We start from the raw sequence: 57,671 nt of genomic DNA on the forward strand, positions 1-57,671 counted from the left end.
CGTAAGAAACGATTTTGTTCAACAAACGTTCTTTGGTTGCTTGAAGTTTTTCTTGTTCAAATACTTCGATTTTCTTCGCCAAAGCATTTTTCTCTTCCAACAACGAAGCTACTGCTTTTACTAGGTCTTTTGGCGCTTTCAACAATTGATTCAATTGGTCAAGGATAGCCTCTTGTTCACGAAGAATTTCGAACGCTTTTTCTGACGTAACCGCTTCAATACGACGAACACCCGTTGCTACCGAAGTTTCAGTGATAATCTTAAACAAACCGATATTACCTGTTGCTGGCACGTGTGTACCACCGCAAAGTTCTACCGAATAGTTTTTATCGAAAGTAATCACTCGAACGAAATCACCATATTTTTCACCAAACAATGCCATAGCACCACGTGAAGTTGCTTCAGAAATAGGAACGTTACGTTCTTCTACCAAAGGAATATTTTCACGGATTTTTTGGTTTACAATCTCCTCAACCTGAGCGATTTCTTCGTCGGTAACTTTCTGGAAGTGAGAGAAGTCAAAACGTAAAATTTCGTTATTTACTAATGAACCTTTTTGGTTTACGTGACTTCCCAAGACTTGCTTAAGCGCAGCCTGCATCAAGTGCGTAGATGTGTGGTTGTTGTTAGTCAACTTTCTACGTGCTAAATCGATACTCGCTTTTACTGGTTCGTCAGAAACCAAAGATTCAAAACGCTTGTCGCTGATAAAATGTACGATAAGGTCATTTTCTTTTTTGGTGTCTACTACTTCAATCGCCACTCCACCAAAACTAATCGTACCTTTATCTCCAACCTGACCACCTGATTCGGCATAGAAAGGCGTTTTGTCCAAAACCACTTTATATTGCGTACCTTGTTTGTTCTGAACTTTTTGGTATTTCACTACAGAAGAAACCGTTTCGAATTCATCATAACCCACAAATTCGATTTTATCTACTTCTTGTAAAATCACCCAGTCTTCAGCAGAAGTAGAAGCATCCTTGCGTGAACGCTCTTTTTGTGCTTGAAGTGCAGCTTTGTATCCTTCTTCGTCGATTGACAAACCATTTTCACGAGCGATAAGGGCAGTTAAGTCAACAGGGAAACCGAAGGTATCATTCAACTCAAATACTTGCTCACCATTGATCACTGTTTGATTATTAGCTTTCAAATCAACAGTGATTTTATCTAATAATTTCAAACCATTCTCAAGTGTACGCAAGAAAGAGTTTTCTTCCTCTAAAATAACTTTTGCTACAAAATCTTGTTGAGAAATCAATTCTGGGAAAACACCGTCAAATTGTTCTGACAACAATGGTACAATCGAGTGCAAAAACGGTTCACGGAATCCTAAATAAGTATAGCCATAACGTACCGCACGACGCAAAATACGACGAATTACATAACCCGCCTTGTTGTTTGAAGGTAATTGTCCATCGGCAATTGCAAACGCGATAGCACGAATGTGGTCAGCAATAACACGAAGCGAAATATCCGTCCACTTGTCTTGACCATACACTTTGCCAGCTTTGTCAGCAATAAGCTTGATCGTACCTTGGAAAACATCAGTATCGTAGTTCGATTGTTTGCCTTGGATTGCCATACACAAACGCTCAAAGCCCATTCCTGTATCCACATGCTTCGAAGGAAGTGAGACCAATGAACCATCTGCCATACGCTCAAACTGCATGAATACGTTATTCCAGATTTCAACAACCTGAGGGTGGTCTGCATTTACTAGCTCTTTTCCTGATTTCAATGCAACCTCTTCAGCATCACGTAAATCGATATGGATTTCTGAACATGGACCACATGGGCCAGTTTCGCCCATTTCCCAGAAGTTATCCTTTTTATTTCCTAGAATAATACGCTCTTCTCCAACGATAGCCTTCCAAATATCCCATGCTTCTTGATCAAATGGCACGCCATCTTTTTCATCACCTTGAAACACCGAAACATAGATACGATCTTTGGGTAACTTGTACACCTCTGTCAATAACTCCCATGACCAAGCCAAGGCTTCTTTTTTGAAATAGTCGCCAAATGACCAGTTACCCAACATCTCAAACATCGTATGGTGGTATGTGTCAAAGCCTACATCTTCAAGGTCATTGTGTTTTCCTGAAACTCTCAAACATTTTTGGGTATCGGCAATACGCTTTGAGGGCGGAGTTCCGTTACCTAAGAAAAAATCTTTGAACTGAGCCATACCCGAGTTGTTGAACATCAAGGTTGGGTCATTTTTGGCTACTAATGGAGCTGAAGGAACAATTAAGTGACCTTTCGATGCAAAAAAGTCCAAGAACTGTTTTCTAATTTCTCTGGAAGTCATTGGTAATTATATGGTTATGTTTAGGGCTGAAATGACTGACAAATGTCATTCCTTACACTAAATATTTTTTTGTACTAAATAGATTCCTGATTTTTCGATAAAAATTTTATCTTTGCTTAAAATCATTTTTTTGCAAAATTAGTTGTTTTCAGGCTCAAGAACGATAATGTTGAAAAATCATTTTAGCTAATTATCGCATTTCACTACCCAATGCTTTTATTAAGAGCTAATTATCAAACACTTAGCCACCAACTAAAAACCAACACCCTCATAGTTTTGTAATAAAATTTTTACTTTGGATTGAGAGAACACATACTATTTAGAGTATAAGGTCCTAGGTTTCTCTCGATTTTTGAATATTATGCAGCAGAATCTTACTAAACGTTATTATTCCATATCAGAAGTTGCAGGCATGTTTAACGTAAATATTTCAAAATTACGTTATTGGCAGGATCACTTCCCTACGATAAATCCCAAGCGTGATCGAGCTGGGGATAGAAAATACACACCAGATGATATTAAGGAAATACGTGAAATTTTCATTTTAATAGAGGAGGAAGGGCATACCATTGAAGGTGCAAAAAATGCACTAGAAAAAAAGAGAGCTCGCAAAAACGCCAACCAAGAAGTAGTTGATACCTTGGTAGGGTTACGTGATTTTCTTAAAAAAGTACGAGATTCTCTCGATCAAGGAGACGATAGTTCGTTATAATCTGATTACAAGTACCACTAGCACACCAGAAAATCTACACTTGAAAACTCGGTCCGAGTTATTTAATCTTTTTCTATACCATCATTATGCAATTTACCTCAGAAAAGGTATATCAGGTAGGTCTGTCACTTATTCCCAAAATTGGAGACATTTTAATCAAACAATTGGTAAGCTATTGTGGCTCAGCCGAAAATGTATTCAAATCCCCCAAAGTTAAACTTCTCAAAATTCCGAATATTGGAGAAGTGCTTGCCCAAAATATTGTCCAACAAAAGGTATTAACACTCGCTGAAGCTGTTGTAAAGCAAGCCGAGAAAGAAAACGTTCATATTCTTTTCTATTTAGACACTGACTATCCTCGACGACTCAAATCTCTGTATGATGCCCCCTGCATTTTGTATTACAAAGGCAATCCAGAGGTATTAAATCCTCAAAGAAGCATCGCCATTGTAGGAACTCGTCAAATGACCGACTACGGGCGTGTGGTAACAGAGCAGATTGTTTCACAACTCAAAACCTTCAACTGTGTTTGCATCAGTGGATTGGCCTATGGCATTGACATTTGCGCACATAAAGCCAGCGTACAATATCAAATTCCAACGATTGGTGTGATGGCCAATGGAATAGACAAGGTGTATCCTAGTCAGCACAAACAAACCGCCATACAAATGCAGCAATTAGGTGGCGTTATGTCTGAGCACCCCTTTGGAGTAATTCCAGAGGCGCCATATTTTCCTAGAAGAAATAGAATCATTGCGGGTATGTCCGATGCTACGATTGTAGTAGAAGCTGCTATTAAGGGTGGAGCCCTTATCACGGCTGAATTTGCCAATAATTATCATCGTGATGTATTTGCTGTGCCAGGTCAGCTTGGCAAAAGTCATTCGGAAGGTTGTAATTTACTTATCAGAAAAAATAAAGCACAGATTTATACACAGGTAGAAGACATTGTAGAATCATTAAATTGGGATTTGGTACAGACCCATGAGTCCTTGGCAAAGGCGATTGATTTTTCTGGGTTAAGTACTGAGGAAAGTCAAATTTTGGCACTATTGCACCAAAAAGGGCCATTACAAATTGATGAAATTAGTTGGCAATCTCAAATTGTAATGGCTCGCTTGGCTTCTCTCCTTTTACACTTGGAATTTCAAGGATTGGTAAAAGCATTACCGGGGAAAAAGTTTTGTTTGGCTTAAGCAGCCTCTTGATTTGGAATAATGGCAAGTTCAAACACTGCACCACCGTCATTTTCTACTTTGTATTGCCCTGATACTTGTTTGCTCAATGAAACGATAAGTTGCTTTCCAAAAGAACGACGACCTTTGCTATTCCATTTTTCCATGTCAATACCAGCACCATTATCTCTTACTTTTAAATAGATACCACCTTCTGTTTTGAATTTAATTTCCAAGGTTGGATCAGGAACTTGTTGATAGGCATATTTAAACGAATTTGTGACCAATTCATTCAAAATCAACCCGATAGGAATTGCTAAATCCACATCAATTTCAGTTTGTTCTATATCTAGTAACAGATTAAAATTCTGGCGAGAATATCCATAACTTTCCATAATATTTTCAACCAAATCAGTAATGTATTCCTTGATATTCAACGCAGTAGTATGACTTGTCTGATATAATTTTTGGTGAATCAAAGACATTGCCTCCACCCTCTTTTGACCTGTTTGCACTGCTTTTATGGCATCTTGGTCGGTAAGCCCATACGTTTGAAGGTTGAGTAGACTTGCCACAATAGACAAATTATTTTTAACGCGGTGATGAAGTTCTTTCATCATCAATACAAGTTTGTCTGACTGCTCCTGAATTTTCGCATTTTGGCTTGTCAACAAATCGTTATTTTGATGAATAATTCTATTTTTACGAATAAGTAAAAAACCCGCAAGAACCAACACGGCAATTAAGACAAGCCCGAAAAAAATGATATTCTGTTTATTTTTATTTTGGTAATTTAGCTCCTTTATCTGAGTTTCTTTCTCGATGGTTTTATTGCGTTCTTCAAGTTCAACCACTTTCGACTTGATTTCCAGATTGGTGATACTATCATTGAGGGCTACGTGGCTTTTGTAGGCTAAATAGGCTTTATCCCATTTTTTTTCACCTTCATAAAGTTTTGCCAAAACGTCATAGGCATCTGCTTGAAAGTATTTTCTTTCAGGAATATTATTGGCATATTCAATCCCCTTCAACGCTGAACTGATACCTTCTTTGTAGGCTTTTTTTCCATTGTAGGCCCATGCAAGATTTATGTAAACGGCGGCTAAACTGAAAGCGTCTTTTTGAGTTATTTCAAGGCTTAAAGCTTCTTCATACATCTGAATTGCTTTATCAAATTGTCCTAAATTTTTGTAGTGTATACCTATATTAACTAATCCAGAAAGATAATCATCAGACATCTTCGCGGATTTAAGGTATTTTAAACCTATAAGACTCAAATCAAGCGCTTTTTGAGATTGACCTCTTTTGTCGTAAATAATACTTAAACTATTATATGAGTAAGCAATGAGTTTGTCATTATGTAAATCCTTTCCTATTTTTTGGGTCAATACATACATTCGTTCTGCCTCATCCAATCTATTTTGACGTTCAAAAACATTGCCTAATTGAATATAGGTCGTTGCTACCCAATAGAGATCTTTTTGGACTTGAAATCTATGAAGCGCTGTATTGAAATTCTCTAAAGACTTTACATAATCCTCTAGCCCATAATTGGTTTGTCCTAGCTTATAGTACAAATGTCCCACTAAGGTATCGGCGGATTTTTCTGGAATGAGATTAACCGCCTCTTGTAATAAGTCACGCTTTACTTGATCTTCTAGATTACCTTCTTTACAGAATTGATATATGGCTAAGGCTCTTTTTTCATTTGAAGGTAATTTGTTCCATTTTTCACGAGCACTTTCCAAATTTTGGGCTTTCGCACCAATAAAAAAGGATGATAGTAAGAGGAATATAAATAATGATTTTATATGATTCATGGTAAAATGTGTGTCAGCTTTAAGATGTTTTCAGATTCTTTGACAATGCTAATACTAGCAGAGTTTAGGCTTATATGAGATTTACTTACAAAACAGCATTCTTCGAAATGTGGCAACACAATCCTAAAAATAGGCCTCTGAATTTGAGAAACCTATCCATTCTTATTCAACGGTAATTGATGAAGATATATAAATTAAAACTAGAGTGTATTTCAACTAAAGTGAGTTATGAAAGCAATTCTTATGGAGACAACTATGGTAAACAAACTCTTAAAGAGTGTAGAAAGAGGTAAAATTTACAGCTAGAAATTTTAAACCTAAATGCAGTTAGAGATTCTTTTAATAAAGTGAACGGTCGATAGAGTTTATCGACCGTTTTGTTTGAGCTGGTTAAAAACCAAACTATATCGAACTAAATATTCCAGTTAGCAGGATCATGACGCCACTCTTGAAGCGTAATCATCTGACTTTCTGTAACATAATTTTTCTTTTTAGCTTCCTCCAACAAGGTTTCGTAATCGCTTAATGTATAGAATTTCAAACCTTTTTCTGCAAAGTTTTGACTTGCTACGTTGAAACCATACGTAAAAATGGCCACCATACCCAATACATTTGCTCCTGCATCACGTAAGGCTTCAGCGGCTTTCAACGAGCTACCGCCAGTAGACACTAAGTCCTCTACTAATACGACTTTTTGTCCAGCTTTGATTTCGCCTTCAATTTGGTTGCCCATACCGTGTTTTTTTGGCTCAGGGCGTACATAGCAAAAAGGTAAATCTAAGAAATCAGCTACCAAAGCACCTTGCGCAATACCTGCTGTAGCTACACCAGCAATAATATCAACCTCTGGCCAGTATGCTTTTACAGCAGCAGCCAAGCCGTCACGAATCGCAGTACGTACCTTTGCATGAGAAAGGGTAATACGGTTATCACAATAAATAGGAGAATTCCAACCTGAAGCCCATTTGAAAGGCTTATCTGGGCTTAATCTTACGGCTTTTACGTCCAGTAGCATCGAGGCTACAGTTTGTGCAAGTGTTGCTTGTGTCATTGGATTACAGAATTTGTATAGGGCGATGAGATTTCTTTGTCTGTTTTGAGATTGTATTCAAGCAAAGAAGGCAAATTTGGTTGCCGATTTTCAACTTTTATGCAAAAATAGGAAGAGTCGGGCATGTTTTACTAACAAAAATGTAATTTTGCTTTTACAATGCAACAATATAGGTGGCTCAACTCGTGCTACGCAGAACCAAATATTTAAAGATATCTATTCACTAAGATGATCATTTTCATTGACGACAGACCTATCAAAGTGATAAGTCAAAAAAAAGCTAAGTCTCTGACAACCACAGATTTTGAACACTTGATAGACGCAAAACTTGAAAGTATTCGTCCTGAGAAATTGCATGGCCATGTCTTGATATTAAACGTAATTTTACCAACAATCAATAAACTTTTTACGATTTTAAAAGAACACGATTTACCACACTTTCAATCTATCACATTGGTAACAGCCGACAGAGATTTGACTGAAGAGCAAATTAAAGCACAATATAAAGTGATTAAAGCGGCAGGTGGTGTAGTGCGAAATGAAAAAGGAGATTTATTATTGATGTATCGTCTCAAAAAATGGGATTTGCCTAAAGGTAAACTCGACAAAGGCGAAAAATCTAAAAATGGTGCGGTGCGTGAAGTGGAGGAAGAATGTAATGTAAAAGTTCGTTTGGAAGAAAAAATCTGTACAACCTTTCACACTTATACTTACAAAAACGAACACATTCTCAAACAAACTAAATGGTATTCGATGGAGATTTTGGATGCTTCTAAAATGAAACCACAAATTGAAGAAGATATCGAAAAACTAGAATGGATGGACCGTAAGCAAGTTCATACGGCATTGATTAATTCTTACTCATCTATCCGTTATGTTGTAAAAAGGTATTTTTACGAAGGCGAAGACAAATGGGAGATATAAAGTGATGAGTTGTGAGTTCGTAGTTGGCAATTAGAGCTGTACGAAGGATTTCAAACAATTTCAGATTGGGGATTTCTGATTTCGGAAATATAGTAAAATACCTTTTTCTTTACAAAATAATAGAGGCTTACACTTCCGAAATCCAGTATCCGAAATCTGAAATAAACAGTTTTCATAACCCTTCGTACAACCCTAATTCATCATTCACAACTCATCACTCACAACTCTGCACTCATACTCTGAAGATTATGCTTTCAAAGCTTGCTCAATATCTGCTTTAATATCGTCGATATGTTCAATTCCTACTGACAAACGTAGTGAAGTTGGTTCTACGCCAGCAGCTAATTGTTCGGCCTCTGACAATTGAGAGTGTGTAGTCGAAGCTGGGTGAATAATCAGGGTTTTTGAATCGCCAACATTCGCCAAATGACTAATCAACTGAAGGCTATTTACAAACTTTTCTGCACGAGCTTTGTCTCCTTTCAATTTGAAGGATAAAACACCCCCAAAACTACGATTCAAGTATTTTTTCGCTAGCTCGTGATATGGGCTACTTTCCAAACCAAGATAATTTACACCTTCCACCTCTGGATGCGCCAACAACCACTCAGCTAGCTTTTGAGCATTTTCACCAATTCTTTCTACACGCAATGACAAAGTTTCTAAACCTTGTATTAATAAGAATGAGTTGAATGGACTTTGTGAAGGCCCCCAATCGCGCAAGCCTTCTACCCTAGCACGAATGATATATTGAATATTGCCGAATGGTCCACCGATACCGAAAACATCATTGAGCACCAAGCCATGATATGACGGCGAAGGCTCTGTAAATTGAGGAAATTTACCATTGCCCCAGTTAAATGTACCGCCATCGACAATTACACCGCCCATCGACGTTCCGTGTCCGCCAATCCACTTAGTTGCAGATTCTACCACCACGTGCGCACCATGTTTGAGCGGTTGGGCAATAGCACCACCTGCCCCAAAAGTATTATCAACAATCAATGGAATTTCGTATTTGTTCGCCAAAGCAGCAAATGCTTCAAAATCGGGAACGCTAAAACTTGGGTTTCCGATGGTTTCCAAATAAATCAATTTGGTACGATCATCAATCAATTTTTCAAAGCTCGATACGTCGTCGCCATTGGCAAATCGAGCCTCTACTCCAATATTTTTGAAGGAATTTTTGAACTGATTATACGTTCCGCCATACAAGAACGAGGTCGTAACAAAGTTATCTCCTGCCGTTGTGATGTTATTAATCGCCAAGAACTGCGCCGCATGTCCTGAGCTAACTGCCAAAGCTGCTACACCACCTTCCAACGCTGCAATTCTTTTCTCGAATACATCGTTGGTTGGGTTCATAATACGTGTGTAAATATTACCAAATTCCTTCAAAGCAAAAAGATTGGCGCCATGTTCAGCACTATTAAACGAATAAGAAGTTGTTTGATAAATAGGTACTGCTCTTGAGTTAGTTGTTGGGTCTACTTGCTGACCTGCGTGCAGTTGGAGGGTTTCAAATTTCATATCAAAGGGTTTTTAAGGGCAAAGCCAATAGGTTTCTGTTTTAGAAGTAATTGGAACAACAATACATCTACTGCATTGCCAAGGTTTTGTTTCTTTAGTTTAATACATTTTTCCTAAAAGAATAATCACAATCAAATATACCTATATATTTATAAAACCACAAAACCTATAGAGTAAAATATATTTAATAGCAATTTCACTCAATAAGTATAAGAAATAAACCAATCGGTAATTATTACCATTAAAACTACATTTCACACCACATATATTTCTTTTTTAACATCTACCTTTGACATCATCAAACGAAGCCAATATAAAGTATGTCAGATAAAAAAATAAATTTTCCCATTTTAGATATTTGCACATTATCCGAAACGAGAGATGAAGATTTTTTGGTGAGTAGATTTGGCGCCTATTTGGAGCGACACAAAAACCTTCATCATGCACACCGACATAGTTTTTATCATTTGGTTTTCTTTACGCAAGGTGCTGGTTTTCATACGGTAGATTTTAGCAATTTTGATGTAAAACCTTATCAGATTTACTTTATGATACCTGGTCAGGTGCATAGTTGGAGTTTTGAAGGACCGATTGATGGATATGTTGTCAATTTTTCGGAAGAGTTTTTCCAGTCTTTTCTATTAAAAGCTGAATATTTAGCCAACTTTTCATTTTTCAATAATATCGCTCAAGATAGTGTCATTAATTTGAGTTTTCCGCTTAATCAAAAAGTGAAGGGCTTTTTTGAAGAAATCCTTGAACAGGCACAGCAAAAGCAACCTTTTGCCCATGACATGATAAAAAGTTTGCTCATACAAATGTTTATTGCCATTGACCAGCAAACTATTACTGAAAAGCCAAAAAATATTCCTCAGTTCAATTACACCTTGTTAAAGAATTTTCAAAAGTTGATTGAAAAACATCATACTACCCTAAAGTTACCCATGGAGTACGCAGAATTATTATATATTACTCCTAATCATTTGAACGCCCTTTGTAAGGAGCATTTGGGTATGCAAGCAGGCGAGGTAATTCGTAATAGAATTGTGTTGGAAGCAAAAAGATTATTGGTCAACAAAAACACGAGTATTTCAGAAATTGCCTATTATCTCAATTTTGCGGACAATTCATATTTCTCCAAGTTTTTTAAAAAACATGTGGGGTCAAGTCCAGAAGAGTTTAGAAAGAAGTATTGAGTAGCCTTGCTTTAAGCGGTAGGCCGTAAGCATTAGGCAAAAAAACTTCTACTTTCTGATAATAGTTACTTTAGCCGAAAGCTTTATAATTTAATTTTGCCCACTAACTTATTATTTTCTACCTAAAGCCTACGGCATACAGCTTAAAGCACATAAATACAATTTTGTTTCATATAAATATTTTTAGTCATGAACGAATATCAAAATATAAAACTCGATGTCGAAAGAAGTAAAACACGTGCGATGATAGAAATGCGTTGTCCGCAATGTCGCCAAGGAAAAATGTTTAAATATGCTAACTGGCGCGTTAACAAATTTGACGAGATGCACGATAACTGTCCTGTTTGTGGGCTACATTTTGAAGTAGAACCTGGTTTTTGGTACGGCGCTATGTTTGTGAGTTATGGCTTTTCAGTGGCGATTTTGGCGATTATGGGTATCGTAATTTATTGGGGATTCAACGACCCATCAGTTTTAGGTTATATTATTCCTATTCCAATTGTATCCTTGATTGCGGTACCATTCAATTTTAGAATGTCGAGAAGCGTATTTTTACATCTATTTGGTTTTGTCAAATACAAACCAGAGCAAACCGCATAGAAATCTTTTCCCTTGTTATATAAAAATGAATCCTCAAAGTAAAGACATAAATCTTTCACTTTGAGGATTCTAAGCTTAAAAATGAGTCAATGACTTAGTCTTGGACAATAGTTGTAATTCAATACGAAAGACCTGTAACTTTGGTTATCAAAGTGTCCTGAGTCATAGGTTTAAAAGTACCCTTTTGTAATTTTTCGTAATTAAAAAAGCTTTTGTCTCGACTAAAAATTATAAATTCTTTCCAAGTCCTGACGCCCTTATACGAAAAATAGAGTATCTCATTATTATGCTTCACCACAAGAATATTTTTGTGAGAAATAACTTCTCCATCAGTGTAAATCTCGATTAGGTAAAATTCCTGATAAGGCGTATTATTGGGCACATCCCTCATATACTTGAAAAAGGTTGCCCTGTGGTAATAATCAACACTATCGCTTAGAAAGTGGGATAGATTATTTTTTTTCAAATTACGTGCATTGAAGTCTTGCCAATTAATTACCTTGAAAAAAGTTGATAGCAATACTTCTTCCTTTTTATGGTTACACTGTTGAAAAAAAACGATAAATAACATCATTGTAACCAAACCAAGATACCTCGTAAGATTGGGCATTTTTCCTATTCTGTTTAAAACACAATATATATTCTAAACCTTCTACTTTAAGTAGTCCAAGTTTTAAACTTTTGAAAAAGTAGTCCAAGACCAAGCCCTGGACTAGGGTTTACATTCGTTTTACTTTATGTCTATATATCGGATAGGTAAATTCCAGCCTTCAATAGAAATTTGAGTTGGTTGAGCACCTGCTTTTGCCTCTAAAACTACCTTCTTGGTTGTTTTTGGCGTAATCGAAACGTAGTTATCATCGTAGAAAGTTGGTAAAATACGCTCTTTACTTTGACTATTTACTAACGAAACTCGGTTGAAGAACGCTATAGTTTTTTCATCTTTATTCGTCAAGCTCACTTCTATTTTATCACCTGAAAGGCGTTTGGCTACTACCTCTACATTGGCAGTTGGCATGGTTTGTAAACCTGAGTATTTACCTTCGGCATTAGGATACCAATAGAAATTATCACTTATAATCTTTTGGTTTTCATCTAGCAATTGCAACGAAAGAAATGAACCATCTTTAGCTCCTAACTCATCCAAGATATTTTTAACTGATAAAATCTTCTTAATGGATGTCGCTTCAATATAGGTAAATACTTTGGTAATAAGTTTGGAATTACCTTTAGTATCATAAGCTGTAGCCACCAGCATCAAATTTCGTTTTGCGGTAAAATCATTATTGACCATCATCAACATACCATCAATTGGATTTGCCATGATATGCACCAATTCACTACCGCTACGCAATCCGTACAAACAAGCATTTGGATCAAGATAATAGTCATACATCTGTCCACGCATGGCAGTCCAAGGGTTTTGGGTTTTCCAAATGATTACCCCTGTGTACCAATCCCACTGATGCGCACTAAAGCCTTCCATTAAACCACGATATTGGTCGTAGTTTACCAACTGTGCCTTTAAACCAAAATCCTTTATATCTTTTGGTTTTCCATAAGGGTCAATAAACTGGTTGTAGCCCACCCCCGTGTAAGTGTGATACGTCCAAACAGTATCAGGCTTTGTTCCAGTATTGTGATATGGAACTTTCAAGTTTTCTTCGGGAATAAATCTTTTCAACGATTCATAATCCCCTGTTCCTACCGAACCTACTTCAGAGTTGAATGGGAAAGTACGCTGTTGCCAAAATACCTCCAAAGGTTGAATTCCATAAGGCCCGTCGCCGTTACCACCAAGAAAGTTATAAGACATCGCATCCGAATTAGAATAATCTACAAACCAACGAGTTCCGTCTAGTTCAGGTAAAATTTTGTCTCGCAATGGCACCAAAATATCTTCTGGAGGCGTAATTTCGTTTCCTCCGCACCACATAGCCAAAGAAGGGAAATTGCGTACCATTTTAATCATATCCGCTGCCGACTCCAAAAACAAAGGATGATTATCAGGATATTTACGGCGTGTCCATTGGTCTTCTTTTTTCATAGGGTCAATCCAACGACCATTGCAGTCGCCCGACATCCAGAAATCTTGAAATACCAATAAACCGTATTTGTCACAAGCTTCATAAAACTCAGGACGCTCTACTAATGCTCCTCCCCAAATACGAATCAAATTCAGGTTCATATCTCTATGATAGCGAATTTCGGCGTCATAGCGTTCTTTTGAAAAGCGCAACATTGCATCCGAAATAATCCAGTTGCCCCCTTTGATAAAAATCTTTTGACCATTTACTGCAATCTGACGACTTTGGGTTGTTGTATTCCATGAGGTTTGAATTTCGCGAATACCTACTTGCAATTTCTCAAAATCAGATACTTTTTGACCGTTTGGCGTAAAGCTAAACTCAGCATCATACAAATTTTGTGGACCATAACCCGCTGGCCACCAAAGTTTAGGATTGTTTACAATAAGGTCTTTGATTTTGTAAGTTTTGCTCGATTTGGCTGGTAATGTAAGTTTTTCAGAAACAGTTTGTCCATTTAGTTTAAAACTTAGAACTCCCGAAACAGGGATATCGCTAGTATTTTCCAACTCAGCAGTTGTTTTTACAGTTGCTGGTTGCTGAGTACCCTCTGGCGTGCGAACACCCGACACAAGCGTGATAACATGTGGGTCTTTGAGGTTGACCAAGCCAGTTTTTTCAATTTGAACTTTATCCCAAATACCTGTATTACGGTCACGAATAGGACGAATCCAGTCCCACCCTGCGGTGTATTGGATAGCTACATTTTTGGCAATAGTTCCATCTCCGCCTTGACCCCCATTGGGATTTCCTGGGGAATTAGAAGGATATACAATCACTGCCAAGCGGTTTTTGCCATTGCTTGACAATAAGTTAGTAATATCAAATGCTTTGCGTAAAAACATCCCTTCGAATGGCTCTTTATTGACTTTTTGACCATTGACAAAGATCTCACAAGAGTAGTTGATACCTCTAAATTTCAACCAAACTTTTTCTCCTGATGCTGGCTTTTTTTCTTCAAAATCCTTTACAAACCAATAGGTATAATACTCTTTCCCGACATGATATATATCTGGAATTTTCTCATTATTGAGTCCGTAAAATGGATCAGGAATTTCTTTGTTGGCCAACTGAGTAGTCAAAACCGTTCCCGGAACTACCGCAGGTTTCCAAGCAGAAAGGTCGAATTGAGGACTTGAAATCTGCGTACCCGAAGCTTGAACAGTGTTTGCTTTGGTACATTTCCAGCCTTGATTTAGCTCATAACTTTGTTGTGCTATTACAGGCAAAATGCCCGTTGATAGCAAACAAGCCGTAAGAGCAAGTTTGATTTTTTGTTTAAAAGAATACATACGTTTAGATTTAAGAAAATTGGGAATTATTGAGAGTGAAACCCTTCCCTTGGTTGGATACGGATTTTTCTCAGTATTATTTTAATATTAAATATACCTAAAAACAGCTTAAGCATCGAAGGCAAGGAAGTACTTCAAATATAGGTATTCGAGAAAAGTAATTAACCTGAATTATCTGGAAAATCTCTCCATCCGCTGATTATTAATGTTAACACATGACACTTTTTATCCGAAAAAATGAAACCTTGTTTTCTTAAAATCACTCAATTCTATAATCATGAAACGTATTCTATCACTCATCAGCGCTGGAATTCTTTTGAGCAGTATTTCCTTATTGGCTCAAACGCAAAAACTTCGCTGTGAATACTTGGAAAATCCCTTGGGAATAGACCAAACAGCCCCACGATTTACTTGGGAGTTTACCACTAAGCAAAACCCAGTCTCTGTCAAAATTTGTGTCGACACCGACTCTCTAGCACTGATAAAAGGGCGTAATAATACATGGACATCGAGCCAAATTACGTCTTCACAACAACTAGCCATTTATGCAGGAAAACCCTTACAATCTTTCCAGAAATATTATTGGAAATTAATCGACAAAAACAATCAAACACTGAGTGCGATTGCGAGTTTCGAAATGGGTTTATTGAATCCTTCAGATTGGAAAGGTGCTTGGATAAGCGATAGCCAAGGCAAAGAAGAAAAAAATGCTCCCTATTTTAGAAAAGCCTTCGAAGCCAAAAAAGAAATTGTTTCGGCTCGCGCCTATATTGCGGTGGGTGGCTTGTATGAGTTAAGTATCAACGGACAACGAGTGGGCAATCACCGCCTCGACCCCATGTACACTCGTTTTGACAGACGAAACTTGTACGTAACGTATGATGTCACTAAGCACTTACAACATGGGAAAAATGCCATAGGTGTGTTATTAGGCAATGGCTGGTATAATCACCAATCTACAGCGGTTTGGTTTTTTGATAAAGCTCCTTGGCGTAATCGTCCAACTTTTTGCTTGGATGTCCGCATTACCTACAAAGATGGCTCAGTTGAAACCATTAGTTCTGGCAAAGGTTGGAAAACTTCAGAAAGCCCAGTAACATTTAACAGTATTTATACCGCAGAGCATTATGATGCAAGACTAGAAAAAACAGGATGGAATTTGCCCAACTATGATGACAAAACATGGAAAGATGTCATTTATCGCGCCGCTCCTTCTACCCATATTGTAGCCCAAGCGCTTCATCCGATTAGACATACAAATGAGATTTTGAGCAAAAATTTAAAGACTTTTTCAAAACAAAACTATGTATTTGATTTAGGCGAAAATATCTCTGGCGTTTCCACTATAACCGTAAAAGGCAACGCTGGAACTGTCATAAGGCTAAAGCATGCTGAAAGATTATTGCCAGACGGACACGTTGATCAATCAAACATTGATGTACATTATCGCCCAACAGACGATAAAGACCCTTTTCAAACTGATATTTTTATATTAGGTGGCAAAGGAGAAGAGACTTTTACGCCAAAATTCAATTATAAAGGTTTTCAATATATCGAAATCAATAGTTCTGAACCGATTGAGCTTACGCAAAATAGTGTGAAAGGCTATTTTATGCACTCAGATGTACCTGCTATTGGCAAAATCACCAGTTCTAACCCAACACTCAATAAAATCTGGGCTGCTACTAATCGCTCTTATTTGTCTAACCTTTTTGGCTATCCAACCGATTGCCCACAAAGAGAAAAAAATGGCTGGACAGGCGATGCCCATATTGCCAGCGAAACAGGACTTTATAATTTTGATGGAATAACTATCTATGAAAAATGGCTCGCCGATCATCGTGACGAACAACAGCCAAATGGTGTGCTTCCTTCAATTATTCCTACAGGAGGCTGGGGCTATGAATGGGGCAACGGACCAGATTGGACTAGTACGATAGCCATTATCCCTTGGAATATTTATTTGTTTTATGGAGACAGCAAACTGTTAAAAGATTCTTATGAACCCATCAAACGATATGTGGATCATATTACAGATATCAGTCCGAACGGGCTATGCACTTGGGGATTGGGCGATTGGGTTCCTGTCAAATCCAAAACACCTGTGGAATTAACCTCAACGGCGTATTACTTTGTGGATGTAACAATCTTGGCGAAGGCAGCCAAACTACTCGGAAACCAAGAAGATTATGCTAAATATTCAGCTTTAGCCGAAAAAATCAAAAAGGCATTTAATCAGAAATATCTCAACGAGCAAACTGGTATTTACGGTGCGGGAGTTCAGACCGAACTAAGTGTTCCTCTTTATTGGGGTTTAGTTCCTGAGGCGTTGAAACCCAAAGTAGCGAAAAACTTGGCTGATAGAGTTGCCCAAGACAATTATCACTTAGACGTAGGTTTGTTGGGAACAAAAGCTATTTTGAACGCTTTGAGCGAAAATGGATATGCCTCGGTTGCTTACAAAGTTGCTTCTCAGGAAAGCTACCCTTCGTGGGGTTGGTGGATAGTAAACGGTGCTACAAGTTTGTACGAAAACTGGCCAATTGATGCCAAATCAGACATTTCGATGAACCATATTATGTTTGGTGAGATTGGTGCATGGCTATACAAAGGATTAGCAGGAATTTTTCCAGATGAGCAAGGGGCTGGCTTTAAAAGCATTATTCTAAAACCCAATTTTGTTGAAGGTTTAGCAACATTCTCAGCGGATTTCGAATCCCCAAGAGGTTTGATTCACTCTGAATGGGAACAAAAAGGTAATACCGTAATTTATAAAATCGTAGTGCCACCAAATGCCTCCGCTAAAGTACAATTACCAGAAGGATACAAGGTAAAAAGCATTAATCAAAAAGCTATCTCGACTCCACAAGTAGGTCTTTTATCTGCTGGTGAATATACCTTACTCATTGAAAAATAGAGATTGGGCAGAGATATTCTGAACACACCTAGCAATGACTTAGAAAAATGTGCTACGCATTCATCTCAATGGAATGAAAATAATCCCTAATTTTGTTCTATTCGTGCAAGTCTGCTAGGTGTGTTGTTTTGATTACCAATAATTATGAAGTTTCAAAAAGTTATTTTTAGTACTATATATCTACTTTTGATAGGTCCTTGGCTCTATGCTCAAATCAGATTTGAAGTGCATATCCCAGCTCAGGACCGTTCAAAAAATCTTCCTATTTTCATTGCTTGTAGTTTCAATAACTGGTCTCCAGGCGACCCCAATTTTCGGTTAGAAGCGATTGGGAATAATACCTACGCTATTAATCTTCCTGATACACTTTCCTATTTTGAATACAAATTTACCCAAGGTTACTGGACACAAGTAGAGGGCGACTCGCAAGGACATAGCCGCCCGAACCGCATATACGATCGACTGAAGGAACAAAATCCACAACTTTTGAGCCTGCAAATCGAAGGATGGGAAGCTCGTCCTACCTATCGTTTTTACATCAAAAGTCTTCCAAAAAACACGCCACAGGACGCAAGTATTTATATTTCTGGAAATTTCAATAATTGGGATCCGGGAAATGAAAGTTACAAGCTTCAAAAGCAGTTTGATGGCACTTACCGAGTAACTGTTTCTACTGAATTAGAAAAGTTAGAGTATAAATTTACAAGGGGAAATTGGGTAACAGTAGAAGGTCAGGAGAATGGTAAAGCTTGTCCAAACCGCACTTTATATCGGAAAAGTGACTTTCGATTGGAAGAAATTCCTGTAGATATAAAAGGTTGGGAAGACCTTACGGGTACATTTAATTTTTACTCGATTTACGATTTATTAATTCTATTTTCAGCTTTTCAGTGTATTCTGCTGTTGGTGGCAATTCCAACAATGCAAGACTACAACCGTAAAGCTAATCAATGGCTATTACTTTCGATTGCCTTTACAGCTATCATTCTGATTATGAAAACCTTAATGGGATATAGAGTAGTAGCAGAGCAATATAGTCGCCTACTGTTGATTCCTGATTTTGCGTTGTTTCTATATGCTCCATTATTCTATTTCTATTTACAAAAACTCCTTTTCAAAACACCGCAAATGCCAGTAAAATGGTGGCTACATTTTGTTCTACCAATTGTTCAAATATTGGTATACATGCCATTTATGTTGCTGGATTCCAAAGAGTTATTAATAAAGCTATTAAACAAAGAGCAAGACATTCACATTGTTTCGGTATTTGCAGGAACAATTTCTTGGTTTGTCAATCTTTTCTATTGGTTTCTCAACTGGAAAACAGTAGAGGGATACAATAAACAATATCCTAATCAAGCCTCGAATGAACAAAATACTGATTATTTGCATACCGTATTAATTCTACAAGCCATTTGTCTTGTACTTTGGGCTTTTACGGGTTTATTGATATTTGGGCAACGATTTTTTGACTGGGACACCGTTTTACTCGCCGACAAGAGTATTGATATTATTTGGTTGGCATTTTCGGCAATTCCATACTTCTTGGGGTATTTTGCCATTCATCAACCTGAGATTTTCAAAATTGCCAAAACCAGTCTTACGCAGGTCAATATTTTGCCGAATAAGGTATCTACAGAAAATGCATTGGTGTCACCTAAATTACCTGAAGTTTTACCTGAAATAGCACCACAAGCAGACGAAACGCCTGTTCTGGATATTGAAAAAGATGCTAATCACGAACAACTGATTGCCAGCTGGAAGGAAAAAATTGATGAGTTTATGAACTCCGAAAAGCCTTACACCAATGTTGGACTTACCTTAAACGAGTTGGCAGGAATGTTGAAAATAACGCCACACTTACTTTCGAAGGTAATCAATGAGGCGTATCAAAAAAACTTTTTTGACTTTATCAATTCCTACAGAATTGAGGAATTTAAAATTCGTTTTGAAGACCCTCGCAACCGACAATTCACCATGTTGGCAATAGCATTTGATGTAGGCTTTAACTCAAAAACTGCCTTCAATCGTGCCTTTAAAAAAATGACTTCCCAAAGCCCAAGAGAATATTTCTTTGACTCTCGAGCGGAAGAATAATTCATCGGAAACTTTCTTTTTATTCCTCTTTAGAGACGTAATGTTTGCGTCTCTATTTTTATATATCTCTACGAGTCTATCAATAAATTTCCTTCTCTAAATTTTTTCTATTTCTTCCAATCCCATTTGTACAATTCCATCACTTTTTTGTTTTAAGTCGATATTGAAAAAAATATCCCGTACCTTTGCAGTCTTTTTCAACTAAAAATGAGAAAAAATTGTCAAAAATAAGTACCATTTTATAAAGTGGAATATCTAAATAGTTATACAAAAGATTGAAATACAACAAGTTAAATTTTACTTTAAAATAAATCTTTAAAAAGTACAAAATACATAAAGTGGGACGACTTATGATAGTAAGGCATAGTACTTTTGTAAGAAAATATTTGAAAATTTCTCACACTTAGAGAAAATACATTTTTATAAACTAAAACTATTTCTCTCTATTTTGAGAGTAATGTACCAATTAATTATATATGAATTTTATTTACTTCCTCAACGCTATTTCCCCAAAGATGCATCAGTCTTTAGGGCGATTACATTCACGAATTACACTTCATCTTTCCATATTTTTTCATTCCCTATCCCGAATGAAAAGCTTTCATTTTATAAGGTAAAATCTCAAAAACTAAAATTTCCAAAGGGCTTTTGAGATAGTCCAAATTCAATCCAATTATATTTTTCAGTAATGACGGAGTCGGCAAAAGTGATTTTGCTGATAGCTCCTTGATTACCTTTTTTAAACCAATAATCCATTAACCAATTTCAATTTTATGTTTCAACAGAACTACGGAGAAGAATCAAAAAATTCTCGTTCGGAAGCTAGATTTTCTTTCAGTAAGAAACTCTGGCTATTGATGATGTTTAGCTGGGTGAGCGTAGCTGCATTTGCCCAAAACAAGGTGACGGGTACTGTAAAAGATGCCAAAGATGGTTCGCCGCTTCCTGGGGTGACTATCCAAGTAAAAGGACAGACAAAAGGTACTCAAACTACAGGTGATGGTAAATACCAAATCAATGTCGCTGATAACACGGTATTGGTATTTAGTTTCATCGGAAAAGCAACCAAAGAAGTAACAGTAGGTAGCCAGACAGTGATTGATGTAAGCCTCGAAGATGATATCAAAACATTGGGAGAGGTTGTGGTAATTGGTTATGGTTCGCAAAAGAAAAAGGACTTGACGGGTTCTGTGGCGGCGATTAACTCAGAAGATTTTAACAAAGGTAACATTGCTTCGCCAGACCAATTGGTTGTAGGTAAAGTAGCAGGGGTTCAAATCACCTCAAACGGTGGTGCACCAGGTGCTGGTAGTACTATTCGTATTCGTGGAGGTGCATCCTTAAATGCCAATAACGACCCACTTATCGTAATCGACGGTGTGCCTTTAGACAACTCAGGTATTTCTGGTGCGCCAAGTGCTTTGAGTTTGATTAACCCGAACGACATCGAGTCGATGAACATTTTGAAAGATGCTTCGGCAACGGCGATTTATGGTTCACGTGCTTCAAACGGAGTTATTTTGATTACCACTAAAAAGGGAAGCAAAAACGGTGGTTTGAAAGTAAATTTCAGTTCACAAGCTTCATTGGCACAAAGCACAGGCTTCACAAAAGTGCTTTCAGCTGACCAATTCCGCACAATGATTAATGAAAAAGGTACTGCTGCTCAAATCGCTGTTTTGGGAAAAGCAAATACTAACTGGCAAGAGCAAATTTACCGTAATGCGTTGAGTTCGGATAATAACTTAAGTGTTTCGGGTTCTTTGAAAAGTGTTCCTTTCCGTGTATCGGTAGGTTATACTAACCAAGATGGTATCTTGAAAACTTCAAATATGGGTCGTACGTCTGCCTCTATCGGTATTTCTCCTACCCTTTTGAACAACCACTTGAAAATTGATGTGAATTTGAAAGGCTCAAACGTTGACAATACTTTTGCTAACACAGGCGCTATTGGTGCGGCTATTGCCTTTGACCCAACTCAATCTGTTTATTCAGGCAATAACAACTACGGTGGCTATTGGGAATGGTTAAACTCAGACGGAAAACCAAATACGATTGCACCTCGTAACCCTGTTGGGTTGTTGAACCAAACTAGCGATAAAAGTACAGTTCAACGTAGTATTGGTAATATTCAATTGGATTACAAATTCCATTTCTTACCAGAATTGCGTGCTAATGTAAACGCAGGTTATGATGTTAGTAAAAGTGATGGAACAAGATTTGTTCCTGCAACGGCAGCAGCTAACTATAGCACAGCTGGAGAGAAAACGGTATATACGCAAAACAAGACCAACAAATTGTTTGACTTTTATTTGAACTATGCCAAGGAATTGAAAGAAATCAACAGTAGAATTGACGTAATGGCTGGTTACGAGTACCAAGATTTCTTGACTGAAAGTACTAATATTAGAACAAACGCTGAAGGTTCAACGACTTATACCAATAGTCCATATAAGACACAAAACACTTTGGTATCATTCTTCGGTCGTATGAACTATACTTTTGACGATGCCTATTTATTGACTTTCACAGTTCGTAGAGACGGATCTTCAAGATTTAACCCAGACAACCGTTGGGGTACATTCCCATCAGCAGCATTTGCTTGGAAATTGAATGAAATGTCTTTCTTGAAAAACTCGAATACCATTTCTGAATTGAAATTACGTGTGGGTTACGGTATTACTGGTCAGCAAGATATTGGTCAAAACTATGCTTATTTGCCAAGATATACTGCTTCTTTAGACAATGCTCAGTATCAATTAGGTAACACTTTCTATACAACACTACGTGCTGAAGGTTATGATGCTAATATCAAATGGGAACAAACAGCTACGTCTAACGCAGGTATTGACTTTGCTTTCAAAAAAGCAAGACTTTCAGGTAGTATTGACTATTACTACAAAAACACAACTAATTTGTTGAACGTGATTCCAGTTGCCGTTGGTACTAACTTGACCAACCAATTGTTGACAAACGTTGGTTCAATGGAAAACCAAGGGGTTGAATTAGCCTTAAACTACAACCCAATCCATACAGACAAATTTGACTGGAATGTCGCTTTCAACGCAACATACAATGTTAACAAAATTACAAAATTGACCAACAACAACGACCCTTCTTACCAAGGTGTATTAGTTGGCGGTATTGCAGGTGGTGTGGGTAGTACTATCCAAATCCACTCGGTAGGTTATCCAGCATATTCATATTATGTATTACAACAAGCTTATGATGCAAGCGGTAAGCCTATTGAAGGAGTTTATGTTGACAGAAACGGTGATGGTATCATCAACGTCGATGACCAATATCGTTACAAATCTCCAGCACCAAAAGTATTCTTAGGCTTCAACTCACAAATGACTTATGATAACTGGAGTTTTGGTTTTGTATTGAGAGGTAACATTGGCAATTATGTGTATAACAACGTAAAATCTTCGAATGGAGCATATATCAACTTCCAAGGTTCTAACGGATATATCGCTAACCTTTCACCAAGTGTGTTTGATTCTCAATTTGCGAAAAATCAATTTTTCTCAGATTACTACATGGAAAATGCTTCATTCGTGAGAATGGAAAACATCACTTTGGGTTATACATTCAAGAAATTCTTGGGTAACAAAGTAAATATGCGCTTGAATGCCACTGCACAAAACGTATTTACTATTACTAAATACACAGGCTTGAACCCAGAAGTTTCGGGTGGTATCGACAACAACGTGTACCCAGTACCACGTACTTACTCTTTAGGTTTGAACATTGGTTTCTAATCAATTCAATCTAAGAGCGATAACAACAACTTAAATTTCCTATTCAAGTATTATTAAGGATACAAAGAAATGAAAACAAGATTTTTCAAAAATATAGCATTATTCGGAGGGTTAGCAGCCAGTTTATTGGTTAGCTCATGTACGGGTGATCTCGACAGAACTCCATTTATTGAAGTAACCTCAGCTACAGTTTACAACGACCCTGCTGCGTACAAACAAGCTGCTGCCAAACTTTATGCTGGTCTAGCACTCACAGGGCAAGAAGGTCCTGCTGGAAAGCCAGATTTAGGTGGTATCGATGAGGGCTTCTCTAGTTACTTGCGTCAGTACTGGCAATTGCAGGAGCTTCCAACAGACGAAGCTGTTATTGCTTGGGGTGATGCTGGTTTACCAGAAATGAATACGATGCAATGGTCTTCTAACAACCCATTCGTAAGAGGTTTGTATAACCGTATTTTCTACCAAATTGCCGCTTGTAATGAATATATTCGTGAAGCAAGCGATGCCAAATTGAGTAGTCGTGGTATTACAGGAACTAACTTAACCGACGTAAAATACCTTCGTACAGAAGCTCGTTTCTTGCGTGCATTAAGCTATTGGCATGCGTTGGATATGTTTGGAGGAAATGTTCCATTTGTCACTGAAGCCGATGCTATTGGCTCAACATTGCCAAAGCAAACAAATGCTTCTGCTTTGTTTACTTATATCGAAACAGAACTAAAGGCTATCGAACCAGAAATGATGGATGCTCGTAAAAATGAGTATGCACGTGCTGACAAAGCAGCTGTTTGGATGTTGTTAGCAAAACTTTACTTAAATGCTGAAGCTGCTGGCGTTGGAGCAAAATATGCAGACGCTGCGACTTATGCGAAAAAAGTAATCGATGCTGGTTATACCTTAGAATCGAAATACACAAATCTTTTCAGAACTGACAATAACAATTCTAAAGAAGTTGTATTTCCAGTTGCGTTCGACGGAGTTCACACAAAAACTTGGGGTGGTATGACTTTCTTAGTACATGCTCCAGTGGGTGGTTCTATGTCAGCATCATCATTTGGTATCGATGGTGGTTGGGGTGGTTTGCGTACGACAAAAGCTTTTGTAAGTCTTTTTGCTGACCCATCTGGCAAAACAGATACTCGTGCTATGTTCTACACAGACGGACAAAAATTGGAGATTGACGATTTGACTCAATTCTCGAATGGTTATGCGATTTCCAAATGGAAAAATATCTCTTCGACAGGTGCTCAAGGTTCTGATATTGTTCACCCAGACACCGACTTCCCAATGTTCCGTTTGGCAGATGCTTATTTGATTTATGCTGAGGCTGCCGCTCGTGGTGCTGGCGATCGTACATTGGCGTTACAATATGTAAATGCACTTCGTACACGTGCCTTCGGAAATACGAATGGAAACATTACGGCTGCCCAATTAACAGCTGACTTTATTTTGGACGAGCGTGCTCGTGAATTATACTGGGAAGGTTCTCGTCGTACTGACTTGATTCGTTTTAACAAATACACTTCAGCTACGTATGTTTGGCCTTGGAAAGGTGGCGTAAAAGACGGTAAATCAGTAAGTGATTACTTGAAATTTTACCCAATTCCTTCGACTGACTTAACGGCTAACCCGAACCTAAAACAAAATACAGGATACTAAGGAGTGAAGAGTTTTGAGTGTGGAGTTGTGAAAATATCAAAACTCCACACTCAAAATATCAAAGCTTCAAAATTAAGTAAGAGGAAAGATTAAATGAGTGTCCGACAACTTAACCAATAACTTCCTTTTACTTGAGTATTAGTGCAAAATAAGATTTGCTCAGTTTTGAATGTAAAATATTGATAATGAAGCTTTTTAAACTTTCTTAAAAATTGCTTGCGTCAGCAATGAATTTATACTGTTTGAGCGAAGCGAGGTGGGACGCCACTCCGATTATAAATTCTTGAATTTTTTGCGGCCGCCGCTGCGGTTACTTTTTGTATCAAGGCGGGAACGCCTAGTTAAAAAGTAAGACGAAGAATTAATCAATAAAATATGATTTTTGAAAAGTTTAAACAGCTTCAATTAAAAAAATACATTCACAATTCACAACTCGTAATTCAGCACTAATGCTTACCTGATCAAAGTCAACTTTAACATAATTGGACTCAGAAATGAAAAAGATATTTAGTACTTCTTTAATCGTTTTGGCTTCTCTGTTTGTTTTCACTTCTTGTGAAAAAGAAGAAGAAAAAGCCATCTTGAATACGAATGCAGTGCCTTCGATTCAACTTTCAGCAAACACAGTGGTGTTGACCAAAGACAATGCTGATAAAGATGCCGTAACGCTTTCGTGGCCAAAACCAGACTATGGTTTCTCAGCAGCGGCATCTTATACTATTTTGATTGATAAAAAAGGCGGTACTTTCGTGGCTCCTGTTTCAATCATCACCAATACAGCACTTACTAAAACCTTCAAAACGTCAGAATTAAATGCTATTTTGATTAAGTTGGGCTTAGTTGCTGGAACCGCTGGAGATATCGACATTCGTGTAGTTTCTAATGTAGGTGACAATACCTCAAAAACGTCGTTTACTTCTCCAACAATTTCGTTGAAAGCTACTCCTTACTTGGATAAACTAGATTTAACTACTATTTGGGGAGTTGTAGGTAGCGCCGCGGTAAACGGCTGGAATGGTCCAGATATGCCTTTCTACAAAACGGATAAAACTGACGAAATCGTCGCTTATGTAACTTTGAATGACGGCGAAATCAAATTCCGTAGCAACAACAAATGGGATGTAAACTACGGGGATGATGGTGCCAATGGTACACTGGAAGCTGGTGGTGCTAATATCAAAGTGACAGCGGGTACTTATAAAATCACCTTCAATACATCTTCTTTAACCTATACAATCGAGAAATATTCTTGGGGATTAGTAGGAAGCGCTACACCAAGCGGATGGAATGCACCAGATGTACCATTAACGTACGACCCAACTACCGACACATGGAAAGCAACGGCTTTCTTGAAAGCAGGTGAAATCAAAGTTCGTAAAAACGAAGATTGGGGTGTAAACTATGGTGGTGCAGGTGGTACTTTGGTACTTGGTGGCGATAACATCGCTGTTACTGAAGGAAATTACAATATTACCATCGACTTCAAGAAAATGAAATTTACCGTTGAAGCTACTAAGCCTTGGGGTGTAGTAGGTGATGCAGCGCCAAACGGTTGGAATGGTCCAGACGTGAAATTCCGTCCTGATTTTGTTACAGAAAATGTTTTTGTAATTGATAATGTAACTTTAGGTACAGGCGAAATCAAGTTCCGTTACAACGATGCATGGGCTGTGAACTATGGTGATGATGGCGCCGATGGTAACCTAGAAGCTGGCGGTGCAAACATTAAAGTTACAGCAGGCAAATACCAAATCATTCTTGACTTGTCTAATGCTAGTAAGCCCAAATACACATTGACCAAAAAGTAATTTTTACGTTTAGTCAATATAACAAAAAGCAAAGTGATTTAGCTAAAAGAATCACTTTGCCTTTTTGTCCTAGCATATTCTCCCCCCATATCTTTCATGAAAAAGCTATTTTTATTGGGCATTGCTTTGCTCAGTACTTTCAATCCTTTTGCCCAATCCAAAACACCTGAGGTATGTTATGAGATTTTTGTGCGCTCATTTGCAGACTCCAATGGCGATGGTATTGGTGACATCAACGGGATTACTTCGAAGCTAGATTACCTTAAATCACTTGGCGTTGATGCGCTATGGTTAACTCCTGTGAGCAATTCACCATCATATCATAAATATGATGTAACTGATTATAAATCCATTGACCCTGAATTTGGTACTATCGACGACTATAAAAGACTTATTTCGGAGGCTCATAAGCGTAAAATCAAAATCATCAAAGACTTTGTCATCAACCATACAAGCGATAAGCACCCTTGGTTTTTAGAAGCAAAAAAAGGAAAATCAAATCCTTACCGTGATTATTACGTATGGATGACCCCAAAAATGATTGATTCGTTGGGTATTGCGACTCGTGAACAAGCAGGTGGTTCTTGGGAAGTTACTCCTTGGCACTTTGCCCATCAAGGAGATACCGAAAAGTACTATGCTTTGTTTTGGGGAGGTATGCCCGATTTGAATTATGATAATCCAAAAGTTCGTAAAGAAGTTTACGAGGCTGCCAAGTATTGGTTGAAAGAAGTGGGAGTTGATGGTTTCCGTTTAGATGCTGCGAAACATATTTATCCAGATTGGGAGGCAGAAAAATGTCATGCTTTCTGGCAAGAATTCCGTAAGGAAATGACAGCTACAAAACCTGACGTATATATCGTAGGTGAAGTTTGGACTTCGGCAGACAAAGTTGCTCCTTATTTCAAGGGCTTACCTGCAAACTTCCATATCGATGAAGGATTTGCTATTCAGAAGGTGGTAAAAGACGGAAAAGAAGATAATTTAATTCAAAAAATCCTATCTGATTACAAAGCCTTTGGCTCACAAAATCCTGATTTTATTGATGCTACTATTATTGATAACCATGACCAAGATCGTATTGGTACAGTCATGAACGACGATGTTAACAAAATGAAAGTAGCCGCTCAATTACTACTATCCTTGCCAGGTCAACCTTATATTTATTATGGAGAAGAGTTAGGGATGTTAGGCAAAAAACCTGATGAAAACATTCGTGAACCATTTCTTTGGGAAAAAGAAGCCAGCGATAAAGCTCGCACAAAATGGATGAAGCCTGTTTTTACAACTGAAAAAACAGTCCGTCCACTTTCTGAGCAAATCAAAGACCCTAATTCTGTTTTTAGTACCTATAAAAATCTCATCGCTTTCCGTAAAAGTCAACCAGCGATGCGTCAAGTAATTCGTCCGAATTTACAAGAAAGTGCTATTAAACAAGAAGGTATCTTGGCTTTTGTCAGAAACCATACCTCAGGTAATTTGTTGGTGATTCATAACCTAACAGGCAAAGCTCAGGATATTCAATTGCCATCATCAGAACAAAAATATAAAGCTATTGTATTTACGACTTCAGGCAAAAAAGGAGCACTAAATTCCACAAAAGTTGCAGTTCCAGCGTTTGGAATGGTGGTTTTGAAATAGTCTTTTGCCCAAAAAACATAAAATATAATTGGTACAAAAGGAATAGTTCGCACCTTATAAAAAGCCATCCAATCGGATGGCTTTTTGCATTTTTCCAATAAAGCAATAAATCACATTTCAACTATCATTTTGGTGGACTACTAACATAACTCCTCTCCTATTTCACATACAATGTCAAACCGAAAACGTTTACAAAAAAAAATCCTAAAAAATCTCAAAGCAAAGTTTGTTAGTTCTCCATAATTGTCCCAACTTCCCTTAAGAACCTCTCAAAACCGTCTCCAAGACCACAAAATTTGAGATTTAGTTTCGAAAAACATTTTCAAGAAAATATAACTTTTTTAAGAACCATGAGTATCCTCCAAATGTTTGATTTAACAGGAAAAGTAGCCCTAGTGACTGGCTGTAAAAAAGGTATTGGTAAAGCCATGGCTTTGGCTTTGGCAGAAGCTGGCGCTGATATTATTGGCGTTTCGGCGTCTTTAGAATTAAGTGGTAGCCAAGTAGAGCAAGAAGTAGTAGCTTTGGGACGTAAATTCAAAGCCTACCAAGCTGATTTTGGTAAACGTGATTCTTTATACAGCTTTATCAGTCAAGTAAAAGCAGATTTTCCTGTCATTGATATTTTGGTGAACAATGCAGGTTCTATTTTGCGTAAGCCTGCTGCGGAGCATCCAGATGAATATTGGGACGAAATCATGGAAATTAACCTTAATTCACAGTTTGTTATCACACGTGAAATTGGTAAATCAATGGTTGAGCGTGGTAGTGGAAAAGTAATTTTCACTGCCTCATTATTGACGTTCCAAGGTGGTATCAACGTTCCAGGATATGCGGCAAGTAAAGGTGCTATTGGTAGTTTGACCAAAGCATTTGCCAACGAGTGGGCAAGCAAAGGCGTGAATGTAAATGCAATCGTTCCAGGCTATATTGCTACAGACAATACCGAAGCACTTCGTAATGACCCAGAACGTTCGGCATCTATTTTGAGTCGTATTCCTGCCAACCGTTGGGGTACACCAGATGACTTTAAAGGCGCAACTTTATTCTTAGCTTCTCAAGCTTCTTCTTATGTACACGGAAGCACGCTTATCGTAGACGGCGGCTGGATGGGAAGATAATCAAGTGAGGAGTTTTGAGTGATAAGTTTTGAAAATATTGAGTGATGAAAATCTTACTTAGTAGAGACGCATTGCTTTGCGTCTAAAGATGTGTCATTCAGAATTTGGGTATATTTATCCTGTTTCTGTTTGTCGGGATTCAGTAAAACATGAGTCATCCCGAATTTTTAGGATTGGGATTATTCTCCAAGTTTTTATCAAAAAAGCGGTCGAAAACTACTTTTCGACCGCTTTTTTGATGCTTCGATGTTAGATATGACTTGGCTTAAGAGGTAATCATTGCGTCTCTACTACGATAATATAAATTTTAACATAATCACTCATCCACTCAATCACTAAATCGCTAAATTCGGGATGACTCATATCGAGATATGCCTTTTGGTTAATCTACATTACATTTCCTCCTCTTCACCTGCCAAGCTCCATACCATCGCATAGCAAAAAGCTACAAAAAGACCATACTCCACTACAAACATCCAAGTAATTCGGTAGGTCATTGACCGTAATATATACTCCACAAGAGAGAAAGGTTGGGCAATGATATCCCATGAGTTCCAACGTTCAATTCTTCCCAAGTAGATACCATAACCACTCAAAGCAATGGATATGATTAAGGCTATCCAACTTATCTTTTTTGAGGTATGCTTTGCCCACAACTGTTTGATCCAATACATAGAAATCATTCCTGCAAATAAAGCAGACATAGCATATCCAAAGAAAGTTAACTGTTCATGCCAGTATAACCCAGAATCATATTGTGGAAATAAGTGTACAAAATCTGTAATGATATAGGGTGCATTCGGAAAAAATGCTAACCAAATAATACTCAAAATCACCAATTTAGCTAAGCTTACTGTTCCTTTGTCAGACTGTCGTTGTAACCAAATCACACAAAAAAGCGGTACCCAAGCCAGAAATAAATTCCAGTTAATACCCCACATGTATAAATCAGAATATATCACTACTCTAGTAGCAAAAAGCAATACGGCAAAGCCTGAAAGTAACATCAAGGAGAGAATAACTCTCTCCTTGCGTTTTGAAATGAATAATTTCTCAAACATAATTTAAAAGTACTTTGAATTACAAAGTTTATAAATAAAAAAATAGAAAGTGTAAAAAACTAGATACTAGGCTTGCTCAGTCCTTGAAAAAAAGGGATAAGTCGGGCAAAAGTCAAGTGTCTATTCATGAGAACTAAATTGTTTAATCGTGATTAATTTATTGCCAATAGGGCGATAGGGTTCAAACTATTAATATATACATTCAAAGTAGGTGCTTACCAAAATAAGTAGAATATGAAAAGGTGTGTTAGTTTCCAGCAAAAGGGGTTCCAAAAATACCTACTGCCAATTCTACCCAAATCAAGAAAAAGATGATAAATAGAATAGCTCCAGCAATAAAGCGCGTTTTGAAAGTTTTAAATTTTCTTAGTAAAAGCTCAAGCGTAACGCCAGTACCACTCAATAAAACACCTGCCACAATAAAGTCAAATACCGACCATTGAACTTCATTGGTAAACTGCATGGCAATCAGAGGAATCAGTAAAATCGATAAAGATCCTCCCAAAATTAAGGCTAATCTCCTCGTTGGAGTCAGCTCAAATACATGGTTCTTTTCCATAAGTGATTGATTTTAAATAAGTAATAGTGCAAAATAAGATTTAAGTTATATGCCTAGGCACGAGGCAACAGGCATTAGGCAAAGAGTTATAAAATATTTATAATAAACAAAGACATGATTTTTTCCAAAGCCCACCGCCGAAATCCGCTATCTGAAAGCCTAATTCACAAAAAATAAAAATATCGCGGTGCTGCACCATAAGGTAATTATCTGATTATAAGTAACATATTATAACTGATTCCCTATTAACTAATAACTTTTTTACTTAACTCAAAACTCCGCGCTTATTTCATTCCTTTCACTAATTCCTCTAAAGCTGCCAAATGGCTCTGAAATGCTTCTCTCCCCTCTTGAGTTACCTGAAAGGCTGTATTTGGCTTTTTTCCAATAAAGCTTTTCCGTACTACTATAAACTGCTCTTTTTCTAAAGCAGCAATATGTGAAGCCAAGTTTCCGTCTGTTAATGCCAAGGTTTCTTTGAGTTCACCAAAATCAACCCAGTCGTTTACCATCAATATTGACATTATCCCTAACCGAATCCGACTCTCAAAAGCTTTATTTAACTGTGTTATAAAGTTCTTCATTCTATCCTTCTATCCTAATTTTCGTACTTACGATAGAGCAAAATTCCATACAAAATATGTAAAACCCCAAATCCAAAAGCCCAAAAGAACAGTCCTATATAATAATCGTTCATAAAACCCGAAATAATTCCCAAAACCACTTCGGCAATTCCGAGGTATCGAATGTCATTGTAGGTGTACTTAGAAGCATTGATTAACGCTAATCCATAAAATAATAAAGTTGCTGAATCTATCAAATGCGGTGCATTCTGTAATAATATAATGCAAAATAATCCTCCTGCAACCAAGGGTAACATCAGGTTAGCTAATAATCTTTTAGAAGCTGTATTCCAGAGGGTTTGATTATTTTTCTTAACTCTTCTATAGGTCAGTACAAAAGCAGCAATCAAGGTCAAAATTAAGGCTGATACCCCAATTTTCACTAAATCTGATAACAGCGCTTGATTTTCGAGCAGACGATTATAGTTACCATTATAATCCTTTGCAATTCGAAAATAGGCTAAACCCGAGGCAATTAAACCAAACGTTCCTGCAAAAACGCCACTCAGTCCACTCAATGACAAAAATCTAGTGGAACGCTCCATCATAGCTCTGATTTCTGCAATGTCTTCTAAATGTTGATTCATATCTTATTTTTAAAAGTACTTTGTATTACAAAGTTGATAATTAAAAAAGATTTTCCAAAATTTCAGTTGAATATTTTTCTAAAAATGGAGAGTTTTTTGTTAATCGATACTAAAATTGATACTTTCGAGCTATCAAATCTTGTATTTGTTTGCTCAAACCCTTACCTATATCATGACGATAAAGCAATTTTTCATCCTTACAATTTTGCTCATTACAAGCAATACCATTTTGGCACAGACGCCTAAAAGTAAAAAAGTGATTACCCAATTTTTTGTTAAAGCAATAGACGAACAAACAAAAGAAGAATTACCTGTTGAACTTGACATAAAGCTTTATAAAGCTAAAAAGACCTATCAGGCTAAAAATGAGCCTTTTTTAAGTCCGTTTATGTTTTTACTGTACGAATCTGATACAGTGGAAGTTAAAAGTAAAGTTGATGGCTATTACTCCTACACTGAGCTTTTGGTGGCTTCTTGTGATACCTGCCCTATTTATCAGCATACGGTAACGATGGAAAAAAGAAAGCCACTTTTTGAAAATGCCAAAGTAAACGACGTAGTGAAATTAGATAAAATCTATTTCGATCAAAGTAGTTTCATCCTAAGAAGTGATTCCTATCCTCAGCTCGAAGAACTCTATAAAGCATTAGAAACAAATCCCAAACTTCGTATTGAAATATCAGGACATACCGACAATGTTGGTAATGCTAAGTTAAATCAACTACTATCCGAAAATCGAGCTAGAGTGATTAACAATTATTTAGTAGGAAAAGGAATTGATGCGAAACGGTTAAAATTTGTAGGTTATGGACAAACCAAGCCTGTATCGCCCAATGACACAGAAGAAAACAAATCCAAAAATAGACGTGTGGAATGTTTAGTATTGGCGAATTAAGGATATCCTAACAAAAGCATTGTTTCCATTCCAAAAATTTGTGAATTAGTCATGCATTGGCTTATCTGGAAAAACCTGTATTCATAATGGGTCTTAAAATTCAAATCTAAAATTTTGCCGTATTAAAGGAGCTTTCGATAGGCTCCTTTTTTTGTACTGAGCATTTTCGATAATCATAAATAATTTCGCACAAATCCCGTTTTTTCTACCTCTATTAGAATATTAATAGGGATAATTAAAATTCAAAATAATCCTATTATATTGCAAAACACTATCAACTGATATTTTTCAGTATTTTTTGCTATTTATGAAAACTCTTAAAAATCTTATTCCATTTCTCTGCTGTTATTTACTAACTGGTCTTTTACTTTCATTTTCTCAAAGCAAAGATTTAGCTACTCAAGAAAATAAATTTGTGAAGCAATTCGCTACGCTTAGTAATGGTTCTGGTGATTCTGAAAAATTTGAAAAAGATTTTAGAAACTTCCTTTCTGCAAATCCCAACTCCCTTGATTTTTCTTTTAACAAGCTGAAAAACAACTCTTTTTATATTACCACATCAACGGATAGCAATTTCCGACACTATAGCTGGGACAACGGCCAAGGTGGTTCGATGCGCTTTTTCAATGAAATCTATCAGTGGAGAGTTGGGGGAAAAGTATTTGTAAAGCAGGTGCAAGGTTCGGAGGAAGGTGATAGCGGAGAGTTTTCTTCCAAAATTTACAGTATTAACATTCAAAACAAAGACTACTATTTAATCATCACAAATAGCATTTTCTCTAATCGTGACGCTCGTCAATCAGTGTTAGCTTTTGTGATTAACAATGACAAGCTAACTCCTGCCCCAATATTCAAAACCAAAACAAAGCTTTTAAGCAGAATTGATGTTGATTTTGATTTTTTCTCAGTCGTTGACAGACCCGAACGTCCTCTCGAATTAATTACCTTCAATAGCAAGCAGGATACCCTTTTTATTCCTGTGGTTGATAAGGATGGTAAAGTGACCAAACGTAATATTCTTTATGTTTTTAATGGCACTTCTCTTGAGTTTAAGGGTATCAAGTAATAATCTCTTTGAGGTTGGAAATATACCAGCCGACTGAAAGCTCTATGGCAGAAAAACTTTAAATAATTTTATTTTTCAAAAACGAATTTATCTCAAATCTTTCCAACCAAACACATCACCACTATGGGAAACAACCTAAGTAGTAACGGCGGTTACCGTTACATGGCAGCAAACCCTAATGCAGAAGAATTCAAACCTTCAAAACGTTCAAAGAAAAAACTTCCTCCCAAAGTAGACCTCCGCAAATACATGACCAAGGTAGAAAACCAGAAGTCATTGAGTAGTTGTACGGCAAATGCTACCGCTGGGGCTTATGAGTATCTTGCCAAACGTCATTTGAAAAATCGTCAATTTGAAGTAAGTCGTCTCTTTGTTTATTACAATGCTCGATTAAGAGCTAGCAATGTTATCAAAGATGAGGGCAGTCATATTCAGTACGCGGTTGAAAGTTTACATAAGCTTGGCGCATGTACAGAGGATGTATGGCCTTATGAATTGAAAAAAGTAAATAACAAACCTAATACAGCGAGTTATGATGAGGCGAGTTATTTTAAGGTACAGAAATCTAAATATGTACCAACTGACTTAAAATCATGGAAACAAGCATTGGCAGAAGGATATCCCATTATTTTTGGTATCGCTCTTTTTGAAGGTTTTGATAATTGTCAAAAATATGGCGGTGTAGTACCAATGCCTTCGCCAGATGAGGCTTCTCGTGCTGCTCATGGATTACACGCGATGCTTTGTGTAGGATATTCGGAGGCTGACGAAATGTTCATTGTTCGTAACTCTTGGGGAGAAGAATGGGGAGATAAAGGATACTGTTATATGCCTTATCAGTACGTAATCAATGAAAAGTTTAACCTCGGAGATAGCTGGCTTATCAAACGTACTGACCCAATTCCAGATTTTGAAGATACTTGGGTAAACGATAAGAAGTCAATTATTGCTAAAAGTGGAGCTGCAAATGCGGCAAGTTTGCCTGTTTATTCGGCTGATGACTACGAAGACTTTGATGTTTGGACTATTTTCGAAGACGAATTAGTAGACGAATATGATGAAGTTGGCTGCGATGAATACGAAGAGCTTGAATACATAGAAAGCGACCTTGACGAAGAAGGTGAAGAGGAAGAGTACGATGAGGAGGAAGAAGAGGATGAAGACTCGGAAGACGAGGAAGAATACGACGAAGAAGAGGAAGAGGAGGAGTCTGATGAGGAGGAAGAATACGACGAAGAGGAGGAAGAAGAAGAGTCGGATGACGAGGAAGAATACGACGAAGAGGAGGAAGAAGAGTCTGATGACGAGGAAGAATACGACGAAGAGGAGGAAGAAGAAGAGTCTGATGATGAGGAAGAATACGACGAAGAGGAGGAGGAGGAAGAGTCTGAAGACGAGGAAGAATATGACGAAGAGGAGGAAGAAGAAGAGTCCGAAGAAGAATCTGAAGACGAAGAGGAAGAAGAAGAATCCGAGGAGGAAGAATCTGGCGAAGAGGAAGAGGAGGAAGAATAGATCATCCAAACTTAATCACATGGAAATTTCATTTTCCAAACAGGGTGCGACTTAAATCGCATCCTGAGGTATTCATTAAAAAGCGGTCGAAAATCAATTTTCGACCGCTTTTTTACACTAATATGTTTGGTTAGACGCAAAACACACATCTCAACCAGAAATAAATAAAGCTGATTATTCGTCCTCATCTTTTCGAGCCTCTACGCGGGTAAGTAGGCTCTCTTTCAAACTATTAAAATCTGATAAGATGAACAATACTGTCAAAAATGAGATAGTTAATTCCAACATTGATAATATTTTGGCAAGCACTGAACTTGGCAATAAATTACCATAACCAAAAAATGTAAATTGTTGTAAACTGAAAAACAAAAATTCAAACAACAATCTTGGGTTGGAGTAATTTACGGGCATACCTTCATAATTGGTGGGATTGATAAGATATAGTCCAAAAAAGTCGAACGTAAATGAAAGAATGAATACAGAAATATTCATACAAGCAAAGACGATGAACTTATGAAAAGGTGCATCTTTTATCGTTACATCTATGATTTTTTGATAGCCTACCCAGACGAAATAAATCGTTTTTGAAAAACATAATAATACCAATAAGAACGTCGACATTATTGGGCTAACTCCTTCTATTTCGTCAATATAAAAAAGCCAAATAGCCGAGATTACCACTATCATGCACCTCGCAAATATTCCTAATACACTCTGATTATTGGGATTGAGTAGTTTTATTCCATTCATTTTACTGCCAAACTTATATGTATCAATATGTCCGCAAATGTAGATTAATTCATAAGATTATTCAATTGGGAATCAAGGATGTTGAGATGATTTTGTAAAATATTAGCTTCACAACCCCATAAAAAGATAAAAACAAAATTTTATTATTGTATTTTTCATCATTGAATTCAGCAAATAATTGGGTAATTTTTTCATAGAGCTGCCCTTTATGAATCTGAATAATTACCTAAACTATTTGTTAAAACTGGCAAATTTCTTCTTAGAAGTTTTCCAATCCTATTTTATCCGCGACACAACATGAAAACTAATTTATCAATCGATATACTCTCGGCCACAATCAACAGCGTTGCCGAGAACTTTGTACTCATTGCTCCTGACCATAAGGTATTGATATGCAATACTACAATGGTCAAAACATTAGAAATGTTTTTTGGAAAAAAAATCCAAATAGGTGACGATTACCGAGATTTTGTCGTTGAGCCACTGAAGGAAATCTATTTTTCGGCGTTTGAAAATGCCATTCAAGGGGAGTCCACCTCGGTACAAAAAGAAACTTCGAGCAACGAGATTCATTTGTGGTTTGAATATAAAGCCAATCCCGTTTACGATGATGCTCGAAACCTTATTGGTGTTGCCATTTATGCGAAAAATATAGATGAGCAGAAAAAAGCAGAACTAGCCATTGAGTATCTAAAAACTACCTACGAGTCACTTATCAATAATATCTCCGACAGTATTTGTTTGCTGGATAAAGATTTTAAATTAATTCAATTCAACACCCATTTTAAAAAGAGTATTTTCCTCAACATGGGAAAAGAAATCAACATTGGTGATGATTTTAGGCAATATCTATTTCCAAAAGAAACAGATGCTTTCTACAAACAATTTAATAGTGCGATTGCTGGTACAACGGTAGAAGATGAAATATGTGTTCACAATATTCATGGAGATACCATCTGGATTTTGAGTAAAATGTATCCTGTTTACGATAAAAATCAGGTTATCATTGGAGTCTGTTTGGTGGCTATCAACATCAGCGCCAAAAAGAAAATGGAATTATCAATTTTAGAAAATGAACAACGTTTTCGGAAAATTATTGAAACGGCTCCTGTCCCAATCGTCATTGTGGATAAGAAAATGAAAATACAGTTGGTAAACCCTGAAACGGAGAAAATTTTCAATTATGAGTCAAAGGAACTTCTAGACCAAGATATTAATATTTTAATCCCAAAGCGATTTCATGCAAATCATGTTCAATACCAACAGCAATATATTCAAGCACCCAAAATGTACCGAATGGGTATTGGTCGATTTACCCCTGCTGTCACCAAGGATGGTATCGAGAAAATTGTAGAAGTAAGTCTCAATTCATTTAAAGTAAATGACGAAACGTTTATTTTAGCCATTATTCAAGACGTTACAAAGCGAATCGAGCATGAAAATCAACTAGAAAATCAAGTTGAAACCCTCGAAAAAATTGCTTGGCAGCAATCCCACGAAATGCGAAAACCTGTTGCCAATATCCTCGGCTTAGTCCAATTGATTGAATACGATCAAACTTACAACCCATTGCTCATCAACCAGCTTCACCAAACAACAAAAGAGTTAGACGATGTTATTCATAAAATTGTGAATCTTACACATCTAAATCGATAAAAATCAGCTTTCTGTGTGAGTTTCTTATTGTGATTCACACAGATATTTTGGTATCTTCATTCTAAATTATGTTGATACTAACTCACCACTTCCTATCGTGCTTGAAAAATACTATATCTTTGCCCTTTTGGCATTATTTGCAGAAATCATCGGAACAGTTTCAGGCTTTGGATCTTCTATCCTATTTGTACCTGTAGCATCCTTATTTTTTGATTTCAAGACCGTTCTTGGCATTACAGCCGTCTTTCATGTTTTTAGCAACGTCTCAAAAATCACCCTATTCCGAAAAGGCATCAACAAAGAAATAGCCCTCAAATTGGGGATTCCAGCGGTTATATTTGTGATGATTGGCGCTTGGATGACGACCTTTGTTCCAACAAAATCCATGGAATTGGCCATGAACATCATGCTGGTGGGCTTATCATTATATTTACTTTTTAATTTCAATAAAACTCTTAAACAAACTGACAGCAACCTATATCTTGGAGGAATCATGTCAGGCTTGTTAGCAGGCTTGGTCGGCACGGGCGGTGCTATCAGAGGTATCACTTTAGCAGCATTCCAACTTCCCAAAGAGATATTCATTGCCACCTCCGCACTGATTGATTTGGGGGTAGATAGTAGTCGAGCAGTGGTTTATGTAAGTAATGGTTATTTTGACAAACAATATATTGTATTGATCCCATTTCTAATTGTCATTAGTATTTTGGGAAGTTATATCGGAAAAGTAATTTTACAATATACTTCCGAAACGGTGTTTCGGTATATCGTTTTATCCATCGTCATTCTCACCTCTATCTTCCAAACTGTCAAATATTTTATGAATTAATTAACCCTCACTCCACTATGAAAACTCCTCCCATTGCCATTATTGGAGCAGGTCCTTCTGGATTATCTATTGCTAGAGCCCTAGCCAAAGCGCAGCTTCCGTTTGTTATTTATGAAAAACATCACAATACAGGTGGTTTATGGGACATCGAAAATGAAGGTTCGCCCATGTACGAATCAGCGCATTTTATTTCTTCAAAAACCCTATCAGGTTTTCCAGATTTCCCTATGCCTGACGACTACCCTGATTATCCTACTCGCAAGCAGTTATGCGCTTATATACAGGCATTTGCCAAACATTTTGATTTAGAAAAAGATATTATTTTCAATACAAAAATTGAAAAAGTAGAAAAAGACAAGGATGGTTGGAAGTTGACAACGACACAAGGTGAAAGTTATTTTCATCAGGAACTTATCTGTGCCAATGGTACACTTTGGCAACCCAATATTGCCCACTATCGTGGTACATTTTCAGGAATAATTCGTCATTCAAATACCTTTAAAAAGTCTACAGAGTTTCTTAATAAAAAAATCTTAGTCGTTGGAGGTGGCAACTCTGGAGTAGATATTGCTTGTGAAGCTGCCAGTTTTGCAAACGAAGCCTATTTGAGTATGCGACGTGGTTATTACTTTATTCCGAAACACGTTTTTGGTGTGCCCTCAGATGTGTTTTCCCATGGCGGTCCTAAACTTCCTTTGAAAGTCAATCAATGGATTTTTAAAAAACTCCTCAAAATTGTGGTAGGCGACCAAACTAAATTTGGACTTCCCAAGCCAGACCATGAATTGTTTGAATCGCATCCTCTGATGAATTCGCAAATCATGCACCACACTTCACATGGTAATTTGTGTATCAAATCCGACATTGATTATTTTGAAGGAAACAACGTATTTTTCAAAGATGGGAGTTCTATCGAAGTAGATGAAATAATTTTGGCAACGGGCTATAACTATGCAATCCCTTTTGCTGAGGAGTTTTTTGACTGGAAAGACCATCGTCCACAATTATATATGAATCTATTTAACCCTAAACACGACAATATCTATGTGATGGGTTTTGTAGAAACTAATTCGGCAGCGTATGATATATTCACTCAACTAGCGACCTTACTAGCTAACCACCTGAAAGACAAGAAAGAATCGCCAGAAAAAGCAAAGATTTTCAGAAATAAAGTTACCTCCGAAACACTCGATTTAACAGGTGGCATCAAACTAGTAGCCTCCGAACGTCACACAGGTTATGTTGACAGCGATACAATCAAAGCGAAGCTTAAACAAATTCAGAAGCAAATGGGCTGGAGTAATCTATAAAACGTGCGTTTGTAAATACATATTTTTACTTTGTAACACAAAACTCCCTATCCACCAAGGTCGATAGGAAGTTTTGTTTATTTGCTCTGTAAGAAGTTTTCAAACTATTGCAGATTTCTCATACTTATTTACCAACGCTAGCACGAATAATATTCAATGCACCACCTGCTTTGAACCATTCAATTTGTTGGTCGTTATAAGAGTGATTTGCTACGATAGTATCTGAACTCCCATCCTCATGATTCAAAACAATTTCCAATGGTTTGCCTGGTGCAAAATCTGCCAATCCATTGATATCGATAGAGTCATTTTCTTGGATTTTGTCGTAGTCAGCTTCGTTGGCAAAAGTCAGAGCTAACATTCCTTGTTTCTTTAAGTTAGTTTCGTGAATACGAGCAAAAGATTTTACTAATACTGCACGAACGCCCAAGTGACGAGGCTCCATAGCGGCATGCTCACGAGATGAACCTTCACCATAGTTTTGATCACCCACAACGATAGAACCAATACCAGCTGCTTTGTAGGCACGTTGGGTAGCCGGTACAGGACCATATTCGCCAGTCAATTGGTTTTTAACTTTATCAGTTTTCTCGTTAAAATAATTCAACGCACCAATCAACATATTGTTAGAAATGTTATCCAAGTGACCACGATATTTCAACCAAGGTCCAGCCATAGAGATATGGTCGGTAGTACATTTTCCTTTAGCCTTAATCAACAATTTTAGACCTTTCAAATCTGTACCTTCCCAAGGTGTAAATGGTTCTAACAACTGCAAACGGTCAGAAGTTGGTGATACTTTTACCACTACTGATGAGCCATCTTCCGCAGGTGCTTGGTAGCCAGCGTCTTCTACAGCAAAACCTTTTGTTGGCAATTCGTCTCCTTTTGGTGGATCCAGTTTCACTTTCTCACCAGCTTCGTTTGTCAAATAATCCGTTAAAGGGTTAAATGTCAAATCACCTGCAATAGCCAATGCCGTTACTAATTCTGGAGAAGCCACAAACGCATAAGTATTTGGGTTACCGTCTGCACGCTTAGCAAAGTTACGGTTGAATGAGTGAACAATAGTGTTTTTCTCTCCCTTCTCAGCACCTGCACGAGCCCACTGTCCAATACAAGGACCACAAGCATTTGAGAATACTTTACCGCCAATGCTCTCGAAAGTATCGATAAAACCATCACGCTCAATGGTATAACGTACTTGTTCCGAACCTGGGGTAATGGTGTATTCTGCTTTAGTTTTTAAACCTTTTGCTGCCACTTGCTTCGCCAAAGACGCCGCACGTGAAATATCTTCGTAAGATGAGTTGGTACATGAACCTATCAAACCTACTTCCACTTTGGTTGGCCAACCGTTTTTCTCAGCCAATTCCTTCATTTGAGAAATAGGCGTAGCCAAATCTGGCGTAAATGGACCGTTTAAGTGTGGCTCTAAGGTATCCAAATCAATTTCGATAACTTGGTCAAAATAAGTAGCTGGATCAGCATAAACTTCTGGGTCAGCCGTCAAGTATTCTTTAATACCATTGGCTAATTCTGCTACATCTGCACGACCAGTGGCTGCTAAATAACGAGCCATTGATTCGTCATAACCGAAAGTGGAAGTCGTTGCACCAATTTCAGCTCCCATGTTCGCAATTGTCCCTTTACCTGTTGCTGACATTGAGGTAACCCCTTCTCCAAAATATTCAACCACTGCTCCTGTACCACCTTTTACAGTAAGGATACCTGCTACTTTCAAGATTACATCTTTTGCAGAAGTCCAACCGTTAAGCTTTCCTGTCAATTTTACTCCGATAAGTTTAGGAAATTTCAACTCCCATGCCAAGCCTGCCATTACATCACAAGCGTCGGCACCACCTACACCAATCGCAATCATACCCAAACCACCAGCATTTACTGTATGAGAGTCAGTACCAATCATCATACCACCAGGGAATGCATAATTTTCGATTACTACTTGGTGAATGATACCTGCCCCAGCTTTCCAGAATCCGATACCGTATTTGTCAGAAACTGAAGAAAGAAAATCATAAACTTCTTTATTTTTATCAACTGCTACTGCTAAATCTGTCGCCGACGAAACTTTTGCTTCAATCAAGTGGTCGCAGTGTACTGTTGAAGGCACCGCAACTTTCGGACGACCAGCCTGCATAAACTGTAAAAGAGCCATTTGTGCTGTAGCATCTTGCATAGCAACACGATCTGGAGCAAAGTCGACATACGACTTACCTCTTTCAAATGTTTGAGTTGGAGTACCTTCCCACAAGTGAGAATAAAGAATCTTTTCGGTTAACGTCAATGGTCTTCCTACCAATTTACGAGCTGCCTCCACACGTGCGGGCATTCTTTCGTAAACCGCCTTAATCATTTCTATGTCAAAAGCCATGATATTTTATTTAGTTATTAGTTATTGGAATTTTAGATTTAAAGAATGTAATATATAAAATCTGTGTTTTGAAAATTATCAATAGATGCTAATTAATGAACATCCATTTGTCCTATTAGGTTCTTGTAAATTTAGGTGACTTTTGGAATAAACGAGTTTTTTGAAGTCTCCAAATGTTAAAAATGCATTTGAACTAACCGCAAGATTATTCCTTTTCCTAGTAAAGTAAAAATACATTACAAGCGCTATTTTTTTGCACATCAATCCTTATAAAAACAAAAATTAATACAAACATATTGCACCTGTAGAGTATGGCAGTTGCTATCGATGGAGCTGGCATTCGGTTTTCAAGAAGAAAACAACGGGTGTTTTCAGCTTATTTTATATAGCTTCTTGCTGCATGATTCCCAAATTAAATATCAATAAAAATAGCCTTCGAGTCTTCATAAACTAAGTTAAGAATCTTTGGAGAATCTACTTGAGAATATTTGTACAAAAAGTAAAACTTTTACACGTAATAAAGTTGAGCCAATTGATATATTTAGAGAAAAAAGCAAACACAATACAATACAACCACCTAATTATCAATACTTTAATATGCATCTCAAAATATACTACCTTAATTTCATCCTAATTTGCCCACGCGCCAATACCAGCTTAACAACAACATAGAAGAAATTTTATATCAACTCAAAAACGTGACTATATTTCAAATTAACAGCTAAAATCTGTAGGTAAAGCCACTAAAATGAATTTAGGACTAATCTAATGTTTACCATGAAAATTAATGAATAAAGCAAATAAAAATTAGATATATTCAAGAAAATATATACCTAAACCGTCTATTCTCTAAAAAATTTTTAATTCGAACTTCGTTTTCATAAATTTGTCAGACAACTTCTTCTCAAAAAAACTAGTATCTATTTTGTAGAAAAAGTTGGTTTAACCAAAAATTACTCACGGATTAATACTATAATAACTGTAAATAATTCAACATGAACTTTTATAACGATTACCTTAAGGAAATTGAGGAAAGAAAAACACAGGGACTTCATCCTAAGCCAATTGATAGTGCAGAATTGGTAAGCGAAATCATTGAACAAATCAAAGATTTGAGCAACGAGCACCGTGCTGATTCACTTCAGTTTTTTATATATAACACATTGCCAGGAACAACTCCTGCAGCAGGTGTAAAGGCTAAGTTTTTAAAAGAGATTATACTTGGTCAGTCTGTTGTAGAAGAAATCACTCCTCTATTTGCTTTCGAATTGTTGTCACACATGAAAGGTGGTCCATCAATCGAAGTATTGTTAGACTTAGCTTTGGGAGAGGACGCATCCATCGCAACTCAAGCAGGAGAAGTATTGAAAACACAAGTTTTCTTGTACGATGCAGATTTGAAGCGCTTGAAAGATGCGTTTGAAAGTGGTAACACAACAGCGAAAAATATCATTGAAAGCTATGCTAAAGCAGAGTTTTTCACAAAACTTCCTGATGTACCTGAAGAAATTAAAGTAGTAACATTTATTGCAGGTGAAGGAGATATTTCAACAGATTTACTTTCTCCAGGTAACCAAGCTCACTCTCGTTCTGACCGTGAATTGCACGGAAAATGTATGATTTCTCCTGCTGCTCAGGCTGAAATCGAGGCATTGAAAGCGCAACACCCAGACAAATCGGTAATGTTGATTGCTGAAAAAGGAACAATGGGTGTAGGTTCTTCAAGAATGTCAGGTGTAAACAACGTGGCACTTTGGACAGGTAAACAAGCTAGTCCTTATGTTCCATTTGTAAACTTTGCTCCAATTGTTGGTGGTACAAACGGTATCTCTCCTATCTTCTTGACTACGGTTGACGTAACTGGTGGTATCGGTATCGACCTTAAAAACTGGGTGAAGAAAGTTGATGCTGACGGTAAAGTGGTTCGTGATGAAAACAACGAACCAATCCTTGAGCAAGCTTATTCTGTTGCTACAGGAACTGTTCTTACCATTAACACAAAAACAAAAAAATTATATAATGGCGACCAAGAGTTGATTGATATTTCAAGATCATTCACTCCGCAAAAAATGGAATTTATCAAAGCAGGTGGTTCTTACGCTATCGTATTTGGTAAGAAAATCCAAACGTTTGCTTCTCAGCTATTAGGTATTGCAATTGCACCAGTTTTTGCTCCTTCTAAAGAAGTTTCAATCGAAGGTCAAGGTTTGACAGCTGTTGAAAAAATCTTCAACAGAAATGCTGTAGGCGTAACGCCAGGAAAAACTTTACATGCTGGTTCAGACGTACGTGTTACAGTAAACATCGTAGGTTCTCAAGATACTACAGGTTTGATGACGGCTCAAGAATTAGAGTCAATGGCGGCTACTACTATTTCTACGATTGTAGATGGTGCTTATCAGTCAGGTTGTCACACGGCATCTGTTTGGGACAAAAAAGCGCAAGCTAACATTCCAAAATTGATGAAATTCATGAACGAGTTTGGTTTGATTACTGCTCGTGACCCTAAAGGTGTATATCACTCAATGACTGACGTAATTCACAAAGTATTGAATGATATTACTGTAGACGACTGGGCAATCATCATCGGTGGTGACTCACACACACGTATGTCAAAAGGTGTTGCATTTGGTGCTGACTCAGGTACAGTTGCATTGGCATTGGCTACGGGTGAGGCTTCTATGCCAATTCCTGATTCTGTAAAAGTTACTTTCAAAGGTAGCATGAAAGAATACATGGACTTCCGTGACGTGGTACACGCTACACAAGCTCAAATGTTGCAGCAATTTGGTGGTGAAAACGTATTCCAAGGAAGAATCATTGAAGTACATATCGGTACATTGACTGCTGACCAAGCCTTCACATTTACAGACTGGTCTGCTGAAATGAAAGCTAAAGCATCTATCTGTATTTCTGAAGATGCTACGTTAATCGAGTCATTGGAAATTGCGAAAAGCAGAATCCAGATTATGATTGACAAAGGCATGGACAACAAAAACCAAGTGCTTCAAGGATTGATTGATAAAGCAAATAAGAGAATTGCTGAAATTCAATCTGGCGAAAAACCAGCACTTAGACCAGATGCTAATGCAAAATATTACGCAGAAGTAGTCGTTGACTTAGACCAAATCGCTGAGCCAATGATTGCCGATCCAGACGTAAACAATGCTGACGTTTCAAAAAGATATACACACGATACTATCAGACCGTTATCTTACTATGGTGGCGACAAAAAAGTTGACCTTGGTTTCATCGGTTCTTGTATGGTTCACAAAGGCGATATGAAAATTTTGGCTCAAATGTTGAAAAACATTGAAGCTCAAAACGGTAAAGTTGAATTCCAAGCACCTCTTGTAGTGGCTCCTCCAACTTACAATATCGTAGATGAATTGAAAGCTGAAGGCGACTGGGAAGTGTTACAAAAATACTCAGGGTTTGAGTTTGACGACAACGCCCCTAAAGCAGCAGCTCGTACTTCTTACGAAAAAATGTTGTACTTAGAGCGTCCGGGCTGTAACCTTTGTATGGGTAACCAAGAAAAAGCCGCTAAAGGTGATACTGTAATGGCAACATCTACACGTTTGTTCCAAGGACGTGTTGTGGAAGATACAGACACTAAAAAAGGTGAATCTTTGCTATCATCTACGCCAGTAGTAGTACTTTCGACAGTTTTGGGTAGAACTCCAACTATCGAAGAGTATGTAAAAGCGGTAGAGGGTATCAATTTGACTAAATTCTCTCCATCACACATCAAGTTGGTGAAATAAGAGTCAAATACATATATAAAAGCCTGAGCACACACTCAGGCTTTTTTTATGGTCAATAAAAGCAAAACAAATGGAGTTTGTTAGATGTTTATTTAAACAAATGATCAATTTTGAGTTATTTATACATCATTTTTATAGCAAATAAGTAACCGAATTCGTCAATTTTATGACTGTTATCAAAAAAATGGACTACATTTTGAAATGAAGTTTATATATTTGGCAAAATATAAAAGGTAGTGGCCTTTTATCAACCAAGAGGGCACTAGTATCAATAGATTTGTGCTTTAACGAATAAAATCTGTAAATGATTTCGGTTGTTTACTCCACCAATCAAAATAATTAATGTCAAAAAACTTAGTAATAGTAGAGTCTCCTGCCAAAGCAAAAACCATTGAAGGCTACTTAGGAAAAGATTTCACCGTGAGATCTTCCTTTGGTCACGTGCGTGATTTGCCAGATAAAGGAATGGCTATTGATATTGAAAATGGGTTCAAACCTACTTATGAAGTATCTCCAGATAAAGTCAAGGTTGTCAACGAATTAAAGAGCATAGCAAAATCATCTGAAGAGGTGTGGCTAGCAACCGATGATGACCGTGAAGGAGAATCTATTTCATGGCACTTGAAAGAAGCCCTTGGATTGGCAGATAACACAAAACGTATTGTTTTCCGTGAAATCACTAAAAAGGCCATTCAAAATGCGATCCAAAATCCACGTACAATTGACATGGATTTGGTAAACGCCCAACAAGCACGTCGTTTACTCGACCGTTTGATTGGTTTTGAACTTTCGCCAGTACTTTGGTCTAAAGTAAAGAAAGGTCTATCGGCTGGTCGTGTACAATCCGTCGCTGTAAGAATTATTGTAGAACGTGAACGTGAAATTGAAAACTTCAAAACAAAGTCTTCTTTCAAAATCGTAGCGCAGTTCTTATTAGAAGGAAATAAAATTTTACAGGCTGAGCTTCCTAAGAATTTTGAAACAGCGGGTGCCGCTAAAGAATTCTTGGAAAAATGTTTAGGTGCGACTTTCAAAATTAAATCGCTCGAAACCAAACCTGCCAAAAAATCTCCTTCGCCTCCTTTTACGACCTCAACGCTTCAGCAGGAAGCTTCTCGTAAGTTGGGATACTCAGTAGCATCGACCATGATGTATGCGCAAAAATTATACGAAGCTGGTAAGATTTCGTATATGCGTACTGACTCAACAAGCCTTTCAGAAGAAGCGATTGAAAAAGCCAAAAATGCGATTACAGACCAGTTTGGTGCTCAGTATGTCCAAACTCGCCAATACAAAACCAAAAACGAATCTGCTCAAGAAGCGCACGAAGCCATTCGTCCGACCGATTTCTCGGTTACTTCTGCTGGTGCAGACCTCCGTGAGAAACGCTTGTATGAGTTAATCTGGAAACGTTCTATTGCATCCCAAATGGCTGATGCTCAACTTGAACGTACTACAGCAACCATTGGTATCTCCAGTACTTCTGAGGAGTTAATCGCACAAGGTGAGGTTATCAAGTTTGATGGTTTCTTGGCAGTATATCTTGAAAGTAGTGACGAAGAAGAGGATGAAGAAAATTCAAAAATGCTTCCTCCTTTGAATATTGGACAAATATTGAATTTGGACAATATGAAGGCTACCGAGAAATTTACGCGTCCTTCAGCAAGATATACCGAAGCTAGTTTAGTAAAAGCCCTTGAAGAAAGAGGTATTGGTCGTCCTTCTACCTACGCTCCTACCATCTCGACTATTATTAAAAGAGAATACGTGGTCAAAGAAGACCGCCCTGGTAAAGAACGTACTTTCAAAGAAATGGTTTTAAAGAATGAAACTATTTCGGAAAAAGAAGGTAAAGAAACCTATGGTACCGAAAAGGGTAAACTTTTCCCTACTTCTGTTGGTATGGTTGTGAATGATTTCTTAGTCAATAATTTCAGCGAAGTAGTAGACTTTAAGTTTACTGCCGAAATGGAAAATGAGTTTGACGAAATTGCTCATGGCAAAATGGGATGGTCTGATATGATTGATAATTTTTATCAGGGATTCCATAAAACCATTGAGGAAAGTAAAAGTGCCGAAAGAAGCTCTTCAGGCTCAACTCGTGAGCTAGGTATTGACCCAAATTCTGGTAAAACTATCTCTGTTAGATTAGGAAAATATGGTCCTTATGTACAGCTAGGAGATACGAAAGATGAAGAAAAGCCAATTTTTGTCAATTTACCAAAAGACAAATTGATTTCGTCTATTACTTTAGAAGAGGCTTTAGAATTATTTGAAAAACCAAGACTTCCTCGTGAGGTTGGTTTCTTCGAGGATAAACCTGTGATCATCGGTGCAGGCAAACTAGGTCCTTATGTAAAGCATGATGACAAATATGTTAGTTTGGAAGCAACTGACGACCCTTTCACTATTGAAGAAGCTCGTGCTATAGAATTAATTCAGGCAAAACGTTTGGCAGATGCTGGCGATGCGCTAGGAGAATTTGAAGGTAGCTCAATCACTACTGGTAAAGGAAGATTTGGCCCTTATGTAAAACATGATGGTAAATATTTTTCACTTGCCAAAACTGATTCACTTACCACTATTACCTTAGAAAGAGCCATCGAAATTATTCAGGCAAAACGTAATCAGGAAGCTAATAAATACATTAAAGAATTCCCTGAAAACGAAACCATTAAGGTTGTAAATGGAGTCTATGGTCCATATATTCAAATTGGAAAGCGTAATGTGAAAATTCCAAAGGATATGGTCGCAGCAGATTTAACACTTGAAGATTGTATTCGTTTAGGTGAAGAAGCGCCAGCTCCGAAAGGAAAGAAAAAATAGATAGAGATTTTTCAAATTCAATCTCAACAACAGCACAAAGTTTAATCTAACTTTGTGCTGTTTTGTTTATTCATTAAATACATAATCAAGCAAAATGGCTAGAAAAAAGAAACTCGTCGTGCTTACTGGGGCAGGGATTTCTGCGGAAAGTGGTATTTCTACCTTTAGAGATTCAAATGGCTTATGGGAAAATCATTCTATTGATGAGGTAGCAACCCCACAAGGCTGGCAAAAAAATCCTGGGCTGGTATTAGAGTTTTATAACCAGCGTCGAGCACAATTAGCAGAGGTTGTGCCTAATCAAGGTCATACGATTCTGAAAGATTTTGAAAAGTATTTTGATGTAACCATTATTACGCAAAATGTAGATAACCTTCACGAAAGAGCTGGATCAAACGATATTATTCATTTACACGGAGAATTGACCAAAGCGAGAAGTTCGGTATCGGCATCTATGGTATATGAAATCGGTACGAAACCAATCAAATTAGGGGATAAATGCAAGAAAGGCTCACAACTTCGCCCGCATATTGTATGGTTTGGCGAGTCGGTACCAATGATTGAAATTGCCTCTGAAATGACCGCTATGGCCGATATTCTCATTATTGTAGGCACATCGATGCAAGTATATCCAGCAGCAGGGTTGATTGACTGCGTAGGCAAAAATGTACCAATTTATATTATTGACCCCAACAAGCCTAATGTATCGTTGCGTTCTAATATGACCTTTATCGAAGAAATGGGTAGTGTGGGACTCAAACAGCTTTTTGACAAGCTCACCAAAAAATAAAATTTGTCCAAAGACAAACAATCCCGTATTTTTGCGCTTTCAATTTTTACTCGAATACATCCCCCACAAGTCTAATCATGCAAATCATCGACGGTAAAGCCGTAGCAGACGAAATAAAAAAAGAAATTGGTGCAGAAGTTGAAGCTATCAAAGCATCAGGAGGTAAAATTCCTCATTTGGTTGCTATTCTCGTTGGAAACAACGGTGCTTCAGAAACTTATGTAGCAAATAAGGTTAAATCTTGCGAAGAATTAGGCTTTAAATCTACTTTGTTGCGTTTTGACCCAACAATTTCGGAGGAAGAGCTTTTGGACGAGGTTCGCAAAATCAACCAAAATGATGACATGGATGGTTTGATTGTTCAGCTTCCACTTCCTGACCATATCAATCCAGACAAAGTAATGGAAACAATCGACCCAAGAAAAGATGTTGATGGTTTCCACCCAATCAATATTGGTAGAATGGCTAAAGGATTGCCTGCTTACATTTCGGCTACTCCTCAAGGCGTTCTTGATTTGTTGGAGCGTTACAACATCGAAACAGCAGGAAAACACTGTGTAGTAGTAGGTCGTAGTCAAATCGTTGGTTTACCAATGACTATTTTGATGCAACGTAATACTAAAATTGGTAACTGTACTGTAACCATTACGCACTCAAGAACTAAAAATTTGGCTGAGGTATGTGCATCAGCAGATATTTTGATTGCGGCACTAGGTCGTCCAGAATTTATCACAGCTGACTACGTAAAAGAAGGTGCTGTAATCATCGACGTAGGTTTGACTCGCGTAGAAGATAGCTCAAAGAAAAGCGGTTTTGCCTTGAAAGGTGACGTTAAATTTGATGAAGTAGCACCAAAATGCTCATTCATCACTCCAGTACCAAAAGGTGTTGGTCCGATGACTATCGTTTCGCTTATGAAAAACACATTACTTTCTGCTAAAAAAGTAATTTATCAATAGCATTTCAAACTCATTTAGTGAATTGAGATTGAGTGAATAAGTGATTATTTTTAATATGAAATTTACTTGTAGATACGCAACGCTTTGCGTCTTAAGCTGAGTCAGATATAGCATAGTAGTATTTAAAAAGCGGTCGGAAAACAATTTCTGACCGCTTTTTTGATGAAAATTTAGAGAATAATCCCAATACTAAAATTCGGGATGCCTCCTATTTCTTTTCTTCTACAACCCTTCTTTTTGCACACCATCATTTTTAAGACTTTTTACAGATTTTTACCAAAAGAATCCATTTTCGTAAAATTTCAAAAAATCTTGCGAGATGGCATTGCTTTTGTAGAGTTTTCTATAATTTCATGTCTTCAGGAGCCTTTACTCCTTGTCCTAAGTAGCTTATAAATGAGACATATATACATTTATTCACTCCTATTCATCTACCTATTAGCCACCCATTCGGGAATGGCTCAGATAAAAATTCGCTATCCTGAAAGCAGATTTGTATTTCAACGAAATAATAACAATAGGGCTGATGTCCCTGTAGTATTACAATTTGATAAACCTGTCCAAAAAATTGAGATTCAAGCGATTGCTCGTTCGATGAATTCTCCACAAGGTACATCTACGGACTGGATTCCTGTTCAAAAACCTTCCCAATCCAATACTTGTTACACTAAAATTACCCTAGCGGGAGGTTGGTACGACTTAATTGTTAGGGCATTTGACGGTCTTAACTTTGTGGGTATAGACACGCTCAAAAGAGTAGGTGTTGGCGAAGTTTTTATTGTAGCAGGACAATCAAATGCCACAGGCGATAATGAACTTAGAAATCAAAATATATTTGGCCCCAGTGCTACCGACGATAGAGTCGAAACCATCAATTATTTCAATGGCGAAACCACTACTTATGGGGCAACAAAATATCCCTACCCCATCATCTCCCAAATAGATTCTACTTTTCGTTTGGCTCCCTTTGGTAACAGCGCATGGTGTTGGGGTGTGTTAGGGGATTCCTTGGCAAAAAAATTGAATGTGCCTATTCTCTTTTTTAATGCAGGTTGGTCAGGCTCAGGCATAAGTTCTTGGGTGTCGTCTGCCGAAGATAGTAGCGCCACTCCAAGTGAATTCATTACCTATCCGAGAGGCTTACCCTACGGAAACCTAAGAAGTTCCTTACGCTTTTACACAGCTCAGTTTGGTCTAAGAGCAATTCTGTGGCATCAGGGCGAAACCGATAATTTGTATCAAACCGACCGTGATACTTACGGAAAAAAACTAAAAAGACTTATCGAAAAATCAAGAGAGCACAGCAATGCCCCTAATTTAGCATGGGTAGTGGCTCGTGCTACAAGATTTAGAGGATTAAGTATTCAGTACTCCAGAGTTTGGCAGCCCGTTATTGATGCACAAAACGATGTACTTGGCATTAACGGGCAAGGACAGGCAAACTACCTATCTAATACCTTTATAGGACCTGCAACAGACTCATTGATTGGTCCTTCTATTCGAACGATTGATTCAGTTCATTTTCAAGGAAAGGGGATTGTAAAACTGGCTCAAGCATGGAATACATATTTGGATAGTCACTTTTTTGAAGCGTCAACACCTATCCTTAGCACATCATTACCCGAAATTAATAGCGCTTGTGCGAGTATTACTAGTCTAAAATTTACGCTAACCAATCCTACAGTATATTCAGTATCTGAATGGAGTAATGACCCTTTTGCCAAACAGGTTTTTAGTAACAGTACTAGTATAAATTTATCTCAAAACCAGTTTGCTAGAGTCCGAGTGAAAGATATGCAGGATCGGGAATTGTTTAGTCCATTGCTATATACTCCCAACAATTTTGCGGGTTTATACCCTTTAGAGTCCACTCAATCGGGCTATTGGCACGACACAGGTATTTGGAGTTGTGGCAGAATCCCTACTGCGTTGGACGAAGTAACCATTTTGAAGAATCATGAAGTCGTTGTTGGAACAGGCTTGTCAGCACAGTTTAAGAAGCTTAATTTGTTAGGGAATTTATATCTTTTTGGCGATACTCATTTGTTTTCAAATAAGGTAGTTCCCAAATCTGTGAAAGAGTAGAGATAAAGTTGTTCTTGGCAAATGTAAGCTATCTTTAAAGGTAAAATGTTACATCCAAATATAATAAACTAGGTTCTTTCAATTTAAATATTTACTATGAGAACATTTAGAAGAGATATTAACTCTATGTTCTCATTCATACACTTGCATGTTTATACTTTTTAAAAATTATAATTTACTATATCTTTAACATCTTTAGGTTTTATAACAACTTCAGATTCATTAATTGGAATTTTTAAAATCTCAGTACTCACGCTATAACATGGTTCTGACATTGGAATTTTCATTGGATCTAAATAGTTTCTTTTAAAATCTTGAAAACTCATTTGTGTAAAAGTAAGATTTTCTTTTGATTCTGAACTTGGGTGCAGGTTGTAGGAACCTGTTAGCACCTCTACATAACTATTTGTACCATCAGGAATAATTCCAGCATAGAATTTAGCATGAAACTTAGTTGTACTACTGTTAACCTTTTCGATATTTTCATTCAATAAATTATATCCTTCATACAACTTAAAAGTTTCTTTACTGAAAACTTCTCTAATTTTGCCATACTCAGATTTCCTTATTGTTATTTGAAATTTTTTGAATGTATCTAAGCTTAAAAACCACTTAAGTAGTTCATTAAATTTATCAGGATTTTTAATTGATAATTTTTTATCGAAACCAATGAATGGAGATACTATTATTATGTTTGAAGCAAGGAGATTCCACCGTAAAATAAACTTTTCAAGAATTCTTTTACACTGCTCTCTTGTATAAACTCCATTAATATTCGGTTCAAATTTCTGAGTATCTACAATGAAAAAATCTTCTTTTGAGTATCTTTTCTCTAAAGTACTAAATTTTGAATAGGCTGTGTATTCAATCTCTCTTTTGCACTCAGAACAATTAGTACTTGAGTTAAAAGAGATTATATTGGGATTATACCAATCTCGCATATAAGCTTGAAAACAGCCTTCGTAGTCATTATTTATTAAATCAAGATTGTTCTCTAAATCATTAAATACCTCTTTTTCAATATTATTCTTACATTCCGAGCAAATAAAAATCTTATCGTTATGATTAATGCTAAAAATAGGGTTTACTTGCCAAGCATTTTTAAATATTGGATTGGAATCTTGTCCTGTAGTGGTTATAATCTCTCTAGCTGTTGGATAGTTGTTCGACCAGCTAAAATCAGTAATATCTTTAACAGTAAAATTATTCCCTATTATTCTTGAGCCAACTCCAATATTATGAATTGGGTTTTGGGCTTCAATGAAAAACGTGGTATTACATTGATTACAATAAAGGATAAACCCTCCTTCGTCATTTATCCCTCCTTTAAAAACAACTTCATCAATTTCACCTTTATTTGTACAAGATGAACATTGAAAATATATTGATCTATTCACTATATTTTGCATATCATACCAAGTATTTACTGTTGCTAATGAATTATGCCTTAAAGAATATCAAAGTTCAAGATATTTTAAGTTTTTATTAGTGTGATTAGAGGACACTTTGGATAAATACTATTTCGTAAATCTGGTAATTAATTTGAAAATAAATACTCTCTCTTCCTCGGGTAAATGATAAATATCAAAAATTTAGATGTATAATAGACTTTATCACGGTTTGTAACAAGTAGGTTTAATTAATGATAATGCTTACATACAACTCAGTCTATTTTGATAAGTAAAAACAGTAAATTAGCGAAATTTAAGGCATTTATATATCCTTAGAAAATCAATGCAGATTACGCTCTTATCCTATAATAAATAAACCGTGATAAAGTCTAATATATCTCATCTGATTACTGGACAAAATTGAATTTACTAGTTCAAGACTTAGTCTTGGACTTACTTTTTTAACAGTTTAAAACTGTTTTTAAAAAAATCTCTGAAAAAGTCGATACACCTGAATCAGACTTTCTCGTTTTGTCCAGTAATCAAATATCTCATAATTAAAACACTCTAAAAGTTTACTAATCTAACAAGTTGGAATAGTTATTCTAAAACGTATCACCTGTAGACTTTATTTAGCATAAAATTATAATCATTTTAAGAGTTCTGTGAGTTCTCATTTCTTGTCTACCTCTAATAAATAGTACAACCAAGTCTGGACAAAGCACTTTAACAGTGCTAAGGAAAGACAGAAAGAACTTTTGTAAAAATGATCAAAAAAACGTAAGGTTAATGATGACCATTTGCCATATAATATACATAGAACCTATTTATACTGTCTGAGCGCAGCGAGTTTATAAATTCTTGAATTTTTTGTTACTTTTTGTTTCAAGACAAAAAGTAAGGCGAAGAATTAATCGATCAAACTGTTTTTGGAAAAGTTTAAACAGGTTCATAATTTAAAAAAGAGTATTTTCGTTTTTAGGAGGAAACATTAAATTTTCCTCTTTTTTACGAATAATGAATCAAAACCTGCGAAACCACTTTATCTTCTTCTTGCAATAATTGTAATTCTGCTTTTTCTTGAAAATTGATAGAAAGTCGGCGTTGAAGGTTTTTCATTCCTACTCCTATTCGTTTGTTCTCTAAACTTAGCGTTCCAGCATTGGTAACCCTAATCATCAAAACTTTCTCCGACATTCGGGCTTGAATCATAATATCTCCCCCATTTTTCGTTTTCCCAACACCATGTTTGATGGCATTTTCGACTAATAATTGCAACGACATGGGTGGTACTTTACAGCCCATAGTGGCTCTTTCTATCATAAACTGGTATCGTAACCTTTCTTCATATCTTAATTTTTCTAGAAAAAGATAGTCTTTTACTAATTTCAACTCCTCCTCAAAACTTACCAGTTGATGATTACCCATGGACAATGAGGTACGCAACAAATCTGATAATTCCGTTAGTGCATGGCGTGCCAAAGCTGGGTCTGTCAAGGTGAGCGCCTTGATGCTATTGATTGCATTAAAGAGAAAATGCGGATTAAGCTGGTTTTTAAGGTTTTCTAATTCCGCAATTTTGAGGAGCGTTTCAGCCTTACTTAGCTGAATCTCCTTTTGATGTGAAACCCTTTCCATGATGATTAAATGGAAAAACAAAAACCAAATAATAACATAACGGATAGACTCTACGTAAAACTGAAGATAATCGCCCAATTCGAGCGGCAAACCCATACTTGGTTTTCTATATCGCTGAAAACCAAAAGCAAAGTCTTGTAAATAAAATGCACCTCCTACTACCACGATTCCTAAAAGGGCATAGGGTATTACATTTCTTTTATTAGCAAGCTTTTTATTGAATATCTCTTTATAAATATGTGTAAGAACTAATCCAATAAAAAAACTAATTACTAAATAAATAGGCAAATTGTAGCCCTGCTCAAAATACTTTGAGTTAGGTTGTCTGAGTACAAAAGTGGTAAATATCCACCAGCTAAACTGTCCTATCCAGTAAACTCGTGAGTCTAGTAACTTCATTTTTTCTTTTTTAAGGATGTAAATAATTTGCGGTACACCCCTGTTTGGCTATTTGGTTAAGGAAGACTTTTTTATTAGAATCCTATATCTAAAACTACAGGCTGTATCAAAAATTGGTTCAGGTTTTGCAAATATACGAATCTTATACCGGCCTCAAAAGATTGAGAAAATCTCATCCAATGAAAATCTCCAGAAATATCCAGACCAAAAGATTTAAAGTTACCTATATCACTACCTTTATAATTTAAAACTTTTGTTCCTTGACGAACAGTAAAGTCATAATTAGTTTCTCCATGTGATAAATCTGCAAAGAAATTAGTCTTAATACGCTTCAAATATACCCATCTTCCGATATTCCAGTCAGGTGTTGCTAGTGGCATTTTATAGTCAACACTAAGTGTATTGAGGTACTCATAATTACGATACGAATAGCCTCTGGTGTAGGCGATAGGGCTTCCATACACATATAATTTATCATTTGGCGAACCATTCTGATTTTTAAAACCAAACTGCTGTTGGAACCCTCCACGTAATCTCAAACTATGATGAGGAGCTAACCCTGGTGTATAAAGACTTGCCTGTACTGCCGCCAAGCCTCCATCGATTACACTAGCAAAAGCATTTCTATAATAAAAGTTTACACTCTGTGCCCATTTGGGAGCGATGTCTCTAACAGACTGCTTTAGTTGCCTTGCATACGAGAATGTATAAATCATTGACTGATTGAGTCCATTATATGACTCCGTCACATATCTTTTACCTAAATCATAACCATTTACTTGCATCATTGCCCAGTTGGCTGAGAAAGATAATGATTGAATATATTTTGATTTGGTAAAATTTAATGGTACTCTCAAGCCTACCA

General features: G+C 37.0%; 37 protein-coding genes (2 of these 37 cut by a window edge). 23 read left to right on the forward strand and 14 right to left on the reverse strand.

The window, feature by feature from the left end; translation table 11 throughout:
• On the reverse strand, window positions 1–2,314 hold the 5' portion of the coding sequence (gene alaS, locus GVN22_RS10880; protein ID WP_166551054.1) for an alanine--tRNA ligase. The gene continues 323 nt to the left of window position 1, outside the view; the window shows 2,314 of its 2,637 coding nt (coding positions 1–2,314); its start codon is at window positions 2,312–2,314; its stop codon lies beyond the left edge, outside the window.
• Between the two features lie 361 nt (window positions 2,315–2,675).
• Between alaS and GVN22_RS10885 the strand changes: the two genes are divergently transcribed.
• On the forward strand, window positions 2,676–3,026 hold the full coding sequence (locus tag GVN22_RS10885; protein WP_166551055.1) for a MerR family transcriptional regulator: 351 nt from the start codon (window positions 2,676–2,678) through the stop codon (window positions 3,024–3,026).
• Window positions 3,027–3,112: 86 nt separating this feature from the next.
• On the forward strand, window positions 3,113–4,222 hold the full coding sequence (dprA, locus tag GVN22_RS10890) for a DNA-processing protein DprA (RefSeq protein WP_166551056.1): 1,110 nt from the start codon (window positions 3,113–3,115) through the stop codon (window positions 4,220–4,222).
• Here dprA and GVN22_RS10895 read toward each other — a convergent pair.
• A complete protein-coding gene (locus GVN22_RS10895) occupies window positions 4,219–6,021 on the reverse strand; it encodes a histidine kinase dimerization/phosphoacceptor domain -containing protein (protein ID WP_166551057.1) in 1,803 nt (600 codons plus the stop codon). The two genes, dprA and GVN22_RS10895, sit on opposite strands and share 4 nt — an antisense overlap.
• A 412-nt stretch (window positions 6,022–6,433) precedes the next feature.
• Window positions 6,434–7,072, reverse strand: coding sequence for an orotate phosphoribosyltransferase (gene pyrE, locus GVN22_RS10900; RefSeq protein ID WP_166551058.1), 639 nt, complete (start codon window positions 7,070–7,072; stop codon window positions 6,434–6,436).
• 228 nt (window positions 7,073–7,300) lie between these two features.
• On the opposite strand from pyrE, the gene GVN22_RS10905 reads away from it, so the two are divergent.
• Complete coding sequence (locus GVN22_RS10905; RefSeq protein ID WP_166551059.1) at window positions 7,301–7,996, forward strand: NUDIX hydrolase; 696 nt, start codon at window positions 7,301–7,303, stop codon at window positions 7,994–7,996.
• A gap of 246 nt (window positions 7,997–8,242) precedes the next feature.
• On the opposite strand, the gene GVN22_RS10910 is transcribed toward GVN22_RS10905, so the two are convergent.
• On the reverse strand, window positions 8,243–9,526 hold the full coding sequence (locus GVN22_RS10910) for an O-acetylhomoserine aminocarboxypropyltransferase/cysteine synthase family protein (RefSeq protein WP_166551060.1): 1,284 nt from the start codon (window positions 9,524–9,526) through the stop codon (window positions 8,243–8,245).
• Between the two features lie 320 nt (window positions 9,527–9,846).
• Between GVN22_RS10910 and GVN22_RS10915 the strand changes: the two genes are divergently transcribed.
• Together GVN22_RS10915 and GVN22_RS10920 are read left to right on the forward strand one after the other, a co-directional pair.
• Window positions 9,847–10,722: an AraC family transcriptional regulator gene (locus tag GVN22_RS10915; RefSeq protein ID WP_166551061.1), complete on the forward strand. Its 876-nt coding sequence runs from the start codon at window positions 9,847–9,849 to the stop codon at window positions 10,720–10,722.
• A 189-nt stretch (window positions 10,723–10,911) separates the two neighbouring features.
• The gene (locus GVN22_RS10920) at window positions 10,912–11,322 is read left to right on the forward strand and encodes a DUF983 domain-containing protein (RefSeq protein ID WP_166551062.1); all 411 of its coding nucleotides are present in this window, start codon (window positions 10,912–10,914) and stop codon (window positions 11,320–11,322) included.
• A gap of 730 nt (window positions 11,323–12,052) precedes the next feature.
• Here GVN22_RS10920 and GVN22_RS10925 read toward each other — a convergent pair.
• Window positions 12,053–14,701, reverse strand: a complete 2,649-nt coding sequence (locus tag GVN22_RS10925; RefSeq protein WP_166551063.1) for a sugar-binding domain-containing protein — start codon at window positions 14,699–14,701, stop codon at window positions 12,053–12,055.
• 277 nt (window positions 14,702–14,978) lie between these two features.
• On the opposite strand from GVN22_RS10925, the gene GVN22_RS10930 reads away from it, so the two are divergent.
• The 7 genes from GVN22_RS10930 to GVN22_RS10960 all read left to right on the forward strand — a co-directional run bounded on the left by GVN22_RS10930 (window position 14,979) and on the right by GVN22_RS10960 (window position 29,708).
• Complete coding sequence (locus GVN22_RS10930) at window positions 14,979–17,618, forward strand: alpha-L-rhamnosidase (RefSeq protein ID WP_166551064.1); 2,640 nt, start codon at window positions 14,979–14,981, stop codon at window positions 17,616–17,618.
• Between the two features lie 144 nt (window positions 17,619–17,762).
• On the forward strand, window positions 17,763–19,715 hold the full coding sequence (locus tag GVN22_RS10935; RefSeq protein WP_166551065.1) for a helix-turn-helix domain-containing protein: 1,953 nt from the start codon (window positions 17,763–17,765) through the stop codon (window positions 19,713–19,715).
• A gap of 773 nt (window positions 19,716–20,488) precedes the next feature.
• Window positions 20,489–23,479: a TonB-dependent receptor gene (locus tag GVN22_RS10940; RefSeq protein WP_166551066.1), complete on the forward strand. Its 2,991-nt coding sequence runs from the start codon at window positions 20,489–20,491 to the stop codon at window positions 23,477–23,479.
• Between the two features lie 69 nt (window positions 23,480–23,548).
• Window positions 23,549–25,138, forward strand: a complete 1,590-nt coding sequence (locus GVN22_RS10945; protein ID WP_166551067.1) for a RagB/SusD family nutrient uptake outer membrane protein — start codon at window positions 23,549–23,551, stop codon at window positions 25,136–25,138.
• A 494-nt stretch (window positions 25,139–25,632) separates the two neighbouring features.
• Window positions 25,633–26,946 (forward strand): SusE domain-containing protein, encoded by a 1,314-nt coding sequence (locus tag GVN22_RS10950; RefSeq protein WP_166551068.1) that lies wholly within the window; start codon window positions 25,633–25,635, stop codon window positions 26,944–26,946.
• Window positions 26,947–27,042: 96 nt separating this feature from the next.
• A complete protein-coding gene (locus GVN22_RS10955) occupies window positions 27,043–28,587 on the forward strand; it encodes an alpha-amylase family glycosyl hydrolase (RefSeq protein WP_166551069.1) in 1,545 nt (514 codons plus the stop codon).
• Window positions 28,588–28,943: 356 nt separating this feature from the next.
• A complete protein-coding gene (locus tag GVN22_RS10960) occupies window positions 28,944–29,708 on the forward strand; it encodes an SDR family oxidoreductase (protein ID WP_283369499.1) in 765 nt (254 codons plus the stop codon).
• 392 nt (window positions 29,709–30,100) lie between these two features.
• Here the strand turns inward: GVN22_RS10960 and GVN22_RS10965 are convergent, their stop codons facing one another.
• The 4 genes from GVN22_RS10965 to GVN22_RS10980 all read right to left on the reverse strand — a co-directional run bounded on the left by GVN22_RS10965 (window position 30,101) and on the right by GVN22_RS10980 (window position 32,538).
• Complete coding sequence (locus GVN22_RS10965; RefSeq protein ID WP_166551071.1) at window positions 30,101–30,769, reverse strand: DUF1361 domain-containing protein; 669 nt, start codon at window positions 30,767–30,769, stop codon at window positions 30,101–30,103.
• Window positions 30,770–31,016: 247 nt separating this feature from the next.
• A complete protein-coding gene (locus GVN22_RS10970; RefSeq protein ID WP_166551072.1) occupies window positions 31,017–31,328 on the reverse strand; it encodes a hypothetical protein in 312 nt (103 codons plus the stop codon).
• Window positions 31,329–31,612: 284 nt separating this feature from the next.
• Complete coding sequence (locus GVN22_RS10975; protein ID WP_166551073.1) at window positions 31,613–31,912, reverse strand: transcriptional regulator; 300 nt, start codon at window positions 31,910–31,912, stop codon at window positions 31,613–31,615.
• Between the two features lie 14 nt (window positions 31,913–31,926).
• The gene (locus tag GVN22_RS10980; RefSeq protein ID WP_166551074.1) at window positions 31,927–32,538 is read right to left on the reverse strand and encodes a hypothetical protein; all 612 of its coding nucleotides are present in this window, start codon (window positions 32,536–32,538) and stop codon (window positions 31,927–31,929) included.
• Between the two features lie 172 nt (window positions 32,539–32,710).
• On the opposite strand from GVN22_RS10980, the gene GVN22_RS10985 reads away from it, so the two are divergent.
• From GVN22_RS10985 to GVN22_RS10995, 3 genes are all read left to right on the forward strand, one after another.
• On the forward strand, window positions 32,711–33,433 hold the full coding sequence (locus tag GVN22_RS10985; protein WP_166551075.1) for an OmpA family protein: 723 nt from the start codon (window positions 32,711–32,713) through the stop codon (window positions 33,431–33,433).
• Window positions 33,434–33,740: 307 nt separating this feature from the next.
• Window positions 33,741–34,499: a hypothetical protein gene (locus GVN22_RS10990; protein ID WP_166551076.1), complete on the forward strand. Its 759-nt coding sequence runs from the start codon at window positions 33,741–33,743 to the stop codon at window positions 34,497–34,499.
• A 123-nt stretch (window positions 34,500–34,622) separates the two neighbouring features.
• A complete protein-coding gene (locus GVN22_RS10995; RefSeq protein WP_166551077.1) occupies window positions 34,623–36,014 on the forward strand; it encodes a C1 family peptidase in 1,392 nt (463 codons plus the stop codon).
• A gap of 174 nt (window positions 36,015–36,188) precedes the next feature.
• Here GVN22_RS10995 and GVN22_RS11000 read toward each other — a convergent pair whose 3' ends face one another.
• Window positions 36,189–36,635, reverse strand: a complete 447-nt coding sequence (locus GVN22_RS11000; protein ID WP_166551078.1) for an ion transporter — start codon at window positions 36,633–36,635, stop codon at window positions 36,189–36,191.
• Between the two features lie 426 nt (window positions 36,636–37,061).
• Between GVN22_RS11000 and GVN22_RS11005 the strand changes: the two genes are divergently transcribed.
• The 3 genes from GVN22_RS11005 (at window position 37,062) to GVN22_RS11015 (ending at window position 40,559) form a co-directional block, all read left to right on the forward strand.
• Window positions 37,062–38,420 (forward strand): PAS domain S-box protein, encoded by a 1,359-nt coding sequence (locus GVN22_RS11005; RefSeq protein ID WP_166551079.1) that lies wholly within the window; start codon window positions 37,062–37,064, stop codon window positions 38,418–38,420.
• Window positions 38,421–38,517: 97 nt separating this feature from the next.
• Window positions 38,518–39,249 carry a sulfite exporter TauE/SafE family protein gene (locus GVN22_RS11010; protein ID WP_166551080.1) on the forward strand — a complete coding sequence of 244 codons (732 nt, stop codon included), beginning with the start codon at window positions 38,518–38,520 and terminating at the stop codon, window positions 39,247–39,249.
• Between the two features lie 17 nt (window positions 39,250–39,266).
• Window positions 39,267–40,559, forward strand: a complete 1,293-nt coding sequence (locus GVN22_RS11015) for an NAD(P)/FAD-dependent oxidoreductase (RefSeq protein WP_166551081.1) — start codon at window positions 39,267–39,269, stop codon at window positions 40,557–40,559.
• A gap of 124 nt (window positions 40,560–40,683) precedes the next feature.
• Here GVN22_RS11015 and GVN22_RS11020 read toward each other — a convergent pair whose 3' ends face one another.
• A complete protein-coding gene (locus tag GVN22_RS11020) occupies window positions 40,684–42,951 on the reverse strand; it encodes an aconitate hydratase (protein WP_166551082.1) in 2,268 nt (755 codons plus the stop codon).
• Window positions 42,952–43,946: 995 nt separating this feature from the next.
• On the opposite strand from GVN22_RS11020, the gene GVN22_RS11025 reads away from it, so the two are divergent.
• The 5 genes from GVN22_RS11025 (at window position 43,947) to GVN22_RS11045 (ending at window position 53,378) form a co-directional block, all read left to right on the forward strand.
• A complete protein-coding gene (locus GVN22_RS11025; protein ID WP_166551083.1) occupies window positions 43,947–46,718 on the forward strand; it encodes a bifunctional aconitate hydratase 2/2-methylisocitrate dehydratase in 2,772 nt (923 codons plus the stop codon).
• 342 nt (window positions 46,719–47,060) lie between these two features.
• Window positions 47,061–49,544 (forward strand): type I DNA topoisomerase, encoded by a 2,484-nt coding sequence (topA, locus tag GVN22_RS11030; RefSeq protein ID WP_166551084.1) that lies wholly within the window; start codon window positions 47,061–47,063, stop codon window positions 49,542–49,544.
• Between the two features lie 94 nt (window positions 49,545–49,638).
• Window positions 49,639–50,334, forward strand: a complete 696-nt coding sequence (locus GVN22_RS11035; RefSeq protein WP_166551085.1) for an NAD-dependent deacylase — start codon at window positions 49,639–49,641, stop codon at window positions 50,332–50,334.
• Window positions 50,335–50,411: 77 nt separating this feature from the next.
• On the forward strand, window positions 50,412–51,293 hold the full coding sequence (locus GVN22_RS11040) for a bifunctional 5,10-methylenetetrahydrofolate dehydrogenase/5,10-methenyltetrahydrofolate cyclohydrolase (RefSeq protein WP_095167315.1): 882 nt from the start codon (window positions 50,412–50,414) through the stop codon (window positions 51,291–51,293).
• 456 nt (window positions 51,294–51,749) lie between these two features.
• Window positions 51,750–53,378: a sialate O-acetylesterase gene (locus GVN22_RS11045; RefSeq protein WP_166551086.1), complete on the forward strand. Its 1,629-nt coding sequence runs from the start codon at window positions 51,750–51,752 to the stop codon at window positions 53,376–53,378.
• Between the two features lie 161 nt (window positions 53,379–53,539).
• Here the strand turns inward: GVN22_RS11045 and GVN22_RS11050 are convergent, their stop codons facing one another.
• The 3 genes from GVN22_RS11050 to GVN22_RS11060 all read right to left on the reverse strand — a co-directional run.
• Window positions 53,540–54,787 carry a hypothetical protein gene (locus tag GVN22_RS11050; RefSeq protein WP_166551087.1) on the reverse strand — a complete coding sequence of 416 codons (1,248 nt, stop codon included), beginning with the start codon at window positions 54,785–54,787 and terminating at the stop codon, window positions 53,540–53,542.
• A 990-nt stretch (window positions 54,788–55,777) separates the two neighbouring features.
• Window positions 55,778–56,806, reverse strand: a complete 1,029-nt coding sequence (locus GVN22_RS11055) for a sensor histidine kinase (protein WP_166551088.1) — start codon at window positions 56,804–56,806, stop codon at window positions 55,778–55,780.
• A 74-nt stretch (window positions 56,807–56,880) separates the two neighbouring features.
• Window positions 56,881–57,671 carry the final stretch of a hypothetical protein gene (locus GVN22_RS11060; RefSeq protein WP_166551089.1) on the reverse strand. Its footprint extends 2,119 nt past the window's final position, so 791 of the gene's 2,910 nt are visible here — the last part of the coding sequence; the start codon falls outside the window, past its right edge; its stop codon occupies window positions 56,881–56,883.

This window comes from Cellulophaga sp. BC115SP (assembly GCF_009905545.1).
Lineage (GTDB): Bacteria > Bacteroidota > Bacteroidia > Cytophagales > Spirosomataceae > Flectobacillus > Flectobacillus rivi.

What these genes read in the sequence shown, in the direction of transcription:
- GVN22_RS10885 (WP_166551055.1), top strand. Translation starts at nt 2,676, where the DNA reads ATGCAGCAGAATCTTACTAAACGTTATTATTCCATATCAGAAGTTGCA.
- dprA (WP_166551056.1), top strand. Translation starts at nt 3,113, where the DNA reads ATGCAATTTACCTCAGAAAAGGTATATCAGGTAGGTCTGTCACTTATT.
- GVN22_RS10895 (WP_166551057.1), bottom strand. Translation starts at nt 6,021, where the DNA reads ATGAATCATATAAAATCATTATTTATATTCCTCTTACTATCATCCTTT.
- pyrE (WP_166551058.1), bottom strand. Translation starts at nt 7,072, where the DNA reads ATGACACAAGCAACACTTGCACAAACTGTAGCCTCGATGCTACTGGAC.
- GVN22_RS10905 (WP_166551059.1), top strand. Translation starts at nt 7,301, where the DNA reads ATGATCATTTTCATTGACGACAGACCTATCAAAGTGATAAGTCAAAAA.
- GVN22_RS10910 (WP_166551060.1), bottom strand. Translation starts at nt 9,526, where the DNA reads ATGAAATTTGAAACCCTCCAACTGCACGCAGGTCAGCAAGTAGACCCA.
- GVN22_RS10915 (WP_166551061.1), top strand. Translation starts at nt 9,847, where the DNA reads ATGTCAGATAAAAAAATAAATTTTCCCATTTTAGATATTTGCACATTA.
- GVN22_RS10920 (WP_166551062.1), top strand. Translation starts at nt 10,912, where the DNA reads ATGAACGAATATCAAAATATAAAACTCGATGTCGAAAGAAGTAAAACA.
- GVN22_RS10925 (WP_166551063.1), bottom strand. Translation starts at nt 14,701, where the DNA reads ATGTATTCTTTTAAACAAAAAATCAAACTTGCTCTTACGGCTTGTTTG.
- GVN22_RS10930 (WP_166551064.1), top strand. Translation starts at nt 14,979, where the DNA reads ATGAAACGTATTCTATCACTCATCAGCGCTGGAATTCTTTTGAGCAGT.
- GVN22_RS10935 (WP_166551065.1), top strand. Translation starts at nt 17,763, where the DNA reads ATGAAGTTTCAAAAAGTTATTTTTAGTACTATATATCTACTTTTGATA.
- GVN22_RS10940 (WP_166551066.1), top strand. Translation starts at nt 20,489, where the DNA reads ATGTTTCAACAGAACTACGGAGAAGAATCAAAAAATTCTCGTTCGGAA.
- GVN22_RS10945 (WP_166551067.1), top strand. Translation starts at nt 23,549, where the DNA reads ATGAAAACAAGATTTTTCAAAAATATAGCATTATTCGGAGGGTTAGCA.
- GVN22_RS10950 (WP_166551068.1), top strand. Translation starts at nt 25,633, where the DNA reads ATGAAAAAGATATTTAGTACTTCTTTAATCGTTTTGGCTTCTCTGTTT.
- GVN22_RS10955 (WP_166551069.1), top strand. Translation starts at nt 27,043, where the DNA reads ATGAAAAAGCTATTTTTATTGGGCATTGCTTTGCTCAGTACTTTCAAT.
- GVN22_RS10965 (WP_166551071.1), bottom strand. Translation starts at nt 30,769, where the DNA reads ATGTTTGAGAAATTATTCATTTCAAAACGCAAGGAGAGAGTTATTCTC.
- GVN22_RS10970 (WP_166551072.1), bottom strand. Translation starts at nt 31,328, where the DNA reads ATGGAAAAGAACCATGTATTTGAGCTGACTCCAACGAGGAGATTAGCC.
- GVN22_RS10975 (WP_166551073.1), bottom strand. Translation starts at nt 31,912, where the DNA reads ATGAAGAACTTTATAACACAGTTAAATAAAGCTTTTGAGAGTCGGATT.
- GVN22_RS10980 (WP_166551074.1), bottom strand. Translation starts at nt 32,538, where the DNA reads ATGAATCAACATTTAGAAGACATTGCAGAAATCAGAGCTATGATGGAG.
- GVN22_RS10985 (WP_166551075.1), top strand. Translation starts at nt 32,711, where the DNA reads ATGACGATAAAGCAATTTTTCATCCTTACAATTTTGCTCATTACAAGC.
- GVN22_RS10990 (WP_166551076.1), top strand. Translation starts at nt 33,741, where the DNA reads ATGAAAACTCTTAAAAATCTTATTCCATTTCTCTGCTGTTATTTACTA.
- GVN22_RS10995 (WP_166551077.1), top strand. Translation starts at nt 34,623, where the DNA reads ATGGGAAACAACCTAAGTAGTAACGGCGGTTACCGTTACATGGCAGCA.
- GVN22_RS11000 (WP_166551078.1), bottom strand. Translation starts at nt 36,635, where the DNA reads ATGTCGACGTTCTTATTGGTATTATTATGTTTTTCAAAAACGATTTAT.
- GVN22_RS11005 (WP_166551079.1), top strand. Translation starts at nt 37,062, where the DNA reads ATGAAAACTAATTTATCAATCGATATACTCTCGGCCACAATCAACAGC.
- GVN22_RS11015 (WP_166551081.1), top strand. Translation starts at nt 39,267, where the DNA reads ATGAAAACTCCTCCCATTGCCATTATTGGAGCAGGTCCTTCTGGATTA.
- GVN22_RS11020 (WP_166551082.1), bottom strand. Translation starts at nt 42,951, where the DNA reads ATGGCTTTTGACATAGAAATGATTAAGGCGGTTTACGAAAGAATGCCC.
- GVN22_RS11025 (WP_166551083.1), top strand. Translation starts at nt 43,947, where the DNA reads ATGAACTTTTATAACGATTACCTTAAGGAAATTGAGGAAAGAAAAACA.
- topA (WP_166551084.1), top strand. Translation starts at nt 47,061, where the DNA reads ATGTCAAAAAACTTAGTAATAGTAGAGTCTCCTGCCAAAGCAAAAACC.
- GVN22_RS11035 (WP_166551085.1), top strand. Translation starts at nt 49,639, where the DNA reads ATGGCTAGAAAAAAGAAACTCGTCGTGCTTACTGGGGCAGGGATTTCT.
- GVN22_RS11040 (WP_095167315.1), top strand. Translation starts at nt 50,412, where the DNA reads ATGCAAATCATCGACGGTAAAGCCGTAGCAGACGAAATAAAAAAAGAA.
- GVN22_RS11045 (WP_166551086.1), top strand. Translation starts at nt 51,750, where the DNA reads ATGGCTCAGATAAAAATTCGCTATCCTGAAAGCAGATTTGTATTTCAA.
- GVN22_RS11050 (WP_166551087.1), bottom strand. Translation starts at nt 54,787, where the DNA reads ATGCAAAATATAGTGAATAGATCAATATATTTTCAATGTTCATCTTGT.
- GVN22_RS11055 (WP_166551088.1), bottom strand. Translation starts at nt 56,806, where the DNA reads ATGAAGTTACTAGACTCACGAGTTTACTGGATAGGACAGTTTAGCTGG.